53 protein-coding genes and 2 pseudogenes (1 of these 55 cut by a window edge) are annotated in these 56,914 nt (G+C 67.9%); 30 read left to right on the forward strand and 25 right to left on the reverse strand.

Features of this window, described 5'->3' with window-relative positions:
• Positions 1-79: 79 nt before the first annotated feature.
• On the reverse strand, positions 80-673 hold the full coding sequence (locus MLGJGCBP_RS07715; RefSeq protein ID WP_160094658.1) for a TetR/AcrR family transcriptional regulator: 594 nt from the start codon (positions 671-673) through the stop codon (positions 80-82).
• A 138-nt stretch (positions 674-811) separates the two neighbouring features.
• Here MLGJGCBP_RS07715 and MLGJGCBP_RS07720 point away from each other — a divergent pair, with 138 nt between their 5' ends.
• Together MLGJGCBP_RS07720 and MLGJGCBP_RS07725 are read left to right on the forward strand one after the other, a co-directional pair.
• A complete protein-coding gene (locus tag MLGJGCBP_RS07720; protein WP_087562433.1) occupies positions 812-2,356 on the forward strand; it encodes an MDR family MFS transporter in 1,545 nt (514 codons plus the stop codon).
• Positions 2,357-2,484: 128 nt separating this feature from the next.
• Complete coding sequence (locus tag MLGJGCBP_RS07725) at positions 2,485-3,081, forward strand: hypothetical protein (RefSeq protein WP_160094659.1); 597 nt, start codon at positions 2,485-2,487, stop codon at positions 3,079-3,081.
• Positions 3,082-3,366: 285 nt separating this feature from the next.
• Here the strand turns inward: MLGJGCBP_RS07725 and MLGJGCBP_RS07730 are convergent, their stop codons facing one another.
• Positions 3,367-3,915 (reverse strand): HutD/Ves family protein, encoded by a 549-nt coding sequence (locus MLGJGCBP_RS07730; RefSeq protein ID WP_160094660.1) that lies wholly within the window; start codon positions 3,913-3,915, stop codon positions 3,367-3,369.
• Between the two features lie 180 nt (positions 3,916-4,095).
• On the opposite strand from MLGJGCBP_RS07730, the gene MLGJGCBP_RS07735 reads away from it, so the two are divergent.
• Positions 4,096-5,451, forward strand: a complete 1,356-nt coding sequence (locus MLGJGCBP_RS07735; RefSeq protein WP_160094661.1) for an ammonium transporter — start codon at positions 4,096-4,098, stop codon at positions 5,449-5,451.
• 68 nt (positions 5,452-5,519) lie between these two features.
• Here MLGJGCBP_RS07735 and MLGJGCBP_RS07740 read toward each other — a convergent pair whose 3' ends face one another.
• The 4 genes from MLGJGCBP_RS07740 to MLGJGCBP_RS07750 form a co-directional block, all read right to left on the reverse strand.
• Positions 5,520-6,107, reverse strand: coding sequence for a cupin domain-containing protein (locus MLGJGCBP_RS07740; protein WP_087562436.1), 588 nt, complete (start codon positions 6,105-6,107; stop codon positions 5,520-5,522).
• A gap of 111 nt (positions 6,108-6,218) precedes the next feature.
• Positions 6,219-6,347, reverse strand: coding sequence for a hypothetical protein (locus MLGJGCBP_RS53160; RefSeq protein WP_268960730.1), 129 nt, complete (start codon positions 6,345-6,347; stop codon positions 6,219-6,221).
• Position 6,348: 1 nt separating this feature from the next.
• On the reverse strand, positions 6,349-7,896 hold the full coding sequence (locus MLGJGCBP_RS07745; RefSeq protein WP_236580975.1) for an acetyl-CoA hydrolase/transferase family protein: 1,548 nt from the start codon (positions 7,894-7,896) through the stop codon (positions 6,349-6,351).
• Positions 7,897-8,199: 303 nt separating this feature from the next.
• Entirely contained in the window at positions 8,200-8,865 is a 666-nt protein-coding gene (locus MLGJGCBP_RS07750; RefSeq protein ID WP_012689757.1) for a helix-turn-helix domain-containing protein, read from the reverse strand.
• A gap of 172 nt (positions 8,866-9,037) precedes the next feature.
• Between MLGJGCBP_RS07750 and styD the strand changes: the two genes are divergently transcribed.
• Together styD and MLGJGCBP_RS51520 are read left to right on the forward strand one after the other, a co-directional pair.
• Positions 9,038-10,525 (forward strand): phenylacetaldehyde dehydrogenase StyD, encoded by a 1,488-nt coding sequence (gene styD, locus MLGJGCBP_RS07755; RefSeq protein ID WP_160094662.1) that lies wholly within the window; start codon positions 9,038-9,040, stop codon positions 10,523-10,525.
• A 40-nt stretch (positions 10,526-10,565) separates the two neighbouring features.
• Positions 10,566-10,718, forward strand: a pseudogene (locus MLGJGCBP_RS51520) (alcohol dehydrogenase); the annotation flags it as partial.
• On the opposite strand, the gene MLGJGCBP_RS07765 reads toward MLGJGCBP_RS51520, so the two are convergent.
• A complete protein-coding gene (locus MLGJGCBP_RS07765; RefSeq protein WP_160094663.1) occupies positions 10,718-12,523 on the reverse strand; it encodes a zinc ribbon domain-containing protein in 1,806 nt (601 codons plus the stop codon). The pseudogene MLGJGCBP_RS51520 and the gene MLGJGCBP_RS07765 sit on opposite strands and share 1 nt — an antisense overlap.
• 624 nt (positions 12,524-13,147) lie before the next feature.
• Between MLGJGCBP_RS07765 and MLGJGCBP_RS07770 the strand changes: the two are divergent.
• The 7 genes and pseudogenes from MLGJGCBP_RS07770 to MLGJGCBP_RS07800 form a co-directional block, all read left to right on the forward strand.
• A pseudogene (locus MLGJGCBP_RS07770) lies at positions 13,148-13,999 on the forward strand (zinc-binding dehydrogenase); the annotation flags it as partial.
• A gap of 102 nt (positions 14,000-14,101) precedes the next feature.
• Positions 14,102-14,422, forward strand: a complete 321-nt coding sequence (locus tag MLGJGCBP_RS07775; protein WP_072937012.1) for a DMT family transporter — start codon at positions 14,102-14,104, stop codon at positions 14,420-14,422.
• Positions 14,423-14,474: 52 nt separating this feature from the next.
• A complete protein-coding gene (locus MLGJGCBP_RS07780) occupies positions 14,475-15,044 on the forward strand; it encodes a TetR/AcrR family transcriptional regulator (protein ID WP_160094769.1) in 570 nt (189 codons plus the stop codon).
• Positions 15,045-15,213: 169 nt separating this feature from the next.
• Positions 15,214-17,172, forward strand: coding sequence for a primary-amine oxidase (locus MLGJGCBP_RS07785; RefSeq protein WP_160094664.1), 1,959 nt, complete (start codon positions 15,214-15,216; stop codon positions 17,170-17,172).
• Positions 17,165-18,604, forward strand: a complete 1,440-nt coding sequence (locus tag MLGJGCBP_RS07790) for an APC family permease (protein ID WP_160094665.1) — start codon at positions 17,165-17,167, stop codon at positions 18,602-18,604. Before MLGJGCBP_RS07785 ends, MLGJGCBP_RS07790 begins: the two co-directional genes overlap by 8 nt.
• A gap of 8 nt (positions 18,605-18,612) precedes the next feature.
• Positions 18,613-19,131, forward strand: coding sequence for a DUF5134 domain-containing protein (locus MLGJGCBP_RS07795; RefSeq protein ID WP_160094666.1), 519 nt, complete (start codon positions 18,613-18,615; stop codon positions 19,129-19,131).
• Positions 19,132-19,165: 34 nt separating this feature from the next.
• The gene (locus MLGJGCBP_RS07800; protein WP_160094667.1) at positions 19,166-20,875 is read left to right on the forward strand and encodes an amidohydrolase; all 1,710 of its coding nucleotides are present in this window, start codon (positions 19,166-19,168) and stop codon (positions 20,873-20,875) included.
• Positions 20,876-20,950: 75 nt separating this feature from the next.
• Here the strand turns inward: MLGJGCBP_RS07800 and MLGJGCBP_RS07805 are convergent, their stop codons facing one another.
• Together MLGJGCBP_RS07805 and MLGJGCBP_RS07810 are read right to left on the reverse strand one after the other, a co-directional pair.
• Positions 20,951-21,220, reverse strand: a complete 270-nt coding sequence (locus MLGJGCBP_RS07805) for a hypothetical protein (protein ID WP_083395744.1) — start codon at positions 21,218-21,220, stop codon at positions 20,951-20,953.
• Between the two features lie 75 nt (positions 21,221-21,295).
• The gene (locus tag MLGJGCBP_RS07810) at positions 21,296-22,825 is read right to left on the reverse strand and encodes a PAS domain-containing sensor histidine kinase (RefSeq protein ID WP_160094668.1); all 1,530 of its coding nucleotides are present in this window, start codon (positions 22,823-22,825) and stop codon (positions 21,296-21,298) included.
• 199 nt (positions 22,826-23,024) lie between these two features.
• On the opposite strand from MLGJGCBP_RS07810, the gene MLGJGCBP_RS07815 reads away from it, so the two are divergent.
• The 7 genes from MLGJGCBP_RS07815 to MLGJGCBP_RS07845 are packed head-to-tail and all read left to right on the forward strand — an operon-like array spanning position 23,025 to position 28,669.
• A complete protein-coding gene (locus tag MLGJGCBP_RS07815) occupies positions 23,025-24,188 on the forward strand; it encodes an acyl-CoA dehydrogenase family protein (RefSeq protein WP_160094669.1) in 1,164 nt (387 codons plus the stop codon).
• 46 nt (positions 24,189-24,234) lie between these two features.
• Positions 24,235-24,600, forward strand: coding sequence for a hypothetical protein (locus MLGJGCBP_RS07820; protein WP_087559840.1), 366 nt, complete (start codon positions 24,235-24,237; stop codon positions 24,598-24,600).
• Between the two features lie 5 nt (positions 24,601-24,605).
• Entirely contained in the window at positions 24,606-25,094 is a 489-nt protein-coding gene (locus MLGJGCBP_RS07825; protein ID WP_160094771.1) for a nuclear transport factor 2 family protein, read from the forward strand.
• 11 nt (positions 25,095-25,105) lie between these two features.
• The gene (locus MLGJGCBP_RS07830; protein ID WP_160094670.1) at positions 25,106-26,401 is read left to right on the forward strand and encodes an aromatic ring-hydroxylating oxygenase subunit alpha; all 1,296 of its coding nucleotides are present in this window, start codon (positions 25,106-25,108) and stop codon (positions 26,399-26,401) included.
• Positions 26,391-26,894 carry an aromatic-ring-hydroxylating dioxygenase subunit beta gene (locus MLGJGCBP_RS07835; RefSeq protein WP_160094671.1) on the forward strand — a complete coding sequence of 168 codons (504 nt, stop codon included), beginning with the start codon at positions 26,391-26,393 and terminating at the stop codon, positions 26,892-26,894. Before MLGJGCBP_RS07830 ends, MLGJGCBP_RS07835 begins: the two co-directional genes overlap by 11 nt.
• Before the next feature lie 28 nt (positions 26,895-26,922).
• Entirely contained in the window at positions 26,923-27,663 is a 741-nt protein-coding gene (locus MLGJGCBP_RS07840) for an SDR family NAD(P)-dependent oxidoreductase (protein ID WP_160094672.1), read from the forward strand.
• A 46-nt stretch (positions 27,664-27,709) separates the two neighbouring features.
• Positions 27,710-28,669 carry a PDR/VanB family oxidoreductase gene (locus tag MLGJGCBP_RS07845; protein WP_160094673.1) on the forward strand — a complete coding sequence of 320 codons (960 nt, stop codon included), beginning with the start codon at positions 27,710-27,712 and terminating at the stop codon, positions 28,667-28,669.
• A gap of 11 nt (positions 28,670-28,680) precedes the next feature.
• Here MLGJGCBP_RS07845 and MLGJGCBP_RS07850 read toward each other — a convergent pair whose 3' ends face one another.
• Positions 28,681-29,295, reverse strand: coding sequence for a response regulator transcription factor (locus MLGJGCBP_RS07850; RefSeq protein ID WP_160094674.1), 615 nt, complete (start codon positions 29,293-29,295; stop codon positions 28,681-28,683).
• A 225-nt stretch (positions 29,296-29,520) separates the two neighbouring features.
• On the opposite strand from MLGJGCBP_RS07850, the gene MLGJGCBP_RS07855 reads away from it, so the two are divergent.
• Genes MLGJGCBP_RS07855 through MLGJGCBP_RS07870 form a run of 4 tightly spaced genes read left to right on the forward strand, consistent with a single transcriptional unit; the run spans position 29,521 to position 33,241 of the window.
• Positions 29,521-30,114 carry a flavin reductase gene (locus tag MLGJGCBP_RS07855; RefSeq protein WP_160094675.1) on the forward strand — a complete coding sequence of 198 codons (594 nt, stop codon included), beginning with the start codon at positions 29,521-29,523 and terminating at the stop codon, positions 30,112-30,114.
• Between the two features lie 2 nt (positions 30,115-30,116).
• Positions 30,117-30,410 carry a DUF485 domain-containing protein gene (locus tag MLGJGCBP_RS07860; RefSeq protein ID WP_160094676.1) on the forward strand — a complete coding sequence of 98 codons (294 nt, stop codon included), beginning with the start codon at positions 30,117-30,119 and terminating at the stop codon, positions 30,408-30,410.
• A gap of 6 nt (positions 30,411-30,416) precedes the next feature.
• Positions 30,417-31,967, forward strand: coding sequence for a solute symporter family protein (locus MLGJGCBP_RS07865; protein ID WP_160094677.1), 1,551 nt, complete (start codon positions 30,417-30,419; stop codon positions 31,965-31,967).
• A complete protein-coding gene (locus MLGJGCBP_RS07870) occupies positions 31,964-33,241 on the forward strand; it encodes an amidase (protein ID WP_160094678.1) in 1,278 nt (425 codons plus the stop codon). Before MLGJGCBP_RS07865 ends, MLGJGCBP_RS07870 begins: the two co-directional genes overlap by 4 nt.
• Before the next feature lie 237 nt (positions 33,242-33,478).
• Here MLGJGCBP_RS07870 and MLGJGCBP_RS07875 read toward each other — a convergent pair whose 3' ends face one another.
• From MLGJGCBP_RS07875 to MLGJGCBP_RS07925, 11 genes are all read right to left on the reverse strand, one after another.
• On the reverse strand, positions 33,479-34,441 hold the full coding sequence (locus MLGJGCBP_RS07875) for a helix-turn-helix domain-containing protein (protein WP_160094679.1): 963 nt from the start codon (positions 34,439-34,441) through the stop codon (positions 33,479-33,481).
• Between the two features lie 11 nt (positions 34,442-34,452).
• Positions 34,453-35,751 carry a phenylacetate--CoA ligase PaaK gene (gene paaK, locus MLGJGCBP_RS07880; protein ID WP_124394706.1) on the reverse strand — a complete coding sequence of 433 codons (1,299 nt, stop codon included), beginning with the start codon at positions 35,749-35,751 and terminating at the stop codon, positions 34,453-34,455.
• A gap of 32 nt (positions 35,752-35,783) precedes the next feature.
• Complete coding sequence (gene paaE / locus MLGJGCBP_RS07885) at positions 35,784-36,881, reverse strand: 1,2-phenylacetyl-CoA epoxidase subunit PaaE (protein WP_160094680.1); 1,098 nt, start codon at positions 36,879-36,881, stop codon at positions 35,784-35,786.
• Positions 36,882-36,883: 2 nt separating this feature from the next.
• Positions 36,884-37,393 carry a 1,2-phenylacetyl-CoA epoxidase subunit PaaD gene (gene paaD, locus MLGJGCBP_RS07890; protein WP_160094681.1) on the reverse strand — a complete coding sequence of 170 codons (510 nt, stop codon included), beginning with the start codon at positions 37,391-37,393 and terminating at the stop codon, positions 36,884-36,886.
• A gap of 1 nt (position 37,394) precedes the next feature.
• Complete coding sequence (paaC, locus tag MLGJGCBP_RS07895; protein WP_160094682.1) at positions 37,395-38,312, reverse strand: 1,2-phenylacetyl-CoA epoxidase subunit PaaC; 918 nt, start codon at positions 38,310-38,312, stop codon at positions 37,395-37,397.
• A 49-nt stretch (positions 38,313-38,361) separates the two neighbouring features.
• The gene (paaB, locus tag MLGJGCBP_RS07900) at positions 38,362-38,667 is read right to left on the reverse strand and encodes a 1,2-phenylacetyl-CoA epoxidase subunit PaaB (RefSeq protein WP_073362060.1); all 306 of its coding nucleotides are present in this window, start codon (positions 38,665-38,667) and stop codon (positions 38,362-38,364) included.
• Complete coding sequence (paaA, locus tag MLGJGCBP_RS07905) at positions 38,664-39,617, reverse strand: 1,2-phenylacetyl-CoA epoxidase subunit PaaA (protein ID WP_087559856.1); 954 nt, start codon at positions 39,615-39,617, stop codon at positions 38,664-38,666. Before paaA ends, paaB begins: the two co-directional genes overlap by 4 nt.
• A gap of 86 nt (positions 39,618-39,703) precedes the next feature.
• A complete protein-coding gene (locus MLGJGCBP_RS07910) occupies positions 39,704-40,495 on the reverse strand; it encodes an enoyl-CoA hydratase-related protein (protein WP_160094683.1) in 792 nt (263 codons plus the stop codon).
• A 37-nt stretch (positions 40,496-40,532) separates the two neighbouring features.
• The gene (locus MLGJGCBP_RS07915) at positions 40,533-41,387 is read right to left on the reverse strand and encodes a 3-hydroxyacyl-CoA dehydrogenase family protein (RefSeq protein ID WP_160094684.1); all 855 of its coding nucleotides are present in this window, start codon (positions 41,385-41,387) and stop codon (positions 40,533-40,535) included.
• Positions 41,384-42,112, reverse strand: a complete 729-nt coding sequence (locus tag MLGJGCBP_RS07920; protein WP_160094685.1) for an enoyl-CoA hydratase/isomerase family protein — start codon at positions 42,110-42,112, stop codon at positions 41,384-41,386. Before MLGJGCBP_RS07920 ends, MLGJGCBP_RS07915 begins: the two co-directional genes overlap by 4 nt.
• On the reverse strand, positions 42,109-43,329 hold the full coding sequence (locus tag MLGJGCBP_RS07925; protein WP_160094686.1) for a thiolase family protein: 1,221 nt from the start codon (positions 43,327-43,329) through the stop codon (positions 42,109-42,111). The genes MLGJGCBP_RS07920 and MLGJGCBP_RS07925 overlap by 4 nt, the downstream gene beginning before the upstream one ends.
• A 159-nt stretch (positions 43,330-43,488) precedes the next feature.
• On the opposite strand from MLGJGCBP_RS07925, the gene paaZ reads away from it, so the two are divergent.
• From paaZ to paaI, 3 genes are read left to right on the forward strand one after another with little or no spacing between them, the layout of a single operon-like run.
• Complete coding sequence (gene paaZ / locus MLGJGCBP_RS07930) at positions 43,489-45,528, forward strand: phenylacetic acid degradation bifunctional protein PaaZ (RefSeq protein ID WP_160094687.1); 2,040 nt, start codon at positions 43,489-43,491, stop codon at positions 45,526-45,528.
• Positions 45,525-45,842, forward strand: coding sequence for an EthD family reductase (locus tag MLGJGCBP_RS07935; RefSeq protein ID WP_072936983.1), 318 nt, complete (start codon positions 45,525-45,527; stop codon positions 45,840-45,842). The genes paaZ and MLGJGCBP_RS07935 overlap by 4 nt, the downstream gene beginning before the upstream one ends.
• Positions 45,843-45,849: 7 nt before the next feature.
• Positions 45,850-46,272: a hydroxyphenylacetyl-CoA thioesterase PaaI gene (gene paaI, locus MLGJGCBP_RS07940; protein WP_160094688.1), complete on the forward strand. Its 423-nt coding sequence runs from the start codon at positions 45,850-45,852 to the stop codon at positions 46,270-46,272.
• Between the two features lie 21 nt (positions 46,273-46,293).
• On the opposite strand, the gene MLGJGCBP_RS07945 is transcribed toward paaI, so the two are convergent.
• Together MLGJGCBP_RS07945 and MLGJGCBP_RS07950 are read right to left on the reverse strand one after the other, a co-directional pair.
• The gene (locus MLGJGCBP_RS07945; RefSeq protein ID WP_160094773.1) at positions 46,294-46,938 is read right to left on the reverse strand and encodes a Vgb family protein; all 645 of its coding nucleotides are present in this window, start codon (positions 46,936-46,938) and stop codon (positions 46,294-46,296) included.
• A 38-nt stretch (positions 46,939-46,976) separates the two neighbouring features.
• Positions 46,977-51,455, reverse strand: coding sequence for an AAA domain-containing protein (locus MLGJGCBP_RS07950; RefSeq protein ID WP_160094689.1), 4,479 nt, complete (start codon positions 51,453-51,455; stop codon positions 46,977-46,979).
• Between the two features lie 169 nt (positions 51,456-51,624).
• Here MLGJGCBP_RS07950 and MLGJGCBP_RS07955 point away from each other — a divergent pair, with 169 nt between their 5' ends.
• Positions 51,625-52,767 (forward strand): beta-mannosidase, encoded by a 1,143-nt coding sequence (locus tag MLGJGCBP_RS07955; protein WP_160094690.1) that lies wholly within the window; start codon positions 51,625-51,627, stop codon positions 52,765-52,767.
• A gap of 94 nt (positions 52,768-52,861) precedes the next feature.
• Here MLGJGCBP_RS07955 and MLGJGCBP_RS07960 read toward each other — a convergent pair whose 3' ends face one another.
• Positions 52,862-53,608 (reverse strand): GntR family transcriptional regulator, encoded by a 747-nt coding sequence (locus tag MLGJGCBP_RS07960; protein ID WP_087559865.1) that lies wholly within the window; start codon positions 53,606-53,608, stop codon positions 52,862-52,864.
• A 30-nt stretch (positions 53,609-53,638) separates the two neighbouring features.
• Positions 53,639-54,790: an acyl-CoA dehydrogenase family protein gene (locus tag MLGJGCBP_RS07965; RefSeq protein ID WP_160094691.1), complete on the reverse strand. Its 1,152-nt coding sequence runs from the start codon at positions 54,788-54,790 to the stop codon at positions 53,639-53,641.
• 181 nt (positions 54,791-54,971) lie between these two features.
• Here MLGJGCBP_RS07965 and MLGJGCBP_RS07970 point away from each other — a divergent pair, with 181 nt between their 5' ends.
• The 3 genes in view from MLGJGCBP_RS07970 to MLGJGCBP_RS07980 are tightly spaced (at most 25 nt apart) and all read left to right on the forward strand, a layout consistent with a single transcriptional unit that may run on beyond the window.
• The gene (locus tag MLGJGCBP_RS07970) at positions 54,972-55,820 is read left to right on the forward strand and encodes an HpcH/HpaI aldolase/citrate lyase family protein (RefSeq protein ID WP_160094692.1); all 849 of its coding nucleotides are present in this window, start codon (positions 54,972-54,974) and stop codon (positions 55,818-55,820) included.
• Complete coding sequence (locus MLGJGCBP_RS07975) at positions 55,817-56,824, forward strand: MaoC family dehydratase (RefSeq protein ID WP_160094693.1); 1,008 nt, start codon at positions 55,817-55,819, stop codon at positions 56,822-56,824. The genes MLGJGCBP_RS07970 and MLGJGCBP_RS07975 overlap by 4 nt, the downstream gene beginning before the upstream one ends.
• A 25-nt stretch (positions 56,825-56,849) precedes the next feature.
• On the forward strand, positions 56,850-56,914 hold the 5' end (the start) of the coding sequence (locus MLGJGCBP_RS07980; protein WP_160094694.1) for a CoA transferase. 1,147 nt of this gene lie beyond the right edge of the window; 65 of the gene's 1,212 nt are visible here — the first part of the coding sequence; the start codon lies at positions 56,850-56,852; its stop codon lies beyond the right edge, outside the window.

A 56,914-nucleotide genomic window follows, 5' to 3' on the forward strand; every position in this document is an offset into this window, starting at 1 on the left:
GACTCCCCCAGGTGAGTGCCAAAGTGTGCCCCGGCACGCTTTGCCGCTCACCTGGGGATCTGGACGACAATCCCGTTCGTCACCGTCCGTCGAAGTCGGTGTCGTTGTCGCCGGGCATCAGTTCGGACGCGATCTTGCGGGCCGCGGACAGGATTTCGTCATCACTGGCGTCGATGGTTTTCGCGGCGATGCCGGCCATGTTCATCGACATCAGCGCGAGCCGGATGCGCAATCGATCCTCCACCGTCGCGTCGGTGGGGGTGAGGATTTCGTAGAGGTCGGAGAGGTGCCGGGTCATGCTGAGCTTGTCCGGGCCGGCTTCCTTGAACACCCGGTTGTCGGCGACCGCGAAGCGGAACAGTGCCAGGCCGCGCGCCTGCATGATGTCGTGCCATCGGGAGAGCACCGCCATCCGCAGGTCCGGGCCGCGCTGTTGCGTGCGGGCCCAGTCGACGAGCTCGACGATCTGCTCGAGCAGGCCGGCCACCAGGACCCGGACGATGTCTTCCTTGCTGTCGAAGTGGTAATACAACGCCGCTTTGGTCATGTCCAAGTGCTCGGCGATCTCACGCATCGAGGTCGCTTCGTAGCCCTTCTCCGCGAACAACTTCAATGCGACGGCAGGAATCCGCTCACGGGTGCCGGTCCGGCTGGCATCCTCCGGTGCATTCACAGTGACCACCTCTCGCGTTCCCGGATCGGACCAGGGTTGCTGACCGATCGGTAAGTGAGTACGGTGACTTACCGATCGGTTAGTAGCCCCTGTTCAGGGTACTCGACCACACACACGTGATCCCGGAAGGCCATCGACATGCCCGAGGCAACCGCAGCGCTGACGCCGCGTCAGATCATCACCGCCATGAGCGGACTGGTCATCGCGATGCTTCTGGCGATGCTCGACAACATGATCGTCTCCCCTGCCCTGCCGACCATCGTCGGCGATCTGGGCGGGCTGGACCACCTGTCCTGGGTGGTGACCGGCTACATCCTCGCCTCGACGGTGGCCACCCCGATCTGGGGCAAGCTCGGCGACCTGTTCGGCCACAAGGCGACCTTCATGGCCTCGATCACGATCTTCCTGATCGGTTCCGCGTTGTGCGGGATGAGCCAGGACATGCTCCAGTTGATCCTGTTCCGGGCCATCCAGGGGCTCGGCGCGGGCGGTCTGATGGTCGGCATCATGTCGGTGATCGGGCTGATGGTCTCCCCCCGCGAACGCGGCAAGTATCAGGGCATCATGATGGCCGTGATGCCGGCGGCAATGATCGGCGGACCGCTGATCGGCGGTTTCATCACCGACAACCTGTCCTGGCGGTGGGTGTTCTACGTCAACCTCCCCCTGGGACTGCTGTCGTTGGTCGTGGTGTGGGCCACCCTGACCCTGCCGGGTGAGGTCACGAAGAAGGCGGCCCAACTGTCCATCGACTGGCTGGGTGCGAGCGTGCTCAGCGTGTGGATCACCGCGCTGGTCCTCACGGTCACCTGGGGTGGCAGCCAGTACGCGTGGGGCTCGTGGCAGATCATCGGACTCGCGGTCGTGGCCGTCGTCGGTTTCGCCCTCTTCCTGATCGTCGAACGCCGGGCCGCGGAGCCGATCATCCCCCTGCAACTGTTCTCCAGCAGGAACTTCTCCGTGGCCAGTGCCCTCGGATTCGTGGTCGGATTCGCCATGTTCGGTGGCGTCACCTTCCTGCCGCAGTTCCAGCAGTTCGTTCAGGGCCAATCCGCCACGAACAGCGGGTTGCTGCTGATGCCGATGATGATCTCGGCCATGGTCGTCTCACTCGCCGGTGGCCTGCTCATCACCAAGACCGGGCGCTACAAGGCGATCCCGATCGTCGGCGCCGCCATGCTGGTGGTGGGCCTGTGGCTGTTCTCCACCATGGACGCGAACACCTCGATCGCGCAGACCGGTCTCTACATGGTGGCGCTCGGCGTCGGAATGGGCTGCCTGATGCAGACGACGAACCTGATCGCCCAGAACAGTGTGCCGATCCGAGACATGGGCACCGCGACCGGCACCGCCACCTTCGCCCGCAACATGGGCGGATCGATCGGAGTCGCCCTGCTCGGTGCGATCTACGCCAACCAGCTCACGTCGTCGTTGGGCGACACCGGCGGGCAGGGAACGCCCAGCGCATCCGGGATGACCCCGGCGGCCTTGCACCAACTTCCCGAGGCCGTGCAGGTCGTGTTCAAACAGGCCGTCGTCAACGGCACCCACGCGATCTTCCTGTGGGGGGCCGTCATCGCCGCGGCCGCGTTCGTCCTCGCCTGGCTCATCAAGGAAGTGCCGCTCCGGGAGACCCTCACCCCGGACGACGTCGCCGAGCCCGCCGATAGCATCGGACACTGACCGCCGGCCGCCCAAATCTTGGGCGGCCGAAGTCATGCTCTCGAGCATTGGTGTGAGATGGTCCAGACGAAAGAACAGAAGCGACAACGACGTATGCTGCTGTTACCGTCGCACGCAGGGAGACGAGCATGGGCATCGACCATGACCTCGGCGCGGAACTCCGCGCCCTGTCCGACGGCGAGTTCTTCGCCATCCTCGCCCGCGAGGTCGCCAACCGTGAGTCGATGAGCTCGGTGCGCGACGCCCTTCTCTCGCTCGTCGCCTCCGGCCCCACCCTCAGCGCCTCCGTCGCCTCGGCGGTGCCCGCGCACGTGGTGTCGGAGTCGATCGCGCGGGCCCGCACCGAGGCCACGGCTCGACGGGCGATTTTCGACCATCCGCATCTCGAAGCCAGCGATGTCGCCGATGTCCTGCGTTCCCGCGTAAGCAACCGACGCAGCCCCGCCGGCCGGTTACGCGAACGCGGAGACATCATCGGATACGAGATCGGCGGGCGCTACCTCTACCCCAGCTTCCAATTCGACGCCGCGACCGCGCAGGTCCGGCCAGTCGTCGCGGAGATCAACCAGCTCCTGAACGCCACGCACGACCCCTGGGGAGTGAGTTCCCGGTGGATCAGCCCATCCGGGTGGCTCCCGGACGGACAATCGCCCGCCGACCTCGCTGCGGAGGGCGGGCAGGACGATCGGATCCGCGCCATCGCCCACGACCTGCTGGCGGACTGAACCGTGGTGATGCACGGTGCATCACCAAATTCTGTGGCGATGCACCGTGCATCACCACCGCCACAACCCCTTGGTGCAGCCATTTCCCATCGAACCGAGTGAGAGTGCACGCCGATTCCGGATTGGAACCGCTCTCATCTGGCCGCGACCTTCGGTGATGCACCATGCATCACCGGCATCCACAAGTGATGCACCGTGCATCACCCGACGCATTGACGGTGCGAATCGACCGCGAAGTGAATCCCCCAGGTGAGTGCCAAAGTGTGCCCCGGCACGCTTTGCCGCTCACCTGGGGAGGATCTGGGCGAGAACGACCGACGCCGGTCCGGACAGGTGCGCCGACCCCTGTTCGACGAGCAGGCAGTCGCCGGGTTCGAGAGACCCGAGGTCCGTCGTGAGGCGTCCGCCCAGGACCAGGACGAGGACGGCAACCCGCCCGTCGGCGGCTATCTCGTGTCCCGTTCCGACATCGACGATGTCCACCGAGGCGGCTGTCGTGGACCGGTGGACCATGACGTTGAACGCCTCGGTCGCCCCGGCCGCCACACAGGCGGGGCCGTCCTCACCGGCGAACGGGGTCGGACTGAGGCGCGGAATCACCGTCGGGGCGTTGCCGAAGTCGAGAGACACCGGATAGTCGCCGATCACCGTGAAGATGCGGTCGACCTCGGGGAACGGCGAGAACGTCGAACTCCCGTCGAGCGTCGCGACGCTGAACCGCCACCGGGACGCGGCACCGGTGGCGATCTCCGCGGTGGTCCCTGCACCATTGGCCCACGGCGTGACGCGACGATCCGCGCGACGGATGATGCGTACTTCGCGAGCTGTTGTCACCATTCCTCCTCACAGTGTTGTCCACTGTCACGATACTTTGTTTCTCAATCTCATCATTAACCCATTCGTCATGTAGCGCACTATTTTCGCAATCTCCGCTTTGGTTCACTGTCGATAGACATTGATTCCCATCGGCGGACACTGCGAGTGTCCCGCCATCCTCGATCAAGGTGGACGACTATGAACGAAGCAGTCGCTGCGGCCGACACCGCCTGGATTCTGGCGGCCTTCACGGCGGTGAGCCTGATGGTGCCGGGCCTGGCCATGTTCTACGGCGGGATGGTCAGCGTGCGCAACACGCTCAACATGGCCATGATGACGTTCGGCGCGTTCGCCGTCGTCGGGGTGCTGTGGATCGTCTTCGGCTACTCGGCCGTGCTCGGCAATTCCCTCGGCGGCCTCGGCCTCCTGGGCGACCCGCTCGAGTTCTTCGGCTCCAGTTCGCTGCTGGACGCCCCCGCCGAACCCGGACTGCCACCCGCGCTGGTCTCCGGATTCCAGCTGTTGTTCGCCGCTATCACCGTGGCGCTCATCTCGGGTGCGCTGGCCGACCGGATGAAGTTCGGCGCGTGGATGCTGTTCGCCGGCCTGTGGGCGACGTTCGTCTACTTCCCGGTCGCCCATTGGGTCTTCGCGTTCGACTCGGCAGACGGTTCGGTGATCGGCGGATGGATCGCCAACACCCTCGGCGCCATCGACTTCGCCGGCGGCACGGCGGTGCACATCAACGCGGGCATTGCCGCCCTCGCCGTCGTCCTTGTTCTCGGGACCCGCAAGACGTTCCCCGTCTCGCCGCGCCCGCACAGCCTTCCCCTGACGATGCTCGGCGCCGGCATCCTGCTGTTCGGCTGGTTCGGGTTCAACGGCGGCTCGGCACTGTCCGCCGGTAACAGCGCGTCCGTCGTCATCCTCAACACGGTCGCCGCCGCGTGCGCAGGCATCTGCGCGTGGCTGGCCGTCGAGAAGTTGCGAGAAGGCCGGGCCACGTCGCTCGGCGCGGCATCCGGACTGATCGCCGCCCTGGTCGCCATCACGCCCGCCTGCGGCGCCGTCTCGCCCCTCGGCGCATTGGCGGTCGGCGCCGCGGCCGGCGCGGTCTGCTGCTTCGCGGTCTCCTGGAAGTACCGGCTCGGCTACGACGACGCGCTCGACGTCGTCGGCGTGCACCTGGTCGGCGGCATCCTCGGCACCGTCCTCATCGGGTTCCTCGCGGATCCGGCCGCACCCAACGGCGCAGCGGGACTTCTCTACGGCGGCGGCTTCGACGTGCTGTGGCGCCAATGCGTCGCCGTGGCAGCCGTTCTCGCCTACTGCTTCGTCGTCACCCTGGTGATCGTCCTGGCACTGAAGAAGTTCATGGGCATCCGAGCCGACCAGGACAGCGAATACGACGGCCTCGACGTGTCCGTACACGGCGAGACGGCGTACGTGCTCGACGCCGTCGGCCTCACCGGCGCATCCAAGCACGGCGTGGACGCGGTGCTCGGCGCGGAAGCCATCGCCGCCGAAGCGGTGGGAGACCCCGCGAAGGCCTGATCCAGCGCCCACGCAAAACCGGGCCCTGTCCGCAGCCTTCCGCGGGCAGGGCCCTGTTGCGTCGCCGACTACGTCAGGCTCTGAGCCAGACTCCGCAGCCTGTCGCTGTAGTTGTTCGGCTGGGCGGACAGGAACTGGGTCAGCACGATTCGATCGAATTCCTCCATTGCGGCCGAATCACCCGTGATTGCCGCATGATTCGCGACTTCGTGTTCGAGCAATTCGACCGCCTCACGCCACCTGCACACAGCGGGACTGCCGAGTTCCATCTGCGGCTCGAATCGCAGCGGTTGCTCGAGTGGACTTCCGAGAATTTCCTGCAGGTGCTCCTCGAGGGTTCCGCGCGCCAGTCGGACGATCAGCTGAGAATGCCCTTCGTGCCACTCCATGGTGGCGGGGCGTCCCGGCGACAGAATCGACGCGACCGTCATGGTCGAGTCGAATTCTTCTGCACCACAAGTAATTCGGGCCGTTCCCGACAGCGGGATCTGAACGACGTAGAAGTCGCCGTGATCATCCGCATTCATCAGCGCATCGGTGCCGTAATCGAAATAGTAGAGACCGATCGCCCCCGCGGTGGCCAGGCTGACCGGCTCGGCGGGGTCGAAGGGCAGCGCCGCTTTTCCACCGGACGCTATCTGAACTGTCGCCAACATTGCTACCACGACCTTTCGACCACCCGCCACTCTACGCCCGGCACACGGCGTGGAGGAAGGCCGAAATCGCGGTCGGCGGAGTCACTCCTCGTGATGGTCCAGGTATGGGTCCTACTCGACAATCCGGACGCGGCGCCCCAGCCGCCACGCGGACAGGTACAGGTCGTCGGATCCCAGGACGAAGATCCCCGAGACGTGCTCCGCCGGGTCACCCCCACTTATCTGCGCCTCGGCAGTCACCTCATTCTTCGTGAAAGGCGCGCATGGTGCCGGTCGCAAGGTACCGCTGATGGAACGAGAACGCCTCCCCGAGCAGATGCGGCGTATGGCCTGCGGCTCCCGGAGCGGCCTGCGCCCGCTCGACGTAGTCGGTGAGCAGCGGCCGGAATTCCGGATGCGCGCAGCGCTCGATGATCGCCCTGGACCGGCGACGCGGCGACAACCCCCGCAAGTCGGCCAGGCCCTGCTCGGTCACCACAACCTGGGTGTCGTGCTCGGTGTGATCGACGTGCGGGGTCATCGGGACGATCGACGAAATCGCCCCGTTCTTCGCCGTGGACGGGCTGAGGAACATCGACAGGTAGCCGTTGCGCGCGAAGTCCCCCGAACCGCCGATGCCGTTCATGATCTTGGTCCCCATGACATGCGTCGAATTGACGTTTCCGTAGACGTCGGCCTCCAGCATCCCGTTCATCGCGATGATCCCCAGCCGACGTACCACCTCGGGGTGGTTGCTGATCTCCTGCGGGCGCAGCCGGATGTGTTCGCGGTAGAAGTCGATGTTGGACGTCAGCTCGGCGATCCCGGCCTCCGAGAGCGCAAGCGCCGTGGCCGACGCGAACCGCACGGTGCCGTGCTTGATCAGGTGCAGCATGCCGTCCTGGATCACCTCGGAATAGCAGGTCAATCCCCGATACGGGCCACGGTCGAGACCACCGAGGACGGCGTTGGCGACGTTTCCGACGCCCGCTTGTAGCGGCAGCAACGTGTTCTCCGGGAGCCGGCCACGCCTCACCTCGTGGTCGAAGAACTCCAGCACGTGGGCAGCGATCGCCTCGCTGACCGCGTCCGGGGCCGTCAGCGGGCTGGCGCTGTCGGGCGCATTCGTCTCCACGACCGCGACCACCTTGCCCGGGTCCACCCGGTAGTGCGGCTGACCGATGCGGTCCTCGACGTCGGTGAGCTCGATCGGCCGGCGGTGCGGGGGCAGTGCGGTGCCGTAATAGATGTCGTGAATGCCGTCCATCGCATCCGGGACCCAGGAGTTGACTTCGAGAATGACCTTCTCCGCGACATCGAGCCAGGTCTTGTTGTTTCCGACAGACGCGGACGGAATCAATTCGCCGGTCTCGGTGATGCCGGCGACCTCGACGACGGCGACATTCACCGGACCGTAATAGCCCTCCCACACCTGCTGCGCCACGTGCGACAGATGAATGTCGACGTAATCCATCCGCCCCGCGTTGATCTTCTGCCGAGCCGTGGATTCCGCCTGGTAGGGCATCCGCAGCGCGATTCCGTCGACCTCGGCAAGCATTCGCTCGGTCTCCGTCGACACGGACGCCCCGGTCAGCAGGTCGATGGTGAAGTTCGAGCCGGCTGCGCGGGCAGCGTGAATTCGGCCGACCAGTGCCGGGATGATCGCCTTCGGTGTCCCGGCACTGGCGAAGCCGCTGACCGCGACGGTGTCGCCGTGACCGATGACCTTCACCGCCTCTTCCGCCACGGTCACCTTCCGCCGGAATACCGAGTTTCGAATCCGGCTCGACTGCGACGCGGGGGCACTGATCTGGATGCTCACGGCGGCCAGTGTAGGAGCGCGGATTGTGATGCCGACACCCCCAAAAGGGGGATGTTCGCCAGGTCATAGGCTAGAACGCGCCGGCGTCGTCGACGCTCGACCGTTCGTCGCAAGCGGCGTGCCGCTCGTCGGCCGTACCGGCTCGCCCGTCGAAACAGCACTCGAAGTCTCGCCGACGCGTGATCCTCGTCACCACCACGCCTCTCGGTGCCGCGAGCGGGGCGCACAACGATCCTCCCCCTACTTCCGACGCTCGGTCACAAGCAGCAGCGCAGGCCGCCGTTCTGGTCGTCACTCCTCGTGATGGTCCGGATACGCGGTGACGGCGAGGAACCGGATGGGCAACCGCACGAGGTCGTTGGGACCGTGCAGGCCTTCGCCGTCGAGGAGCAGCGAGTCGCCCGGCCGCAGCGTGTACTCGGCCTCGCCGTGCCCGTAGACCATGACGCCCTCGAGCATGTAGAGCAGTTCGGTGCCCGCGTGCTGGAACAGCGGAAACGTCTCGCTGGCGTCGGTGAGCGTGACCAGCACCGGCTCGAGTCGCTTGTGCTGCCCGCGCAGGGCGCCGAGGAGTTCGTAGTGGTGCCCTACCCGGGTGCCGCGTCCGACGATGACCGCACCGTGGCCCGCCTCGACGTACACTGCGTCGCGGGCGGTGTCGGCACCCCGGAACAGGGAGGTCACCGGCACGTCGAGTCCGGCGGCGAGACGCGCCAGCGTCGACAGACTGCACGAGGTCTGCGAGTTCTCGATCTTCGACAGCATCGCCTTGGAGATCCCGACCTTGGCCGCCATGTCGCCGACGGACAGCCCGCTGGCCTTGCGGAGCGCCCGGACCTGCCGTGCGATCACCTTCTCCAGATCGGGCCCGGTCGGCGTGTCGGACGGCACCTCCCGCTCGACGGGCGCGGGGTCTCCCGTGTCACGGTGAACCTCGGTCTCGGGTCGAGTCGTCACGTCCGCATCGTAACAGCGCTGTTTACTGTCAGGAAACCGCGACTCGGCGGCCCCCGGACCGCGAATCGGTGCGCATACGAGCAACAACCATGCGCGTGCGTGCAAGACGACGCCGCCCCCTCGCCCGCATGCTTGTGACAGCCATCACAACACCACCGGGAGAGTTGACGCCATGACCGCAGTACACGAGAACGTCAGTGCCACAGGACTTCCTGATGGAACCGCCACGCAGCTGTTCATCGGCGGGCAGTGGCGTCCGGCGTCGGACGGCGGAACGTTCACGGACCTGAACCCGGCCACCGGCCGCCCCCTCGTCGACGTGGCCGCCGGAACCGGGCAGGACATCGACGACGCCGTCCGGGCCGCTCGCGCCCAGCTGAACGGTGAATGGGGATCACTGCCCGGCGCCGCCCGCGGACGGATCCTCAACAAGGTCGCCGATCTCATCGAGCGCGACGCCGAGATCCTTGCCCGGCTCGAGGCCCTCGACGTCGGCAAGCCCGTCGGCCAGCCCACCATGCTCGACATCCCGATGGCGGCGGGCACGTTCCGGCACTTCGCCGGCTGGGCCGACAAGATCACCGGCCAGTCCATCCCGACCGCCGGGTACTTCGGTCAGCCCACCCACTCGTACACCGTCCGGGAACCGGTCGGCGTGATCGGCGCGATCGTCCCGTGGAACACCCCGCTGATGATCTCGGCGTGGAAGATCGCCCCCGCCCTGGCCGCCGGGAACACCCTGGTGGTGAAGCCGCCGGAGGACGCACCGCTGTCGATCCTGCACCTCGCGACGCTGCTCGAGGAGGCCGGACTGCCGGCAGGCACCGTCAACATCGTGTCCGGCCTCGGCGAGATCGCCGGCGACGCACTCGCCGCCCACCCCGGCGTCGACAAGATCAGCTTCACCGGCAGCCCCCGCGTCGGCCGGATCATCGCCAAGCGCGCCGCGGACACGTTCAAGCGCACCACCCTCGAACTGGGCGGCAAGTCCCCGCAGATCATCCTCCCGGACGCCGACCTCGAGGCCGCCATCAACGGCACCGCCATGGGACTGTTCTTCAACCAGGGCGAGGTCTGCGCCGCGGGCACCCGCATCCTGGTGCACCGGTCGCTGTACTCGCAGGTCGTCGACGGTCTCGCCGCCGCCGCGTCCGCGCAGGTTCTCGGCGACCCGTTCGACCCGGCCACCACGATGGGCGCCCTGGTCAACGCGAAGCAGCGCGACACCGTCCTCGACTACATCGCGGCCGGACGCAGCGAGGGCGCCCGCGTCGCCGCCGGCGGTGGCCGCCCGGACGGGGACGGGTTCTTCGTCCAGCCGACCATCTTCGCGGACGCGAACAACGACATGAAGATCGCGCGGGAGGAGATCTTCGGACCCGTCGGCACCGTCATCGCGTTCGACACCACCGACGAGGCGATCGCAATCGCCAACGCCACCGACTACGGGCTCGCCGCCTCGATCTGGACGCGCGACGTGTCCCACGCCCACATCCTCGCCGGCAAGGTCCGGGCCGGAGCGGTGGCCGTGAACGGCTGGGCACCGATCGATCCCGCCCTGCCCTGGGGCGGCATGAAGACCAGCGGCACCGGACGCGAACTCGGCTGGGCCGGAATCGAAGCCAACACCGAGGAGAAGGTCGTCACGATCATTCTCTGATCCCGTACACCATCGACGTCGTCGGACAGGAGCAGGACACATGAAGACCCAGGCCGCCGTACTGTGGGAGCCCGGTCAGCCGTGGCAGATCGAAGAACTGGAACTCGACCCGCCGAAGCACGGGGAGGTGCTGCTGCAGTTGGCGGCGTCGGGGATGTGCCATTCGGACGAACACGTCCGGGACGGCAGCGTCTACGTAGATCTCATACTATCTGCCGCTGGTGTGGCGTGTGTCGGAGATGGACGTGTGTCACGGCTACCCGCATCACCGTGAGGTGGTGCGAGTTTGACCGTGTCCCACACCGACGCTCGAGGTGCAGGAACATGCTGTTTCGGAATCACCCCCGCCCGCGGTGTCACGGTGGGCCGGCTGCGGCGGACCCGGCGATGCCGCGGCCGGCTCGGGGTCGGACTGGTCTTGTCCCGGGACTTGCGGACCGGTGCGTGCTCGGCGACCCGGACCGCGGGCAGCTGCCCCCGCCGCCGGGTGACCTTGGTTTTGCCGAGGAGGGCGCGTTTGGCCAGGTTGACCCCGGCGATGTGGTCGCGGTTGCCGCCGACCAGGCAGCGGGAACACCACGCGTCGTGGTAGCCGCCGGGGCGCGAGAGGGGTTCGTCGCAGCCCGGACATTGCGCGGAGGATCCGCGGGCCGGCACCGACACCACCGTCACACCGGCCCCGGCGGCGGTGTGGGCGAGGGCGGTGACGGCTTTGCGGCGGGCCGATTGCGCGGCCCGGTTGTTGTTGACCCGTCCGTGCCCGCGGGTCTCGAGGGTCGTGAGGTCCTCCACCGCGATCACCGTCGCGCCCGCCGCCTCGGCGTAGTCGGCGGTCTGGCGGGCGAAGTGGAATCCCAGCTCTCGATTGATCTTCCCGCGTTTGACGCCCACCGCAGTCCGGTGCCCGTTCAGGACGGCGATCTTCGTCTCCAGCCGGGCGCGGACCTCGGGTTCGGCGGCGACAGCCAGTTTCTCCAACCGGGCCGCCTTGCGGTGCAGCAACTGCCCCTCGGTCTGCAGGCGCGCCAGTTTCGTCCCGAGGCCGCGGTCGTCGTACGTCCAACCCCGAAAATCCGAGGACAACCCGTCCGAGTTCTCGGTGGTGATGGCGGCGGCACCGAGCGTGGACGGGGACCAATCCACCCCCACCGCAACGGTCGCCGATCCCAGATCACCTCCGGGGACGAACTCGGTCGCCGCGCACCGCCACAACAGCCCCCGGTGATCGAGAACCAGCGTCGGCAGATGCCAGTCGGTGATCGCCCGGCCGTGCAGGTGCCCGGGGATGGTGGCGGTCAGCCGGACCCGCCGCCACTGCCCCCGTCCCGTAGGGGCGGGGCTGGTGGGCAGTTTCACCGTCAACACCAGCTCACGGCCGATCACAGTAATCTGTGCGAGCTGCCGATCGGCGGCCGAGAGTCGGGCCATCGCGCTCGTCTGCGGTGGTCCCTGGACGTCGGTGATCCGCAACCGCGCCGACTGCGCGTCTTCGGTCCGGCGAGCACGGGCGACGAGCTGGCGCCGCACACCCCGAGCGAAGCCCAACGGCACCATGTCCGCGGCGGCGGTGGGCGGGGTTATCCGACCGGTGGCCGGGTCGAACCGCTCAGACAGCGCCGTGATCGCGGTATCCCGGTAGGCGAGGATCCGCAGGGACGCCATCACCTGCGCCGTCACCACCCTGCTCACCCTCGACGGCACGTACACCCCGTCCGGGTAGTGCGGGTTCCAGCCGAGGCGGGCCGCGGCGACATGCCCCTGCGCAAGCATCCGACGGTCCTGCCGGTCCACCCCGGCCGCGAGGACGTCGAACGTGACCGGCTGCCACAGCCGTGCCGTCAACTCGGTGCCGGCCGCCGTGATCAGGTCGAGCAACCACCCCACCCGGGTGTCGACGTCGTCGAGTCCGATCGGAGCACCGGTCGCGTCGTCGACCGCCACATGGGCGCGGGTGGTGAACGCGAACTGCCGCGGCGCCGTCGATCCCGGCCCGCTCACGCCAGCCGACCCGGCGCCAGGAACACCCCGAAGGGACCCGGGCTCATTCCTCTCCCGTGAAGAATCGCCGCCGCTCGGCAAGCTCATCGATTACCTCCGTTTCCCACGGTCTGCTACCCCACGTCTCGCAGGGCCTCGACTGTAACGCCGACCTCCGACAAAGAACCGCTCGATCCGCGCCACCTATGAACTAAGCAAGTCGATCCCGCCACATCCCACCACTAGGTGTCGGCCCGAGCCGCAGGGTCGAGCGTCCGCCCGCACCCTGCTCGCTGCTCTCCTCGAGACACGAACCGCGATCCTTACAGATCCGATATCCCGCACCAATAGCATTCTCCCGCAACATTTTGCTGATCGGCTGGCGATCCCTCCCGTCCTACCGAACCCGGCACCCGGCACCCCAATGAATACCTCCTCCCTCTCGGGAGTCTCTCCTGCACAACCTGATACAGCCCTTCTTGGAGAGGCGTCCCGGGTCTGCGCGGCTACAGAGTTGGGGACTCGAACCCGAGCGCCGAGAAGGCAACCGGGCCTCCGTCGGCGCCATTGCGCACCCGACGACCGACAGCCCACGAACTCCGCAGTCACCAATTCCCGGTGACAGACAGGGCCAGAAACTGATAGATCCCCGCGTGCGGGCGGTGCCGGCAGTGCGCGACCGGACAGTCCAGCATCTGCGACCTGGGTGCCCACCTGCTCGAAGGGTGGCAGATCTCGGACGGCACGGCGCGGCATCACGTTCGCGGCAAGGACGCTGCCATCCAGTGCCTGATCGGAACGTTCTCGCCGTACACGGTGGTCAACGAGGCGTCGTGCGTCAAGATCACGAAGGACATCCCGCTCGACAAGGCGGCGCTGGTCGGCTGCGGTGTCACGACCGGCTGGGGGTCGTCGGTGTACGCCGCCGGCGTCCAGGCCGGTGAGACCGTCGTGGTGATCGTCATGGGCGGCGTCGGGTGCGGGGCGGTTCAGGGCGCCGCGCTCGCCGGTGCCCGGCACGTCGTGGTCGTCGACCCGTCGGAGTTCAAGCGGGAGCAGGCCAAGATCTTCGGCGCGACGCACACCGCGGCGAGCATCGACGAGGCCCTCCCCCTCCTCCAGGACCTGACGTGGGGCCAGCTCGCGGCCAAGGTGCTCATCACCGTCGCGAATGCGAGTGGCCGCATCATCGCTCCGGCGATGAGCCTGGTGGCGAAGGGTGGCACGTGCGTCCACGTGTCGGTCGGCGACGTCACCCAGAACGACGTCGATCTGAACCTGTTCGATCTGACGGCGATGCGCAAGACCCTCAAGGGCGCGTGGTTCGGGAACGCGAACATCCGGTTCGACATCCCGCACCTGCTCCGCCTGTACATGGAGGGTCAGCTGAAGCTGGACGAGATGATCACGAGGACATACACACTCGATCAGATCAACGACGGCTACGAGGCCATGCGGAAGGCCGAGAACGTCCGCGGCGTCATCATGTACTCGTAGGTGCTCGCACCGGGGGCGGTGGGGCGGCGTGCGCGCCGCCGCTCCCGGCGTGGTTCTCTGTCACGGACGCCCGATATGTCCGTTGATTCGTGATGGAGTGCCATGCCGTACGTGTTCCTGCTCGCCGCGATCGCCGCCGAGGTGTTCGGCACGAGCCTGCTGAAGTCCACTGAGGGTTTCACCCGGCTGTGGCCGACGGTCGGGTGCCTGGCCGGGTACGTCGTCGCGTTCCTGTTCCTGTCGCAGGCGGTCAAGACGGTGCCGGTCGGGATCGCCTACGCAATGTGGTCGGGGCTCGGGACGGCGGCGATCGTCGCGATCGGGGCCGCCTTCCTCGGTGAACCGCTGACCGCGACGAAGATCTTCGGACTGGGTCTCGTCGTCTCCGGAGTGGTCGTGCTCAATCTCGGCGGAGCTCATTGATACCGTGGTCGCATGATCGCTGGTGGGGCAGGAACACGTCGTGCCTAAGCTCGTGGATCACGACGAACGTCGGCGAAGCATCACCGCCGCCGCCTGGCGGCTGATCGCGGCCCGCGGTATCGAGGCCGCGAACATGCGCGACATCGCCACCGAGGCCGGGTACACCAACGGCGCCCTGAGCCACTATTTCGCGGGCAAGGACGAGATCCTCCGGACGTCGTACGAGCACATCTCCGAGGCCACGGATCGCCGGATCACGGAGGCGCTCGGCGACGCGACCGGCCTCGACGCCTTGCGTATCCTGTGCCGCGAGGTGATGCCGATCAACGAGGAGAAACTCCTCGAGGCCCGGATCGCCGCCTCCCTGTGGCCGCGGGCCATGTACGACGAGCAAATGGCCGCGACCAACCGGCGGACGATGGACCGCTGGCGCGAGCAGATGGCGATCTTCCTCGAGCAGGCCCGCGAGGAGGGCACCGTCGGCGACATCGACGTCACGATCGTGGTCGAGCAACTGCTCAACATGATGATGGGCATGCAGATTCTGGGTGTCCTCACGCCGGGCGAGACGTCGGCGGAGCGTCAGCTGGAGATGCTCGAGCGGTTCGTCACCACTCTCTGATTTTTCGTACGCTCGTCCAATTCCGTTGCTGCGGAGTCCGATAGCGCACCTTTGACCGGACGCCCAGTATGTCCGGATCCGAAATTCACTGTTTACACGAGGGCACCTCGGCTGTAACGTACGTCACTAAGCTTTTTATTCAACACCCGTAGAACCAAAGGATCGCGACATGCCCACCCTTTCCCCTGCGCGTATCGACCACCCGCTGTCGCTGCCGACCGTCGAAGAGATCGCATCGCTCCGCGAGATCCTCGAGGCCGCCGACGCGCTGACCGAGCAGACGCGATTCGTCTACGTCGGTCTCGAGGAACCGGACAAGTCGACGCTGTACCCGGCCGAGACCAACGAGACCGATCGCCGATTCCGCGTTCTGCTGCATGACATCTCGTCGCCCAACGCCGTGGACGTCGTGGTGTCCGTGACTCAGCGGTCGGTGATCAGCTCGGTCACCCTCGACGCCACCCGCGACGGTCAGATGCCGGTCCTGGACGAGGAATTCGAACTCGTCGAGCAGGTGCTGTCCGCCGACGAACGCTGGCTCGCCGCGCTCGCCGCCCGCGGACTCGACGTCGCCGACGTCCGGGTCGCTCCCCTCTCGGCCGGCGTCTTCGACTACCCCGGCGAGACCGGCAAGCGGATCCTCCGCGGGCTCGCGTTCCGCCAGGACCACCCGAAGGACCACGCCTGGGCCCACCCGATCGACGGGCTCGTCGGCTTCGTCGACGTCATGAACCGGACCGTCACCGACGTCCTCGACCTCGGCGCCGTCCCGATCCCCGAGGAGTCGGGCAACTTCGACGACCTCGCCGTCACCGGCCCGCTGCGCACCACCCAGAAGCCCATCGAGATCACCCAGCCCGACGGCCCCAGCTTCGTCGTCGACGGCAACCGCGTCGACTGGGAGAAGTGGTCGTTCCGCGTCGGCTTCGACGCCCGCGAGGGACTGGTCCTCCATCAGCTCGGATTCGCCGACGGCGACCAGGTCCGCCCGATCATCCACCGCGCGTCCATCGCCGAGATGGTCGTGCCCTACGGCGACCCCTCACCGGTCCGGTCGTGGCAGAACTACTTCGACACCGGCGAGTACATGGTGGGCCGCTACGCGAACGCCCTCGAACTCGGCTGCGACTGCGTCGGCGACATCACCTACTTCGACGCCGTCATCGCCGACGAGTTCGGCAGTCCCAAGACGCTGAAGAACGCGGTGTGCATGCACGAGGAGGACTTCGGCGTGCTGTGGAAGCACACCGACCTGTGGGCCGGCTCGGCGGAGACGCGCCGCCAGCGCCGCCTGGTCGTCTCCTTCTTCACCACGATCGGCAACTACGACTACGGCTTCTTCTGGTACCTCTACCTCGACGGCACCATCGAGTTCGAGGTCAAGGCCACCGGCGTCGTCTTCACGTCGGGTCACCCGGGCGGCGACTACCCGTACGCGTCGGAGATCGCCCCCGGCCTCGGCGCCCCGTATCACCAGCACCTGTTCAGCGCCCGCCTCGACATGATGATCGACGGCGACCGCAACTCCGTCGAGGAGGTGCAGACCAAGCGGGTGAAGATGGGCCCCGGAAACGTGCACGGCAATGCGTTCACCCTCGAGCGCACACCGCTGACGAAGGAATCCGAGGCGCAGCGCCTCGCGGACAACAGCGTCGGACGGGTGTGGCACATCAGCAACCCGAACAAGCTGAACCGTCTGGGCAAGCCGGTGGCGTACGCGCTGCACCCGGAGGGGCAGCCGATCCTGCTGGCCGACGACGACTCGTCGATCGCGGCGCGGGCGACGTTCGCCACCAAGCACCTGTGGGTCACGCAGTTCGACGAGAAGGAGCGGTACGCGGCAGGCGATTTCGTGAACCAGCACGCCGGCGGTGCCGGACTGCCCAGCTTCGTGGCCGGCGACCGCGATCTGGAGAACGAGGACCTCGTCGTGTGGCACACGTTCGGTCTCACCCACTTCCCGCGACCGGAGGACTGGCCGATCATGCCCGTCGACTACACCGGATTCACGTTGAAGCCCAACGGCTTCTTCGACCGCAACCCCTCCCTCGACGTGCCCCGCACGACGTCGAAGCACTGCTCGACCGGAGGCAGCAGCTGCCACTCGGACGGGGGCACTCATGCCTGACACCACCACCGGTTCCGGAGCCGGCAAGCTGCGCGGATCCATCGGCGTCGTCGGGATCGTCTTCCTCGTCATCGCCGCCGCCGCTCCCCTCACGGCGATCGGCGGCGCCCTGCCCGTCATGATCGCGATCGGCAACGGCGCGGGCGCCCCGACCGCCTATCTCATCGCCGCGCTGGTCCTGCTCGTCTTCAGCGTCGGATACGCGGCGATGAGCAGCCACATGGTCGACACCGGCGCGTTCTACGCCTACGTCGCCAAGGGTCTCGGCGAATCCTGCGGGCTCGGGGCCGCCGGCCTCGCGTTGCTGACCTACACCGCCATCCAGGCCGCCGTGTACGGCCTGGCCGCCGCGACCATCCAGGGACTGGTGGTCCAGTACGGCGGACCCGACCTGCCTTGGTGGATGTGGGCGCTGGTCCTCATCGCGCTGGTGGCCGTGCTCGGATACCGCAGCATCGATCTGGGCGCCAAGGTGCTCGGTGTCCTCCTCGTCCTCGAGATCGGCATCATCCTGGCGCTGTCGTTCGGTGTCCTGGTGCGGGGCGGGGCCGCGGGTATCGACTTCGCGTCGTTCACCCCGACGTCGTTCTTCAGCGGATCCCCCGGTGTCGCATTGATGTTCGCGATCGCGTCGTTCATCGGCTTCGAGGCGACCGCGATCTACGGCGAGGAGGCCCGCAACCCCCGGCGCACGATCCCGATCGCGACGTACGCCGCCGTCATCGTCATCGGGCTGGTGTACGCCCTGGCAAGCTGGGCCGTGGTGCTCGCGTTCGGCAGCGACAACGTCTCCGCGGCCGCTGCCGCCGACCCTGCCGGGTTGACGTTCGCCGCGGCCGCGCAGTTCCTGGGCGGACCCGCCGCCGACGTCATGGCGATCATGCTCGTCACGAGCCTGTTCGCCGCGCTGCTCGCGTTCCACAACGCCATCTCCCGGTACGTGTTCGCCCTGGCCCGCAAGGGTGCGGCCCCGCGGGCACTGGCCCGCACCCACCCCAAGCACGGTTCCCCGCACGTCGGCTCGATCGCCCAGACGATCTCCGCGACGGTGGTCGTAGGGGTGTTCGCACTTGCAGGCGCAGACCCGGTGCTGCAACTGTTCACCTGGATGGCGGGTCTGGCCACCGTGAGCATCCTGGTGCTGATGGTGCTCACCAGCGTCGCGATCATCGCGTTCTTCGCCCGCACCCGGCTGGACACCCGGCTCTGGCACACCCGCATCGCCCCCGTGCTCGGATGTGTGGGACTGGTGGCCGTCACCTGGTTGGTGCTCGACAACTTCACCACCCTGATCGGCGGGTCGGCACTGCTCGCGGACATCCTGCTCGCCGTCATCGCACTGTTCTTCGTCGCCGGACTGGTCGTCGCCCGGGTCACCCGGCAGAGCCGCGCCGACGTCGCGCAGCACCGCGAACTCACTCCCACGATCTGAGTCCGACGATGTTCGAGATCCCTGCCGTGCACGCGGCGATGTTCGTCGGAGCGGTCGGTGCCCTCGTCCCGATGTGGCGGGCACACGGAACCGACTGCCGGGTTCGGATCGCGCACGCCGCGATGGCGCTGTCCATGGTCGCGATGATGATCCCCGGTGTGCCGGCAGGGATTCACCTGCTCGAGGGTGCCGTCCTCATCGGCCTCGCCGTGTTCGTCACCGGCGAGACGATGCACCGCCGGACCGCGGTTCCCTGCGCGGTCGACCTCACGGCCATGGGTGTGCTGCTGCTCCTGGCGCCGATGTCCGCCGCCACCCCGGCGGCGTCTACGCCGGCACCCTCCGGCCACCACCACGGTGGCGCAGGAATCTCGACCGGCTGGCTTCCCCTCGTCGTGCTCGTGTGCTGGGCACTGTCGACCCTGTATCTCTACCGCTCCACCCCGCGCCGCGAGCGTTCCGGTGTCAAGACCGCGGCAGCGGGATCCGCACTGATGATTCTGGGCATGGCCCCGATGGCCGTCTGACCGCCCTCCCACCGACAGCACCCTGGAGGAACCGATGAGTTACGCCGATGCCGTCTACACCCGCGGCAAGGTCTTCACCGTCGACGAGGACTTCACGATCGCCACCGCCCTCGCGGTCCGCGACGGACTCGTCCATGCGGTGGGCACCGACGCGGAGATCGAAGCCCTGATCGGACCGGACACCGTGGTCACGGATCTCGAAGGGAAGACGATCCTCCCCGGAATCAACGATTCACACCTGCACGCCATCGCCTACGGACTGGACACGCCGCCGCTGTCGCTCGACGTGTCGTTCCCGGCCGTCCGGTCGATCGCCGACGTCCGCGAACGCGTGCGGGAGGCCGCGTCGGCCGCCGAGGACGGCACCTGGATCATCGGAACGGGCTGGGACGACGGCTATCTCGACGAATGCCTCGCCGAGGAGGGGCGGACGCCGACCCGCTGGGACCTCGACGAGGTGTCCCCGAACAATCCCGTGTTCCTGCAGGACTTCTCCCGGCACACGTCGTGGGTGAACAGCGCGGCGCTCGCCCTCGCCGGGGTCGACGAGACGACCCCGCTGCCGCCCGGCAGCCTCATGCCCACCGGCGAGGACGGCCTGCTGACCGGCATCGTCATGGAGGGAGCGCAGGCCCTCGTGCAGCGGGTTCTGCCGGCCCTTACCCGGGAGCGCCGGGAGGAAGCACTCCGCTCGGCGATCTCGATCCTGCAGAGCGAGGGGATCACCAGCTTCACCGACCCGGCGATCGGCCCCGGTGGCGAAGCCCTCGCCGGAGGCGCGATGGGCGCGGAGGGCCTGTCGGTGTATGCCGACCTCGCCCGACGCGGAGAACTGGGCGCCCGCGTCAATCTTCTCCTCCTGCCCACCGGAATGTCCGGTTCCGCCGAGGATTTCGGGAAGAACCTCGCCGACATCGAGGTTCCGGACACGGTGGACCCGCGGATGTTCCGGGTTCTCGGGGTGAAGGTGTTCGCCGACGGCATCCCGCCGAGCAAGACCGCGTGGATGCACGAGGAGTACGTCGGCGGCGGCTGCGGTTCCCTGTGCGTCGGCGGCGACACCGACGAGCGGCAAGTGTACGAGGTGACCGAGATGGTCCGCATCGGCCACGAAGCCGGCTACCAGATCGGTGTGCACGTCACCGGCGACCGTGCCATCGACACCGTCGCCGAGGCGATCATCGCCGCCCAGAACGCGCACCCCCGCGACGACGCCCGGCACTACCTGATCCACGGCGACTTCATCAGCGAAGCCACCCTGAAGCGACTGGCCGACAACGATATCGGCGTCAACATGAACCCTACGATCAAGTGGACGATCGCCGACCTCGAGGTCGGGGTGGTCGGGACCGAACGCGCCGCCTACGAATGGCCGTACCGCAGCGCCGTCGAATCCGGGGTGCACCTGATGAGCAGTTCCGATGCACCGGTCACACCGCCCGATTGGCGCCAGGGCATCTCGACGATGATCCTGCGGGAGAGCAAGGCCAGCGGCGCGGTGAGCGGACCCGACCAGACCATCGGGCTCGCCGATGCCGTCCGGACCTACACCATCAACGCGGCGTGGCAGGACTTCGCCGAGGACTGGAAGGGGTCACTCGAGGCCGGCAAGGTGGCCGACCTGTGCATCCTCGACGGCGACCTCGAGACCATCGACCCGCACGACATCCCCGCGATGCAGGTCGTCACCACCGTGCTGGGCGGGAAGGTCGTGTTCGAGCGCGTCACGGAGAGTGTCGCGTAGGCCCGATACCGACGACATCCGCACGGCCGGTTCACCACTGCTGTAGGTGAACCGGCCGTTCGGCGTCCGGGCACGTCACTGCGCCCAGGCAGCCTCGGCGATCCAGTACTCGCTTCCGTCGGCGCTGATTCCGCGTTGCCAGTCGGTGGTCCGCCGCAGGTTCGGCTCGACGCGCGCGGTGGCCACGTCGGCGCCGTCCGGTCCGTCCTCCCGCACCTGCCAGTGCACCCAGTTCACTTCGTTGCCGTGCTCGTCGTGCACGAAGAGGTCGACGTGATGCCAGCCGTAGCGGTGGGTGTCGGCGTAACAGGTCAGGAATGTGCGATGGTGATGCGAATAGTCCACGAGGTACCTCCGGGGCCGCGGTGGTTTTCCCATAACGCTAGAACCGGATCGTGCTCAACGGAATCCAAGAAACCTTTACCCCTGTGCAACATTTGGTCGCTCAGCGGTAGGGTCGACCGGCAGCGTGAAGGTGAAGACCGCCCCGTGCGGATCGTTCTCGCGTGCGGTGATCGTCCCGCCCTGGCGGCTGATGATGCGGTGGCTCAGCGCAAGTCCGATTCCGTGACCCGTGGACTTCGAGGTGAACACGCCGTCGAAGATTCGGCCGTCCGGGACATGCGAGAGACCCTTGCCGTGGTCCTCGACGCTCACGACGCCCTCCGTCGCGGTGGCGTCGGTGCGGACCGTCACGATGCGGTCGGCGGCCGGCCACTCCGCCATCTCGTCGATGGCGTTGAAACACAGGTTGAGGATGACCTGCCCGGTGAGCACCCGCTCGCACACGACGGCGACCGGCCCGGGCGCGCGGAGGTACTCGACGTGAACACCCTTCTGCCGGCCGCGGATGTCGACGAAATACGCACACTCGTCGACGATGTCGTTGAGGTCGACGATCTGCTGGGACTCCTCGAGTTGCGTCACGTATTCGCGCAGGCTCCGGACGATCTGATTGGCCCGGTCGATCTGCTTGCGCGCCTCCCCGAGGCCCCAGCTCACCTCGTCGCGACTGCTGTGCCCGTCACCGAGCCGGCTCTGCGTTCCGGCGATGAAATTGGTGGCGGCCGCGAGCGGCTGGGCCAACTCGTGCGCGATGGCCATGGCCATGTCGCCCATCGCGTTGTAGCGGGCCAGGTAGTTGAGGTACTGCGAGTCCCGCTCGTGCTCCTGCTCGGTGCGGACGTGCTCGGTGACGTCGTGGAAGAGCAGCAGGTGCCCGCTCAGATCGTTCTCGATCGCGATGTGCTGGCAGCTTCCCGCGTGCCAGCGGCGCTCCTCGGCTGTCAGTTCCACCTCGTAGCGCAGGCTCTGGGAACCCCCGTCGGCGGTCGTGAGATCCAGGGCCCGGCGCACGCTCTCTCGTGACTGCCCCGCCCGGCAGAACTCCGTAAAACGTTCGCCGACAAGCGATGCCACCGGGACCTTCAGGAGTTCCGAGGCCGCCTCGCTCGCATACGTGATGCGGCTGTCGTCGTCGAGGACCAGGATGCCTTCGGCCATGTTCCGCAGGAACGCGGCCAGGCGGGCCTCGGTGCGGCTGAGGTCGGCCTCGGTGCGCGTGAGGTCGCGGCGCATCGACGTTTCCTGCTCGATGTCGCGGAACTGCACCATCACCACGGTCCGGGCGCTCAACTCGACCCGGATCGCGATCGCCTCCGTCAGGACCTCTCGTCCGCTCTTCGCGCGATATGCCCATTCGGTGACCGCCGCCCCGTTGTCGACGGCCTCCTGCAACCACCGCCGTCCCACCGACCGGCGGTAACGCTTCGCCGGCGAACTCATGTCGGGGGCCTTGAGCGGTTTGAGTTCCTCGACCGTGAACTCGAGCAGTTCCGACGCAGCCCTGTTGGCCCAGAGTATGTCCTTGGTCGCCGCATCGTGGACCAGGACGCAGTAGCGGAGCGACTCGACGAGTTGTTCGTAGTCGGACGGCGCGAGATCGGACAATGCGGCCTCCTTGGGCTCACGTCGAGTCTACTGAGAGTGCAGACCGCGGACACGATAGGGAAATCCTTTACTCCGAGGCGACATCTCTGCACGTGTGCGGGAGGAAGCACCGATTGAGTGATGCCCGCCACCGCAATAGCGTGGAACTCGACACGAAACACGCCCCACCCCTTCTACTTCGCGTCGATCGGAGTATTTGATGACCACCACCGCACCGACCCTCGACACGACGGACACCGCCGCGAACGGGACGCTGTCGTTCGAGGACGTCCTCGAGCACGTCGCCCTGCGGCGGGAAGAGTTCGCACGCCAGAAGTTCGTGCCTCGCGACATGATCGACGAGTTCAAGCAGGTCGGCATCTACCGCGCCGCCACCCCCCGGCAGTTCGGTGGCGACGCACTGCCCCCGAGCGAGTTCCTTCGGATGATCGAACGAATCTCCGCGGTGGACGCGTCGGCGGGCTGGGTCGCGAGTTTCGGCTCCGCCCTCGTCTACTTGGCGGCGCTACCCCTCGCGACGCAGGCCGAGTTGTACAAGGACAGCCCCGACCTCGTCTTCGCCGGCGGTCTGTTCCCGGTGCAACCCGCCGAACAGGTGCCGGGTGGCCTGAAGATCAGCGGGCAGTGGAAGTTCGCCAGCGGATGCAAGGGCGCCGACATCCTCGGTGTGGGCATCCGGGGCGGCGACTCCACCGCGGGCAAGCCCCGCACCGCCCTGCTGTGGCCGAAGGACGTCGAGATCGTCGAGAACTGGGACGTGGTCGGGCTCTCCGGTACCGGAAGCCACGAACTGAAGGTCGACGGCGTCGTCGTGCCCGAGGACTGGACGTTCATCCGAGGCGGAACCCCCACCGTCGACGAACCCCTCTACCGCTATCCCTCCATCGCGTACGCCGCCCAGGTGCTGGCCGTCGTCAATCTCGGAGTGGGACGTGCCGCGCTCGACCACGCGATCAAGGTCGGTGCGGGACGCACCGGCATCACCGGGGCGCCCAAGCTCGCCGACCGCGCCTACTACCGCATCGACCTGGCCAAGGCGGAGGCGACGCTGCGGTCCGCCCGCGCCTTCTTCTACGAGGTCACGGACGAGGCGTACGCCACGGTGGTCGACGGTGATCCCGTCCCGGAAAAGCTTGCGGCACTTCTCCGCCTGTCCTCGACCCACGTCGCCAAGGCTGGCGCGTCCGCCGTGCACACCGCATTCCAGTTGTCGGGCACCGGCGCGATCTACGACGGCAACGCGATGCAGCGGTACATGCGCGAGGCACTGGTCCCGCCGCAGCACGCCTTCCTCGGCGACGGCATCTACGACAGCGCCGGTGCGGTGCTCATGGACATCCCGCCGTTCCCCGGCTTCATCTGAGCACCGGACGCACCCCGACCACCACCGACCCTTCAGGAGTACAACCATGACCGCACCACTGAGAGTGCTGTTCTGCATCGGCATCAACCAGAACTTCTTCGACCTCCCGACCGGCCAGGGCGGGCTGGTGTGGAAGGCGTTCTCCGGGATGATGGACGCGCTGGCCGAGACGCCGGGCGTCCGGGTGATCGGGGACATCGACGACGACAGCCACATGGTGGGACCGTCGGACGGCTGGCCGTGGACGTGCTACATCCTCGCCGACGTCGACACCCAGGAGACCGTGAAGGACGTCTGCAACCTCTTCCGCACCACCACGGTCGGCGAGTACACGCTGTGGCGATACGCGAAGATCGAGGCCCGCATCGGCCGCGCGCTCACCGTCCGCGAAGACGTCGACCTCGGCGTGTGAGCGACATGCACCGTGCGGACGCGACCGAGCGCATCGAGACGCGTGAGGCCGTTCACCGGGTGATGTGCCGCTACATGGAACTGTGTGACGTTCCGTCCGTGCAGTTCTCGGCCGAAGAACTCGGCTCCCTCTTCACCGCCGACGCGGTGTGGGAAGGCGTCGGCAGCGACTACGCGCACAAGTTCGGCAAGCGGCAGGGCCGCCGGGAGATCGTCGGAATGCTCACCGCGTACCTCCCACCGAGCTCCCATTTCCGGGGAAATGCGCACCTGCTCGGCAACGAGCAGATCGACGTGGACGGACCCACCGCGCAGGGGCGGTGGGTCATGCAACAGCTGTCGCGGTACGAGGACGAATCGGCCGAAATGCTCGTCGCCCGCATCACCGCCGAGTGCGAAGTCCGGGACGGCACAGCCCGGATCAGCCACTTCACGACCGAGAAGCTGTTCGCCACCCGCCTCGACGAGGCACCGCGACTGCTCGAATCGAATTGAAAGAGAATGTGATGACCACTTCGCTGGATCCCACAGACGCCGGCTTCACCGCAACCAACTTCGCGGACCTCGCCACCGACGACCGCGTGGACGGATCGCTGTACACCGACCCCGACATGTTCGAGGCCGAACTCGAGCGGATCTTCTACCGCACCTGGGTGTGGGTCGCCCACGAGAGCGAGATCCCCGAGACCGGAAGCTTCAAGATGGCGACCATCGGCAGGCAGCCGGTGATCGTCAACCGCGATCGCAAGGGCAACTTCAACGTCCTGCTCAACCGGTGCCGCCACCGCGGGGCCAGCGTCTGCGAGGTCCCCAAGGGCAAGGCAAACGGGTTCACCTGCCCCTATCACAGCTGGTCGTACGCCCTCGACGGGCGGCTGCGCGGAATCCCCTACCCCGACGGCTACGACGAGGACCTCGACAAGAAGGATCTCCCGCTGCAGAGCCTGCGGGTGGAGTCGTACGCGGGCATGATCTTCGCCAGCTTCAACCCCGACATCGAGCCCCTCGACGACTTCCTCGGTGACGCGAAGGTGTGGATCGACCTGTTCATGAAGCAGGGCGCCGGCTACCCGATCAAGACCCAGGGCGAGCACTGCTTTCGCTTCCGCGGCAACTGGAAGATCCAGTTGGAGAACACCACCGACGGCTACCACTTCCCCATCGTGCACCGCTCCTGGATGTCGTCCGTGGACGCCGAAACCGCCGACATGCTCTCCTTCATGACCGACGACAACGCCGTCACGCACGCGCTCGGCAACGGTCACAGCGTCGCCATCATGGTCCCGGAGCACGTCGACCTGGACCACGACGACGGCACCGAGAAGATTCAGGCCCGCTTCGACCACATCGTCGCGGAACTGTCGAAGACGATGCCCGCCGACCAGGTCCGCCGCATCGTCCGGTCCATGCACGGCGCCGGGTTCAACCTCAACATCTTCCCCAACGTCGCGATGTCGATGTCGTTCTTCCGGGTATTGCGCCCGATCGCGGTCGACGAGACCGAGATCCGGCACATCGCCCTCGGCATGGACGGCGGACCCGAGATCGTCAACCGCGAACGTCTCCGCATCCACGAACATTTCCAGGGCCCGTTCGGGTTCGGCAGCCCCGACGACTCCGAGGCCTGGGACCGGGTTCAGCGCGGCTCCCGCGGCGCACCGGGAATGCCGATCATGGTCAACCGCGGCCTGAACCGTGAAGCACTCGACAGCGACGGGCACCGCACCTCGCACGTCACCGACGAAACCGGAATGCGCGAGGCCTACGCAATGTGGAAGAGGATGATGACCGATGAGCACTGACCTCCTGACGATCGCACTGTCCGACACCCGGGTACTGCAGGCGATCGAACTCGTCTGGCACGAAGCGGCCCTACTCGACGCCAAGGACTACCAGACCTGGGACGCCCTGTGGACCGACGACGGCCGGTACGTCATTCCCATCGACCCCGACACCGACGACTTCGACGGATCGCTGAACATGGTCAACGACGACACCCGGATGCGGCGAATGCGGATCGAACGCCTGACCTCCGGCTACTCGATGTCCGCGCTCGCCGCAGCCCGCACCGTTCGCACCGTCTCCCGCTTCACCGTCGAGGACCGCACCGAGGACTCGATCACGCTGAAGTCCGCGCAGATCCTCGTGGGCTTCAAACGCGACGACCAGCAGACCCTCGCCGCCGACGTCACGCACCGCATCCGCGACACCGAGGCCGGGCCGCGGCTGGACCTGAAGGTCATCAGGCTCGTCAACTCGCAGGCCGCGGTCAACGCCTCCGGGTACCTCCTCTGACCTTCCCATCCAGAAATAGGAGTTCGACATGGATCACGTCGCAGTAGTCACGGGCGCCGGACGCGGACTCGGCGCCGCCATCGCCCGAGTGTTGCACGACCGCGGATATCGCGTACTGGTCGCAGACATCGACGAGGCCGCCGCGAAAGAGACTGCGGTGGACCTGGATTCCTCCGGAAACACCGCCGTCGCCGCGGTCCTCGACGTCCGGAAGAAGCCCGACTTCGAGTCTTTGCGCGACCGGGTCGTCGACCTCTGGGGTGGGGCGGACGTTCTCGTCAACAATGCCGGCCGTTCCCAGACCGGCTCGTTGATGAACATTGCGCCGGAGGAGTTCTCGGACATCGTCGAGATCAACCTCAACGGCGCGTTCCTCGGCTGCCAGGTGTTCGGGAGTCACTTCGCCGAACGCGGCTACGGCCGCATCGTCAACATCGCCTCGCTCGCCGGCCAGAACGGCGGCACGGCGACCGGGGCCCACTACGCGGCCGCGAAGGGCGGTGTCGGAACGCTGACCAAGGTCTTCGCCCGGGAACTCGCACCGTCGGGTGTCACCGTCAACGCGGTGTCGCCCGGTCCGCTGGACCTGCCGGTGGTGCGCGAGACGGTGCCCGCGGACAAACTGGCGGCCATTCTCACCACCATCCCGGTGGGCACACTGGGGTCGCCCGAATTCATCGCCGAGACGGTGGCCCTCCTCGCATCTCCGGCCGCCGCGTCGGTGACCGGAGCCTGCTGGGACGTCAACGGCGGCCTGTACATGCGCTGACCCCCGCTCGAGGGCGACGGGTCGCAGCACCGGAGGAAGAATCACCATGAGCATGTTCACTGTCACTGTCGCGGAAATCGTCGAGGAAACGCCGGACATCAAGTCGTTCCGGCTGGTCCGGGCGGATGGTGCACCGTTCGATCCGTACCCTGCGGGCGCCCACATCGACATTCTCGGACCCACCGAGGTCCTCACCCAGTACTCGTTGTGCAACCCGCCGCACGAGTCCGACTCGTATGTCGTCGCCGTCAAACGCGAGACCGGCCCGCGCGGTGGCTCGGCCGCACTGCACGATCACGTGACGACCGGCAGCGAGTTGCGGATCAGCGGGCCGCGGACATTGCTCACGCTCGCCGAGGACGCCGATCGGCACATCCTCGTCGCGGCGGGGATCGGGCTGACGCCGATGCTGAGTCTGGCGTTCGCGTTGCATCGGCAGGGGCAGCGATTCGACCTGCACTACTTCGCGCGGACGAGGGCGCAGGCCGCGTTCGTCGACCTGTTGGAGAATTCGGATTTCCGGCAGGACGTGCACCAGCACTTCGGCCTCACGCGGGACGACCAGTTCTCGGCGCTCGAGAAGATCCTGGCGGACGCGTCCGCCGCCACCCACGTCTACACGTGCGGTCCCGAAGGTTTCATGGATCGGGTGCGCCTGCTGGCCGAACCGGCGGTCGGCGAGGACGCGGTCCACTTCGAACACTTCGAGGCGGCGACGCCTGCCACGACCGAGTCGGACACGGCGTTCGAGGTGGAACTCGACACGGGCGAAGTGTTCGACGTACCGGTCGGAAAATCCATCGCCGACGTACTCGAAGAGAACGACATCGAGATCGACACCTCGTGCCGGGAGGGGATCTGCGGCACGTGCGTCCTGGACGTCCTCGAGGGCGAGCCCGACCACCGCGACAATTGCCTCACCAAGAGTGAGAGAAAGGCGGGAGACAGAATTGCCGCGTGTGTGTCGCGCGCGAAATCCGCGCGACTCGTCGTCGAGCTTTCCTGAACACTGTCAGTTCACGAAAGTCCGGCCTGCAGAATGTCGCGCACGAGAACCGCAATGCTTTCTGCTCCGGTCTTCTCCTTGATCCGAGTGCGATGCACGTCGACCGTTTTCACGCTGATGCCCAGCTCTTTGGCGATGTTCTTGCTCGGCAGACCGTCGAGCACGAGTGCGAGAATTTCCCGTTCCCGCACCGTCAGCGCGTCGATCCGCCCCTGCAATTCCGTTCGGTTGCGGCGCTCGCCGAATCGTTGCCGCGCGACCCGGAGCGCATCCTGGATCACGTCGAGCATGTGCTGCGGATCGTAGGGCTTCTCGATGAACGTCAGCGCACCCCGTTGCAGTGCCCGCACCGACATCTTGATGTCGCCGTGCGCCGACACGAAGATGATCGGAATCGGGGACTCGTCGGCGAGGAGTGTCTCCTGGAGCTGGAATCCCCCGACTTCCGGCATCCGGACGTCCAGGACGAGGCAGGCCGGGATGTCGCGGCGGTACTCCTCGAGGAACGACTGCACCGAGAAGTAGTACTCCGACGTGATGTTGACCGAATCGAGCAGCCACGCAAGCGATGCGCACAACTCCTGATCGTCGTCGACGATGTAAACCCGTGTTTCCTGCTGCTCCATCGAATCCTGCCTCGCACAGATGACTTGTTTCCCCGTCCAGTCAACACCGACCGTAACGGAAGCGACAGCCAACTGAAGAAATCCCCTACCCGGGTACGCGACTTACTGCGAGAAAGTAGCGTCGCCGCCAATGTTCCAGCGCACGAGCGCGTCATATCCTTTTCTTCAGGATCGCCGGCGCCACGTGGTGACACGAATTCCCGTTCCGACTCACGGAGGCTGAAAATGCCCGAACTCACTCCCATGCAATTGAACTTCCGCACCGCCATGGCGAATCTGCCCGCCGCGGTCAACGTCGTGACGACCGACGGCCCCGCCGGGCGCTGCGGAATGACCGTCACCGCCGTCTGCTCGGTCACCGACTCCCCGCCCACGGCGCTCGTGTGCGTGAACCAGAACAGCGCGATGCACAACGTATTCCGGGAGAACGGCCGAGTCGGCATCAACGTGCTGTCCGGCGACGACGAAGAACTGGCCATGCATTTCGCGGGCGCGACGAAAGTGGCGATGGCGGACCGCTTCCAGTGGGACATCTGGGAGGAGGACACCGGCGACGGTGTCCCGATCCTGCGCGCCGCCCATGTAGTGCTCGCGGGCCGGATCGCCGACATCAAGACAATGGGATCGCATTCGGTGATGTTCATCGAACTCGACCGCGTCCGGACGCGCGAACAGGGCGACAGCCTCGTCTACTTCCAGCGCAAGTTCCACCGCTTGTCGGTCCCGGTCGAATCTCCCGACTGGCTGTTCTACGACGAATGGTCCGATCCGATCACCGTGACACCCGCCCTCGTTCCCGCCGCAGCCGGAGGTAGATAGACATGGACAACTCGTCACCGCCCGAACGCCTCCCCCAGGACCTCGACCTGCAGGAGCTCGCAGATACCCGCGCCGCCCTGACGTTTCGTCTCAGCGCCTTGGTCCTCGCCCTGTTCCTGCCACTGCCGATTCTCGGCGGGTTTACCTCGTTGCTGGACGGCGTCGTGTTCAGCGGCGTCACCGTGGCGTGGCTCTACGCCGTCGCGCAATTCGCCGTCGCCATCGTCGTGGCCCGGTATTACATGGCGCGTGCCGCCGAACTCGACGCTCGAACCGCCTCCCTGGCGAAAGGATAACGCGCCGTGAACCTCGTCTCTGCGTCACTCTTCGCGGCGCTCGTCGCCGTCACCCTGATGATCACCGCGTGGGCGTCCAAGCGGAACAAGTCGGCGGCCGATCACTACGTCGCGGGCGGCAGCCTCACCGGTCGCCAGAACGGTGTCGCGATCGCCGGCGACTTCATCTCTGCCGCCTCGTTTCTCGGTGTCACCGGTGCGATCGCCCTGACCGGTTTCAACGGGTTCTATCTCGCGGTCTTCGTGCCCGTCGCGTTCGTTCTCGCGATGCTGCTGATCGCCGAGCCGCTGCGCAACCTCGGCCGCTTCACCCTGGCGGATGTCCTCGCCACCCGCTTTCCCGGCAAGGACGTGCGCTCGATGATGGCGCTCAGCACGGTGGTGATCAGCGTGGTATACCTCGTGTCGCAGTTGGTCGGCGCCGCACTGCTCGTGTCGCTGCTGTTCGACCTCGACTACGCGGTGGCCGTGCTGATCATCGGAACACTCACCACCGCATACACGCTCGTCGGTGGCATGCTCGCCACCAGCTGGATCCAGATCATCAAGACCGGTCTGCTCATGGTGTGCGCCGTCGTGCTGTTCGTTCTCGTGCTGGTGCGCTTCGATTTCAACCCCTTCGGCCCGTTCAGCACCGCGCTCGCCGAATTCGGTCAGTCGTTCGTCGCACCGCAGCGGACGTCGGGCGCAGCGTCGTTCGACCAGTTGTCGCAGACCGTCGGACTCGTTCTCGGCGTGCTCGGCCTGCCGCACGTCATGATCCGATTCCTCACCGTCCCGAACGCGAAGCAGGCGAGAACGTCCGCCTACACGGCGATCTGGATCTTCTTCGCGTTCTACCTCCTCGTTCCCGTACTCGGCTACGGCGCCGCCAAGCTGGTCGGGGTCGAGGTGATCAAGTCCGAGAACCGCGGCGGCAACCTCGCCGTCGCCCAACTCGCCGAAACCGTCGGCGGCGGCGTGCTGCTGGCATTCGTCGCGGCCGTGGCGTTCGTGACCATTCTCGCCGCACTGTCCGGCCTGGTGATCGCGACGTCGGGTGCGATCGCACACGATCTGTACGGGCAGGTGATCCGCAACGGGTCGGTGTCGGCGAAGGCTCAGCACCGCGCGGCCCGGGTCGCCACCGTGGCGACCTGCGTCATCGGTGTCGCCATCGCGTTCGCGGCGCAGAAGCAGAACGTCGCGTTCCTCGCATCGCTGGGAATGTCCATCGCCGCGTGCGCGAACCTGCCTGCGCTGCTGCTGACCATGTACTGGAAGCGCATGACGGCACGCGCTGTCATCTCCGGCATCGTCGTCGGGCTGGCGCTGTCGATCACCGTCATCCTGCTCAGCCCCGTCGTCCAGGGGCCGGACTCCATCCTCGGATTCTCGAACCCGGCACTCGCCGTGGCGCCCCTCTCGCTGGCGGTGTCCGTCGTCGTCGCGCTGATGTCGGCGCCGTCCGGCGAGACCAAGGCACAGGCCGACCGCCTCTTCTCGGTGATGCGCACCCGGGCGCTCACCGGACAGACCGAGACGAAGAACGACGACACGATGGCGGCGATGCAATGAAGACGGAAGTGCAGTCTCCCAGCCCACTCCGGGGCCTGACCGAGCAACTGGCGTCGGGCGGAACGACACCGATCGACGTGGCGGAGGCGGCGCTCGCGCGGATCGCGGACCTGGACCCGGCAATCCACGCCTGGGCCCACCTCGATCCCGACGCGGTGCGGTCTGCGGCTGCCGGAATCCACTCCAGCGACCCCGGTGGCGTGCTGTGGGGTGTACCCGTCGGCGTCAAGGATCTGATCGACGTCGCCGGCATGCCGACGCGCTGCGGCAGTGAGCTGCGGAGCGCGGACCCGGCGACGACGGACGCCGACTGTGTGGCCCGTGCGCGTGCTCTCGGTGCGCTCCCGGTCGGCAAGACCGTGACCACCGAGTTCGGGTACTTCAAGCCCGGCCCGACCCGCAATCCGCGCGCCGTGGACCACACCCCCGGCGGGTCGTCGAGCGGTTCGGCGGCAGCGGTGGCCGCGGGCATGGTGCCGCTGGCGTTCGGCACGCAGACCGCGGGATCGCTGACCCGGCCCGCGTCGTTCTGCGGAGTCGCGGGTTTCGTCACCGCCCACGGCGAACTCCCGACCGCCGGCATCACCGGATTGAGTCCCCAACTCGACACGGTCGGGCTGCTGGCAAAAACGGTGTCCGATCTCCACTTCGCGTGGACGGCGCTGCGCGACGGCACCCGGTCGCCCGTGCTCGAGCCTTCCGCGCCGCGCCGGCTCCGCCTGTGGAGTGGGTTCGAACTCGGCGAGGTGTCCCCGGACATGACGGCGGCGCTCAGGACCACCGCGGGTGCCGCGCAGTCCGCGGGTGTCCGGTGCCGGGAGGTCGACGCCGCCGCGGCCGTCGTGGCGCTGACGGAACACCACCACACGGTGATGGCGTACGACGCGGCCCAGGAACGCGCCGCCGAGGCGGCACAGCCAGGCAAGATCAGTGCACCCCTCGCCGAATTGTTCGCCGCGGGAGCCCAGACCACCGAGGCTCAGTACCGTGCCGCCCTGGCCGGAATCGCCGAGACCCGGCAATTGCTGCTCGCGGCGCTGGACGAGGACGAGGCCGTCCTCGGACCCGCGGCGCTCGGCGGCGCTCCCCGCGGTCACGACGCGACGGGGACGCCGGTGCTGAGCCGACCGTGGCAGGCGATGGGCCTGCCCGTGGTCACGATCCCCGGCAAGCGCGACAGCGCGGGCCTGCCCCTCGGATTGCAGCTGATCGGGCGCCCCGGCGCCGAGCAACGCCTGTTCGAGACGGCGGCGTGGCTGGAATCCGTTCTCTGACACCGCGCATGGGCAGGGTCAGTGCGCCGAGGTCGGCGTCGGCCTGTGCGATCGCCGTTCGCGCAACGGATTCGACCTCCGCCGCCGTGACGTCGCCCGCGCGGATCAGCGCACGCAGACCGACGGCGTCGAGCCGGGCGTATTCGTGCAATTCCAGCGGTCCCACTCCTCAGGTCGCGACGACCGATCCAGTGTGACCTGCGGGGCCGCGGCGCGCGACCGAATTTTGCGCCGACCTCACACGCTGATCGGCAGGAGTTCCTGTTCGCGGAACGCTCGCGGCGATACCCCGTACGTGTCCTTGAACAGCCGTGAGAAGTGCGAAGAGTTGACGAGACCGTACCGGGCACAGATGGTTCCGATGCTGTCGCCGCGGAAGCGCGCGTCCTTGAGATCGCGGCGGCTCTTCTCGAGCCGGCGGTGACGGATCCACCCGGCCACCGTGTGCCCGTCCGCCTCGAACATCTTCTGCAGGTGCCGCGTCGACACGTGGTGGTGGGATGCCACCGTGGCGGTGTCGAGTGCGGGGTCGTGCAGGTGTGCGTCGATGAACGACTTCACCCGGAGCAGCAGTGTCGCGCCGGGAGCGGTGGCGTCGGCGGGTGCCTCCGCTTGCACCGCGGCACTGAGCAGGTCGACGACGGCGTCCTCGACGAGGGGGGTCGTCGGCATCGTGCCGGTCACGACGGAGTGGTGGAGGTTGGTCAGGAACGGCGAGACGAGCGCGCCCATCCCGCTGCTGCCGCGGATGCGGCGCGCCGACGCGGTGCCCAGTTCCCGCGAGGCGATGCGCAGCATGTCGCGGGGAAACATGAGCACGAACATGCTGAAGTCGCCGGCGAAGTGCAGGTCGTACGGCTTGCTGGTGTCGTAGACCGCGAAATCGCCGGGCCCGAGCACGGCCTCACGGTCGTCCTGGACGATGACGCCGCGGCCCGACAGTTGCAGACCCACCTTCACCAGGCCGGGGTCGGATCGCTTGATGGACGTGCGGGTCCGCCGGACGTCCACCGCCCGTCCCCCGACCTCGCTCAGCTGCAGTCCGCCGAGGGCGGTGCTGCGCAGGGTCCCGGTGAACCTGGTCTCGCCGTCCTCGGCGGTGGACACCACGGCGAGCGGGACGAACGCCGTGGAGACGGCCTGCCGCCAGTGCTCGAACTGCCCGTCGTCGTCACGCGCGTGTTCACCACCGAGACGCACCTTCGATCACCTCACAGAGCGGAGCGGTTGTCGATCAGTCGCCGTGCCTTGCCGAGCGACCGCTCCAGTGCGCCGGACGCCACCACGTCCACCTTCACGCTCACTCCGATGCGGTTCTTGACCAGCTTCTGGAGTTCGGCGGCGGAACGGGGATGATCGGTGGCGGACGCGTCGGGGCGGGCTTCGACTCGTACGGTCAGTTCGTCCATCCTACCGGGGCGGTCGAGGATGCACTGGAACTGCGGGGCCAGCGCGGAGACGGTGAGGATCAGTTCCTCGATCTGGGTGGGGAACAGATTCACTCCGCGCAGGATGATCATGTCGTCGGTGCGCCCGGTGACCTTCTGCATCCGCCGCACCGACCGTGCCGTGCCCGGCAGCAACCGGGTGAGGTCGCGGGTGCGGTAACGGATGATCGGCATGGCCTCCTTGGTGAGCGAGGTGAAGACGAGTTCGCCCTCCTCGCCGTCGGGCAGCACCTCTCCGGTGACCGGGTCGATGATCTCCGGGTAGAAGTGGTCTTCCCAGATGTGCAGGCCGTCCTTGGTGTCGACGCATTCCATCGCCACACCGGGGCCCATCACCTCGGACAGTCCGTAGATGTCCACGGCGTCCATGTTCAGCTGCTTCTCGAGTTCGGTGCGCATCTCCTCGGTCCACGGCTCCGCCCCGAACACCCCGGTCCGTAGCGACGTCTTCGACGGGTCGATGCCCTTCTTGATCATCGCGTCGACGATCGTGAGCATGTACGACGGGGTCACCATGATCGCGTCGGGTTCGAAGTCCTCGATCAGCTGGATCTGGCGGTCGGTCATGCCCCCGGACATCGGGATCACCGTGCAGCCCAGCCGTTCGGCGCCGTAGTGCGCGCCGAGGCCGCCCGTGAACAGGCCGTACCCGTACGCGACGTGCACCTTGTCGGACGGCTTCACGCCACCGGCCCGCAGGCTCCGGGCGATCAGGTCGGCCCAGTTGCTGATGTCGTTGGCGGTGTACCCGACCACCGTCGGGCGGCCCGTGGTTCCGGACGAGGCGTGGATGCGGGAGACCTTCTCCTGCGGCACCGCGAACATCCCGAACGGGTAGTTGGCCCGCAGGTCCGCCTTCGCGGTGAACGGGAACTTCGCGAGATCGGACAGGTCCTTCAGGTCGCTCGGGTGAACGCCCGCGTCGTCGAACGCCTTCCGGTAATGCGGAACGTTGGTGTACGCGTGGAGAAGTGACCACTGCAGACGTTCGAGTTGCAGCGTCGAGATCCGGTCGCGCGTGGCGAACTCGATGTCCTGCGAGGGGGTGGCGATACTGGTCATTCTAGTCTCCGGGGTGGGCGGGCTGGGTAAGGTCACGCGTCGAAATCGACGGTCACGTCGTCGCTGACCGGGAAGGTCTGGCACGTCAGCACGAAGCCGGAGTCGACCTCGTAGTCCTCGAGCGCGTAGTTGCGTCGCATGTCCACGTCACCGCACGTGATCTTCGCGCGGCACGTTCCGCAGACGCCGCCCTTGCAGGCGAACGGAAGGTCGGAGCGGTACTTCTCGGCGGCGTCGAGGATCGACTCGTCCCGCGGCAGCGTCGCCGTGGTCGAGCGGCCGTCCAGGACGAGGGTCACCTCGCTGCTCGGCCCGGTGACACCGGGTTCGCGGTGCTTCTCCATCGGCGGCGGGACGTCGTCGACGAAGAACAGTTCGTGGTGCACGCGACTCTTGTCGATCTGCAGTTCGCCGAGAACCGTCTCGGCGTCGGTGACCATCCCGAACGGGCCGCAGAGCCAGAAGTGGTCGATGTCGGCGAGCGGCACGATGGACGTGAACAGGGCACGCAAACGGTCGGCGTCGAGGCGCCCGGTGAACAGTTCCACCTCGCGGGGCTCGCGGGACAGGACGTGCACCACGTCGAATCGCGACCCGTACATGTCCTTGAGGTCCGCGATCTCCTCGGCGAACATCACCGAGCGGGTGCGCCGGTTTCCGTACAGGAGAACGACTTCGGCGTCGGGGTTGGCGAGCATCGACGCGGCGATCGACAGCATCGGCGTGATGCCCGATCCGGCGGCGATCAGCACGTGCCGGCCACCGGCATCGGGGTCGGCGACGAACGTTCCGCTCGGACCCTGCACCTCGATCCGGTCGCCGGGCCGGACGTCGCGGACGAGCCACGTCGAGAACAGGCCGTCGGACACCTCGCGCACACCGACCCTCGGCGCGGAACCGGCAGGCGCACAGATGGAGTAGGAGCGGCGGTGCTCGACGCCGTCGATCGTGCGCCGCAGGGTGAGCGACTGGCCGGGGCCGAACGCGAACTCGTCGGCGAGGTCGGCGGGGACGTCGAACGTGACCGCGACCGCGTCGTCGCAGAGGGATTCGACGTCGGCGACGGTGAGCGTGTGGAATGCCCTGTTGCGCAACGCCGCACCGGGCTTCGGGGACACCGCTGTGGTCATGATCAGATTTCCTTCACGTGATCGAAGGGTTCGAGGCAGTCGAGGCACCGGTACAGGGCCTTGCACAGCGTCGCCCCGAATTCCGAATCGAGACGGGTGTTGGCGGAGTGGCACACCGGGCACGTGACGGCCCGCGGCTTGACGGTGAGGGTCAGCGGGACGGGACCGGACGTCCGCAGAGGCGCGGGCCCCGGCGTCGAGTAGCCGTTCTCGCGCAGCTTGCGCCGGCCGTCGTCGCTGATCCAATCGGTGCTCCACGGCGGCGTGAGGACGGTCCGGACCTCGACGCTGCCGAAGCCGGCGTCCTGCAGGGTGTGCTCGATGTCGTCGCGCATCGTGGCCATGGCGGGGCACCCGGAGTAGGTGGGGGTGATGGTGACGACCACCGATCCGTCGGCGTGCTCCTCGACGTCGCGGAGCACTCCCAGATCGGCGAGCGTGAGCATCGGCATCTCCGGGTCCAGGACGGACTCGGCGAGGCGGCGGGCGTCGGTGCGCACTGCGGTGGTCATGTCACCACACTCCTTCCGGATGGGCCCGGGCCACGCTCTGCATCTCGGCGAGCAGCAGTCCGAGGGCCTCGGTGTGCAGGCCCTGGCGTCCGGCCCGGCCGCCGACGGTGCCGACGGTCCGGCCCGTGGGTGCGGTGAGCTCCGCGGCCTTCAGCACCTGAGCGAGCACGGTGTCGAATTCCTCGCGAAGGTCCCGCGGGTCGACGCCGACACCCACGCCGGCGAGGGCGAGTTCTTCGGTGGTCGGGGTGAAGAGTTCATCGACGTACGGCCACACCCGGGCGAGGGCGTCCTCCATGCGCGACTTCGACTCCGCCGTACCGCAACCGAGCGTCACCACCCACCGGGCGGCGTAGTCGCGGTGGTAGGTGAGTTCCTTGACGCCCTTCACGGCGACCGCCGCGAGAACGGGGTCGCGGGAGGTGCGCAGGCGGTCGAACAGGGCCAGCCGCCACGTGGCGAAGACCAGCAGTCGCGTGACGGTCTGCGCGAAGTCGCCGTTGTCGAGTTCGGTGAGACGGGTGTTGCGGAACCGGTTCTCGTCGCGGAAGAACGCGAGCGCGTCCTCGGCGGGAATCGGGCTCGTGTCCGAAATGAACGGCACCACCGACGCGTCCGCGGCGGCCGCCCGGGCGAGCAGCAGTCGCGCCTGACCGAGCAGGTCGAGGCCGACGTTCGCGAGCGCCACCTCTTCTTCGAGTTCCGGTGCGCGCGTGCTCCACTCGGCGAGCCGCTGCGAGCTGATCAGCGCGTCGTCGCCGAGCATCAGGCAGTATCCGGCCAGTGCGGCGAGGTCGACGTCACCCGGAACCGTGGTGTCGACGCCGGCCAGGGGGTCGTCGAAGCTGGTGCCGAAAGCCCACTGGCCGTGGCTGTCTTCGTCGACGAGGCCGTCGTAGGCGTTGTCGTGGTCGGTCATCGGTACATCCTCGGAATTCTCGTCGGCCTGCGAAACGGTCTGGGCCGGATCACATGTGGGGAACGTTGTCGGGGATCTCGTAGAACGTGGGGTGCCGGTACACCTTGTCGCCGCTCGGCGCGAAGAACGGGTCCTTCTCCGACGGGCTGGACGCCACGATCGCACTGGACCGCACCACCCAGATGCTCACACCCTCGTTGCGGCGGGTGTAGACGTCCCGCGCGTGGCGGACGGCCATCTCGTCGTCCGCGGCGTGCAGGGATCCGACGTGGACGTGGTTGAGTCCGCGCTTGCCCCGCAGGAACACCTCGTACAGGGGCCAGTCCGCGCGCACCGCGGTGTCGTCCGTGCTCATCGTGCGTTCTCCTTGTTGCTCTCGCGGCGGGCGAAGGCCGTTGCGGCCTCCCGCACCCACGCCCCGTTCTCGTGTGCTGCCCGCCGGTTGGCGACGCGCTCGACGCTCGAGGCGCCGTTGCCCTTGATCACCTGCATGAACTCGCTCCAGTCGGGTTCCCCGAAGTCGTGGGCGCCGCGTTCGGCATTCCACTTCAGGTCCGGGTCCGGGAACGTCACGCCGAGGACCTCGGCCTGCGGGATGGACATGTCGACGAACCGCTGACGGAGTTCGTCGTTGGTGTGCCGCTTGATGCGCCACTTCATGGACTGCTCGGAGTTCGGCGACTGGTCGTCCGGTGGTCCGAACATCATCAGCGCCGGCCACCACCACCGGTTCACCGACTCCTGCACCATTTCCCGCTGGGCGTCGCTGCCGCGCATCATCGTCATCAGCAGTTCGAAGCCCTGCCGCTGGTGGAACGACTCCTCCTTGCAGACCCGGATCATCGCGCGGGCGTACGGCCCGAAAGAGCTGCGGCACAACGGTACCTGGTTGCAGATCGCGGCGCCGTCGACCAGCCAGCCGATGACGCCCACATCGGCGTAGGTGAGCGTCGGGTAGTTGAAGATCGAGGAGTACTTCTGCTTGCCCTCGATCAGCTTCTCGGTGAGGTCTGCGCGGTCGGCTCCGAGTGTCTCGGCGGCCGAGTACAGGTATAGGCCGTGCCCGGCCTCGTCCTGGACCTTCGCCATGAGGATCGCCTTGCGACGCAGCGACGGCGCGCGGGTGAGCCAGTTGCCCTCCGGCTGCATGCCGATGATCTCCGAGTGCGCGTGCTGCGCGATCTGCCGGATCAGCGTCTTGCGGTAGCCGTCGGGCATCCAGTCCCGGGGCTCGACCCTCTGGTCGGCTGCGATGGTGTCGTCGAAGAGCGTTTGCAGCTCATCGGAAGCGTGTGACGTGGTCATATGTCCTACCTCTATTACCGAATGATCGGTTGGTATCAAGTATGCATGTCAGCCCCCGCCCACACAAGGGCGGGAGCCGAATTACGTCAGTGTCCTTCGAAGGTGGGCGCGGTTTTCGCCAGAAACGCGTCGACCGCACTACGGTGGTCCTTCGACTGTCCGAGCGCCTCCGCGGCCTCTCGCTCCCGCTCGAGCGCCTCCGACAGCCCGGTGGACGCCGCCGAGACCAGCGACTTGACCTGCGTATACGCGGCCGTGGGACCGTCGGCGAGCTGCCGCGCCAGGGCGGCGGACGCGTCCCCGAGTTCGGCGTCGGGCACCACCCGGTGCACCAGCCCCCAGTCCAGCGCCTGCGCCGCGGTGAACCGGTCGCCGAGCATCATCAGCCCCGTCGCACGGCTCGCCCCGAGCGCCTCGACGAGCGTGTGACTGAGGCCGGAGTCGCCTGCCAGGGCGATGCCGGTGAACGCGGTCGCGAACTTGGCGCCCTCCCCCGTGATCCGGATGTCCCCGGCGAGGGCGATGCCGAGACCCGCCCCGACACACGCCCCGTTGATCGCGACGACCACCGGCACCCGGACCCCGGCCAGGGCCCGGAGCAGCGGGTTGTAGTGCTCGGCGACGGTGTCCATCGCGTGCGCGGGATCGGCCTCGAGTCCGGCCACGTGCTCGGCCAGGTCCTGGCCGACGCAGAAGTTCTTCCCCTCCGCCGTCACCAGCAGGGCACGCACACTGTCGTCGCCGGCCACCTTCGCGACCGCGGCGAGCAACTGTTCCTTCACCGCACGGTCCAGCGCGTTGGACGCGCCCGCCCGGCTCAGGGTGATGGTGGCCAGTCCCGCGTCCACGGAAAGTCCGATCACGTCGTTACTGCTCATGAGAATGCGCCTCCTGCTGGTTGTGGTGGGTGGCCTCTCAGGACCAGGTGTAGAAGCCTTGACCGGTCTTGCGGCCGAGTTCGCCGCGCGCGACCTTCTCGCGGAGCAGGGCGGGCGGGGCGAACCGCTCGCCGAGGGTCTTCGCGAGGTGCTCGGCGATCGCGAGCCGGACGTCGAGGCCGACGAGGTCGGTCGACCGCAGCGGCCCCATCGGATGCCGGTATCCCAGCTCCATGGCCCGGTCGATGGACTCGGCGTCGGCGACGCCCTCCTCGAGCATGCGGATGGCCTCGAGCCCGAGGCACACCCCGAGCCGGCTGGTGGCGAAGCCCGGGGAGTCGTTGACGAGCACCTCGGTCTTGCCGAGGAGGGACACCCACTCGCGCACCGTCTCGACCACCGCGGCATCGGTGGCGGGGGCCCGCACGATCTCCACGAGCGTCGACGCCGGGACCGGGTTGAAGAAGTGCATGCCGATCAGGCGGGCCGGATCGTTCAGCGCGGCACCGAGTTCGGCGATGGAGATCGAGCTCGTGTTGGTAGCGATGACGGTGTTGGGAGACACGGTTTTCTCGACCAATGAGAGGACGCCGAGCTTGAGGTCGACCAGTTCCGGCACCGCCTCGACCACCAGATCGAGGGCGGGCGGGAGCGCGTCGGGCGCCTCCACCGTCGACACCCGTCCGAGGATCGTCGCAGGGTCGGCGTCGCCGAGCTTGCCGCGCTCGTGCGCCCGGTCGAGTCCGTCGGAGACCCGCTGCAGGGCCGCCTCCCGGTTACCGCTCTCGGCGATGGTGACGGTGGAGCCGAGGGTGGCGAAGACCTGCGCGATGCCCGCGCCCATCCGGCCGCCGCCGACGACGCCGACGTTCTTCGGTGCTGTGTTCGTCATTTCTTCTTCTCCAGAAAGGCCGTCATGCGGTCGTGTTTGTCACTGCTCTCGAACAGCACCGCCTGGGCGATGTCGTCGGCGAACGGGTGCGAGCCCGGTGCGTCGACGATGATCTTGGTGAGCTTCAGGGCCAGCGGCGCCGAGCGGGCGATGCGGTCGATCACCTTCTCGGCGGCGGCAACGTGCTGGCCCGCGGGGACGACGTCCATCACCAGGCCGTGCCGCAGCGCCGCGTCGGCGTCGAGGTTCCGGCCCCCGAGCAGCACCTGCTTGGCGACGGACTTGCCGACCAGTTCCGGCAGCCGGTAGCTCGCGCCCGCCGCGGCCATGATGCCCAGGCCGGGTTCGGGGTTCCCGAACACCGCGGTCTCGGTGGCGATCCGCAGGTCGCAGGCGTAGGACAGTTCGGCGCCGCCGCCGAGCGCGTATCCGCTGACCGCGGCGACGGTGGGCATCGGCAGTTTCGCGATGCGGTCGAACAGCGTGCGGTTGATGCCGGCGAACGCCTCGTCGCGGCCGCGCTCGCGCAGTTCGGCGATGTCGGCGCCACCGGCGAAGTGGTCGCCCTCGCCGGTCAGCAGCATCGGCTTGGGCGTCGCCTCCAGCACGGCGCACACCTGGTGCAGTTCGGCGATCATCTCCGCGTTGATCGCGTTGCGCTGCGCCGGCCGGTGCAGCGTGACCACCATGCGGTCGTCGCGGTCCTCGACCTTCAGCGTGTTCACGGCGCCTCGATCAGCATCGCGACGCCCTGGCCGACGCCCACGCACAGCGTGGCCAGGCCGCGGCGGGCGCCTTCGCGTTCCATCCGGCCGAGCAGCGTCAGCAGGATCCGCGCACCCGAGCAGCCCAGCGGGTGGCCGAGGGCGATGGCGCCGCCGTCGGCGTTGACGATCGACTCGTCCAACTTCAGCTGCCGGATCACGCCGAGCGACTGCGCGGCGAAGGCCTCGTTGAGTTCGGCGGCGCCGAGGTCGGACACCGACCAATTGGCCCGGGCCAGCGCCTTCCGGGTGGCCGGGACCGGGCCGAGACCCATGACGTTGGGGGCGATGCCCGCGCTCGCGCTGGTGACGATGCGGCCGCGGACGGTCAGGCCGTACCGCTCCACCGCGGCCTCGCTCGCGACGACGAGGGCCGCGGCGCCGTCCGACAGCGAAGACGACGAACCGGCGGTGACGATGCCGTCCTTGCGGAAGACGGGTTTCAGCTTGCCCAGCTTCTCCAGGGTGGTGCCCCGGCGCGGGGTCTCGTCGGCGGTCAGTTCGCCGTCGCGCAGCGGCACCGGGACGATCTCGCGGTCGAACCGGCCGGCGTCGACGGCGGCGATCGCCCGCTCCTGGCTGCGCAGCGCGAACGCGTCGCTCTCGGCGCGGGTGATGCCCTCGAGCGCGGCGACCTCCTCGGCGGTCTCGCCCATCGACAACGTCACCTTGCGGACGTCCGGTCCGGCGCCGGCCGGAACATCCGCGTCGGCGGCGGTGAACCGCGGGTTCGTGAAACGCCAGCCGAGCGAGGTGTCCGCCACCTCCCCCGGACGCGCCCACGGGGTGCCGGGCTTGGCCATCACCCAGGGTGCGCGTGTCATCGATTCGACGCCGCCGGCGATCACGAGGTCGGCCTCGCCGCTGCGGATGGTGTGCGCGGCCGACGCGACGGCGGTCAGACCGCTCGCGCACAGCCGGTTCACCGTGTAGCCGGGGACGCTGTCGGGCAGGCCCGCGAGCAGCACGGCCATGCGTGCGACGTCACGGTTGTCCTCGCCGGCCTGATTGGCGGCACCGAGGATCACCTCGTCGACGGCGTCGCCCGGGATTCCGGCCCGGCGGGCGGCCTCGGCCACGACGAGACCCGCAAGGTCGTCGGGGCGCACTCCTGCGAGCGCTCCGCCGTACCGACCCTGCGGGGTACGGGCTCCGTCCACCAGAAACACTTCGGCCACAGTCTTCTCCTTCACGGGGGTGCCGTCTATTAATAACCGAATCTTCGGTCGGTACGCAAGGGCAGGTCGCGATGGGAAACTTCACATCCTCCCTTGACAACCAGTGGGTAGAGCGACGATTCTATTAACCGACCGAACGTACGGTGAAATGGAGTTGTCGTGAGCAAGTTACTGGAAAGCTACGCCGCCGGACGCTGGTTCACCGCGCCGGACGAGGGAACCCCGCTGCTGAGCGCGGTCGACGGCTCCGAGGTGGCGCGCATCTCCGCCACCGGTCTCGACCTCGGCGAGATGGTGACCTACGCCCGCGAGGTCGGCGGACCGGCCCTGGCGAAGCTGACCTTCCACGAGCGCGCCGCCGCCCTCAAGGCGCTCGCCCTCACACTCATGGCAGGCAAGGACGAGTTCTACGCCCTGTCCACCTCGACCGGCGCCACCAAGCGCGACTCCGGCGTCGACATCGACGGCGGCTTCGGCACCCTCCTCAGCTACGCGAGCAAGGCCCGCCGCGAACTCCCCAACGACACCGTCTACCTCGACGGAGCGTTCGAACAGCTCGGCAAGAAGGGCACGTTCCTCGGCCAGCACGTCTACACGTCCCGCCGCGGGGTCGCCGTTCAGATCAACGCGTTCAACTTCCCGGTGTGGGGCTTCCTCGAGAAGCTCGCCCCCGCGTTCATCGCCGGCGTCCCGTCGATCGTGAAGCCCGCGAGCCAGTCGGCGTACCTCACCGAACTCGTGTTCCGTCGCATCATCGAATCCGGGCTGCTGCCCGAGGGTTCCGTCCAGCTGCTGTCCGGGAGCGCCCGCGGGCTGCTCGACCACCTCGGCGGTCAGGACTCCGTCGCGTTCACCGGCTCCGCCGACACCGCCGCCACCCTGCGGGCACACCAGAACGTCGTCGCTGAGGGCGTCCACTTCAACGCCGAAGCCGACTCGCTCAACGCGTCCATCCTCGGCGCCGACGTCGAACCGGGCAGCGAAGAATTCGATCTGTACGTCAAGCAACTCGTCACCGAGATGACGGTGAAGGCCGGCCAGAAGTGCACCGCCATCCGGCGCGCCCTCGTGCCCACCGTGCTGATGGACGACGTCATCGCCGCGGTCGAGGCCCGGCTGACCCGCGTCGTGGTCGGCGCCCCCGACGCCGAGGGTGTCACCATGGGTGCGCTCGCCAGCCTCGAGCAGCGCGACGAGGTGCTGAAGTCGCTCCGCGGACTCACCAAGTCGGCGCAGATCGTCGTCGGCGACCCGGACAGCTTCGAGGTCGTCGGCGCCGACAAGAAGACCGGCGCGTTCCTGCCGCCGATCCTGCTGCGCTCCGACGACAAGGACGCCACCGAACCCCACGACATCGAGGCCTTCGGCCCGGTCAGCACCGTCATTGGATACGACGGCACCGACGAGGTCATCGCACTCGCCGCCCGCGGCAAGGGCAGCCTCGTCGCCTCCCTCGTCACGCGCGACTCCGCACTCGCCCGCGACATCATCCTGGGCCTCGCCCCGTTCCACGGCCGCGTCCTCGTCCTCAACCGCGACGACGCCAAGGAATCCACCGGCCACGGCTCGCCCCTGCCGGTCCTCGTCCACGGCGGACCCGGACGCGCAGGCGGCGGCGAGGAACTCGGCGGCATCCGCGGCATCCTGCACCACATGCAGCGCACCGCGGTCCAGGCCACGCCCGACATCCTCACCGCGGTCGGGAACAAGTGGGTGACCGGCTCGAAGCGCAACGACGACGGCGTCCACCCGTTCCGGAAGAACCTCGCGCAGTTGCGGATCGGCGACACCATCGTCGGCGGCCCCCGTCAGGTCACCCTCGCCGACATCGACCACTTCGCCGAGTTCACCGGCGACACGTTCTACGCGCACACCGACCCCGAGGCCGCCGCCGCCAACCCGCTGTTCGGTGGCATCGTCGCCCACGGGTACCTGGTGGTCTCCCTCGCCGCCGGCCTGTTCGTCGAACCCAACCCCGGTCCCGTCCTCGCCAACTTCGGCGTCGACAACCTGCGGTTCCTCGCCCCCGTCAAGGCCGACGACAGCCTCACCGTCACCCTCACCGCGAAGCTCATCACCCCGCGCAGCAGCGCGGACTACGGTGAAGTCCGTTGGGATGCAGTCGTCGTCAACCAGGACGGCGACCCCGTCGCAACGTACGACGTTCTCACCCTCGTCGCCAAAGGAGAAGATGCATGAGCTTCAAGGTCGCCGTCTGTTACGGCCAGCCCGATGACCCCGACGCGTTCGACGCCTACTACCGCGACACCCACATGCCGCTGGCACGCAAGGTCCCCGGCCTCTCCGACTTCACGTGGGGCAAGTGCAGCGCCCTCGACGGCGGGAAGCCGCCGTACTACGCCGTCGCGAGCCTCGTCTTCCCCGACGCCGAGACCATGAAGTCCGGTCTGCAGTCCGAGGAGATGAAGCAGGCAGGAAAGGACGTCCGCAACTTCGCCACCGGCGGCGTCACCATGTACGTCCAAGAAGAAGAATCCGTCTACAACCAGTAGGAGAAACATGACTGTCGACGCGTCCGCGGAATGCCGTATCGCGCGGGAGATGTTCGAGGCAGACAACGCGTCCCGGGCGCTCGGCATCCAGATCCTCGAGCTCAGCCCCGGTCACGCGGTCGCGTCGATGGTCGTGGGTGAGACCATGGTCAACGGTCACGGCATCACCCACGGCGGCTTCGTGTTCACCCTCGCCGACACCGCATTCGCGCTGGCGTGCAACGGGTACGATACTGCCGCGGTCGCCGCCCGCGCCGACATCCGGTTCCTCGCATCCACCCGCCTCGGCGACACCCTCGTCGCCGAGGCCGTCGAGCGCGCACGCTACGGGCGCAACGGCCTCTACGACGTCACCGTCCGCCGCGGCGACGACGTCATCGCCGAGTTCCGCGGCGACAGTCGATGCCTGCGGCCCGTGAGTACTTATTAACGTTCCGCGGTTAATAAGTACTCACGGGTGCGAAGCGCATACTCGCCCGATCTCCAGCGCGACCCAGACCGCACCGTCCGGTCCGACGGCGATCCCGTGTGGTTCCGAAGACGGTGTCGGCAGGTCGTATTCGGTGATTGCGCCGTCGGTTCCGCGGGTGATCCCCACGGGCCCGGCGGCGGGAGTGGGCAGAGAATGCACCGCGACGTTGCCGTCGGTGTCGATACGGCCGATCGCGTTCGCCTGGTTGAGGGTGAACCACAGCGCGTCGTCCAGGCCCGACGTGATCGCGGAAGGGAATCCGCCGTCCGTAGGTAGCGGAAACTCGGTGATCTGTCCGTCGGTGGTGATCCGCCCGATCCGGTCGGCGCTGGTCTCGGTGAACCACAGGGCATCGTCCGGGCCGGTGACGATGCCGAACGGGCCGCTGCCGGCGGTCGGGGTCGGGAAGGACTCAGTGGTGCCGTCCAGCGTGATCCGCCCGATCCGGTGATCACGGAATCGCGTGAACCACAGGGCGCCGTCGGGGCCAGGTGTGATGATCGTGGGTCCACAATCGGCGGTGTCGAGCGGATAGGAGGCGACTTCGCCGTCGACGGTGAGGCGCGCGATTCGGCCGGCGTGGACGAGCGTCAGCCAAAGGGCGCCGTCGGGTCCGCACGTGATTTGCCTACGGCCCGTGAGTACTTATTAACGTCCGGCGGCTAGTAAGTACTCACGGGCGCAGCATGCTTCCCGCGCTCGGTGGCGGCCGCCGCGTCGCGCGCGGCGCGTTCGGTGGCGGCGGCCTCGATGGCCATCGCGTGGTCGACCGCGTGCGGCGCGATGCCCAGGTTGTCCAGCGTGTCCCACAGGCTCGACAGCGCGGCCTTCGGGTCGAGGTAGTACTCCGATTCACGGACGCGCCAGAACGTCCAACCGCACCGTTTGAGTTCCTGCTCGCGTTCGAGGTCCGCGATCCGCTGTTCCGGGGTGGTCGCGAAGGCGTCGCCGTCGCATTCGACGGCGAGCCTCATGGTGCCGCCGGTGACGACGAGGTCGATTCGCCGATTGTTCACCTCGACTTGGGAATTGACGTGGTAGCCGCGTTCGGCGATGTCGTTGAACACCCGCTGCTCGAGGAGGTTGTCGAACGGGGGGATCCGCACGTCGCGGTCGACGTCCTGCGGCATCGGGTCGGCCGGCGCCGGTGACGTCGACATCATGTAGCTGAGCAGGGAGTTGCGCAGGTCCGCCCGCTTGAGTTCGTCGACGGTCACGGAGTGGAACAGCCACAGCTGATCCTGCGCCCGTGTCGCCGCGACATTGAACCGCCGCTTGTACTGGTTCGCGGTCAGCGGTGCGAAGTTCTGCTCCGGTCCCACGACCATCGACAGGAAGACGACGCTCCGTTCGTCGCCCTGGAAGTCCGGCGGTGTCCCGACGCGCAGTCGCCGCTGCTCCCACTGTTCGATGCCGATGCGTTTGACGAGTTCGGTGCGGATGGCGTCGACCTGGGACTGCCCCTGCAGCACGACGATTCCGAACGTCTTGCCGTCATAGCGCGGGTCGACGAGGCATTCGATGAGCTGATCGACGAGGGCGGCGGCCTCGACGTGGTTGGCCAGCGTCGCGTCCTTGCCCGACACGAAGGCGTCGGATACGTACGTATGTTTCAGCGGCGGAAGCCGATCCGCGCCGAACTGCCGCACCGGGACCAGCGGCAGTTCGCCGTAGAACTGGGCGCTGGACCAGTTGATGATCTCGGGCATCGAGCGGAAGTGCTCGCGGAGCCGGACCACCTGCCCGAAGCTGGTGCGCAGAATCGAGAACAGACTCGACCGCGGCGTGAGCGTCGCCTGCACGTACTCGGGGAGGTCGGGCAGGTACGCGTCGAGGCGGGTGAACACGTCGTCGAGGGTGCCGCTGGTGGGGATGTCGGCGGGGGCGCACTGCTTGTCGTCGCCGACGACGATGACCCGCGGCGCCAGCCAGAGCAGGAACAGGTTGGTGATGTCGGCCTGGCTCGCCTCGTCGACGATGACGACGTCGAAGCTGCCCGGCACGGGCGGGATGGACGCGAGGACCTGCTGCAGCGGCATCACCCAGGCGGGTACGGCGCCCTGCGCCTCCCCCATCGCGGATCGCGCTGCGCTGCGGTACTTCTCGGCGTACTTCCCGGCACCCGCACCGATGCTCGAGATGTGCTCGCGGTACGTCTGCAGTGCCCGCACCTGGTCGGCCGTCAGGTGTTCGAGGCAGTCGCGCCAGGCGGTCGCGGCCGCGAGCCGCGCCGTGAGGTGCGCGAGATCCGCGTCGACGGCATTGAGTTCGGCTTCGAGTTCCTGCTCACGACCGGCCCGGTGCTGTTCGGTGACCCATTGGCGGGCGCGGCGCCACGCCCAGGCCTCCGACATCTGCCAGCTCATCTCGTCCCACTCGGTGAGCGCCGCCGTCCTGCGCACCAGGTCGTACAGTGCCGGGGCGACGGGTGAGAGCCGGTCGGACAGTTCGTCGAAGGTCCGCTGATCCTGCTGTTCGACGCGGGCGATCGCGTACCGGGTGAGAGCCTCCGAGAGGGCGGCGTTGTCGGCCTGGTCGAGCGCCGCCACCAGGGCGGTACCTTCCGGCGACGGGCCCGCGTCGACCTCGGTGGAGACGGCCGAGACGATGGTGTCGAGTTCCGCACGCGCACTGTCCACGTCGGCGCGGGTGGTGATGGCCTCCGCGGCTCCGGCGACCGCGACGGCGTCCGCGAGGTTGCGGATCCGCGGCGCATTCGGGGACAGCGCGAACAGTTCACGGGCCAGCGCGTCGCGGGCGACGAGGAGCGCGCGCACGCGGGCCACCCGGCCGACGATCATGTTGAGGCTGTCGACCTGAACGGCACGAGACCCGTTCATGTCCACCGGAATTCGCAGATCGGCCAACAGGGTGGCGGCGGTCTGCGCGGCGTCGTGGGCGCGCAGGTGCTCGGTCACCAGCCGCACCGTGGCGGCCGTCGTGGCAGGGACGCCGTCGACGGTGGCATCGAGGCCGAGTTCCTCGACGGCCTTCTGCTCCTCGCTGCGACGGAAGCGGGCCTTCCACTCGACGGCGCCGGATTCGAGGGCGACGGCGAGCGCACCCACCGCCTGCAGGGCGGGTCGGGTCATGACGGCGCACTGGACGTCCTGCGCACCGATGTACCGGTCGGCGGCGGCGGCCGCCTCGACGATCGCGGGCAGCGCGTCCAGCCGACCCCACAGGTGGGTTGCCCGGCCGGACAGGACAGTGTCGGCGAGGCCCTGGAACTGGCCGTCCAGGTCGAGGACGTCGTGCGCGCGCGCCTGCAGTTCCTTGCAGTGCCTGCGAATGGAGTAGGCGGTCTCGGGCTCGACGCCGCCGAGGACCTCGAGCAGATGCGCCGACTGCGGGGTGTCGATGGGGATGCTGGTCGACGCCCGCGAGCAGAGCCGTTCGAGTTCGGCCCGGTTCGGCAGCAGGGAATCCAGCGCGGGAAGCGTCTGGCGTGCACGCTGCGCGCGCTCGGGGGATGCGGTCACGCACAGCCGGCGCAGGGTCTCGACCTCGGTGCCGGTGAGGGGCGGTTGCTCGGTCAGCAGCGGTCCGGGAAGCCACTCGAACGCGTCCTGCAGGCCCATGACCTTGCGGACGATGGTGGCAGCGGTGCCCTCGTAGCCGTCGGCGACGGCGTCGTGCTGGTAGGTCTCGGACTCGCGCAGCGCCTTCACCTGCTCGAGCACGACGGCCCGCTTCTGCACGGCCTCGTCCCGCTGGGCGCGGAGGTCAGCGATCTTCTGACCCTCGCTGTGCGGGTTGAACGACGACTTCCGTTCGGCGATGGTCGCCACACTGCGGGTGAGCTCGTCCGAGCCGCCGCGGGACAGGTCGGTGATCGAGACGCACAGTTCCTGCATCTCGGGTGGGAGCTTGTCCCTCAGGACACGGAGCGCCTGCGCCTTCTCGCTCGTGACGAGCACCCGCTGGCCGCGCGCCAGCAGCGCCGACACCAGGTTGGCGATGGTGTGGGTCTTGCCCGTCCCGGGCGGGCCCTCGACCACCACTCCGCTGTCGCCGCCGAGCCGCTCGATGATCTGCGACTGCTCGGCGTTGGCCGGAAGCGGGAAGAGCGGGTCTTCGGCGAGGGTGGAGGAGGTGGCGGCGCCGGTGCGCTCGAGCCACGACAGCCGGTCCGCCGGTTCGATCGCCTCGACCAACTGGGCGAGCCCGAGCGGGACGGTCGCGCCGTCGCCGTCGAGGTGGGAGATCATCTGCTCGTAGTACTCGACCAGGGCGAACGCGCTGCGCTTGCGCAATACCAGGGCGGGCGACAGCGTGACGATGCCGTTCGCGTCTTCGGCCGGTTGCCGGACGTCGTCGCGTACGTCCACGTACGCGGTGAGCGATTTCGGAGCCCACTCCGCGAGCAGTGCGCGGACGCCGTCGCTCAGCGGCGACGTGGCGGTGTCCTGCAGTTGCTTCTGCAGCGGCATCGCGTGCGCGCTGTCGTAGACGGCCAGTCCGGTGAACAACTGGGAGTCCTCGAGCCGGGGCTGGGAGCCCGCGATCAGCCGCACCAGCAGGTCGCCGGTCCGCGGATCGCGGTGGATGCTCGTCGACTGGGTGACCAGGTGGGTCTGGACACCGTCGTCCGGTCCCGCACCCGCCAGGGTCAGCAGTCCGGACGCGAGCACGAGTTCGATCGACTCGGGGCGGGCGTTCAGCTCCTGCAGCATCCGCTGCAACGACTGGTACAGATCGGCGTGCGGGCGTCGCTCCCGGTCCGCCTTCGCCCACGCCTGCCACCGCGGGACGTAGGCGTCGAACGCCTGCCGGACGTCGTACGCGCGGCGCACGTCGTATTCCTCGTCGGAGTCCTCGGCGTACGCGTCGGACGCGTTCAGCTCGAGGTCGGACCGCGAGCTGTCGGCGCGGGCCGACGCGTCCACCCAGCCGGCCAGGACGGTGGGAAGGTCCGGCGGATCCTCGACGCCGATGAGGGGCACGCGCAGGACGATGTCACCCTGCACTGCGTCGGGATCGAGTTGGATGGTCCGGCCGTCCTGATGCAGCCATTCGACCTGTTCGTGCTGGTCGACGCGGAGAACCGGCTTCGTGCGAGCCCGGACGATCTCACGCAGGAACTGCAGCAGGCGCTGGACGCGGCCTGCGAGCTCGGCGTCGTTTTCGGGACTCGACAATGTAAACCTCTGCGAATTCTCGGTGATGACGTGCGCTTGCCCCCGCCGTGCACACTATCGGGTCGAGGGGGTGAAGTTCGAGGCGTCGTCCCCTGTCAGAGGGACTGGACGGTCGCTCGAGGCGCGAAACGAGCCTCCATTCGTACCGACTGGTCCCTACTATTCATTCATGACGGTGACGCGCATCACGAAGCTGGCCGCGGTGATCGCGACCGTCGCCCTGACGGCACTGGGAGGTGGATCCGTGTCGGCTGCCGCTCCCGCGCCCGGAGCCAGGGTCACGGCCTCGGCCGACGGGTTCGCGCTCGACGGGCAGCCGTGGTGGCCGACCGGGTTCAACGCCTACCAGTTGGCCACGAACTGGTCGGTCAATTGGGGTTGCGGCGCGATGGTCGATCTCGACTCCTACTTCTCCGCGCTGCCGCCGCACTCGCTGACCCGTTTCAACCTCTTCCAGGCGCTGGCGATCAACCGCTTCACCGGACAACTGGACTTCGGGCCGATGGACGCCGTGTTCGCGGCGGCCGAGGCGCACGACCAGATGCTGATCCCGGTTCTCGCACCGCAGGACGGGGCGTGCGAGGACGGGGTGTTCAAGGGCAGGCAGTGGTACGTGGACGGCTGGACGACGATGACGCCGGGCGCGCCTCGCACGCTGATGAGCTTTCAGGATTGGACGCGGACCGCCGTCGACCGCTTCCGTGGTTCGCCGTCGCTCGCGGCGTGGGAACTCGTCGGGGAACCGGAGACGAGCACGTGCACCGACGCCGACTGCTCGTGGTGGACTCGGTCGTGTGAGCCCGGCGCGGCGCAGGTGCTGCGTGACTTCTTCGACGCCGCGGGCTCCGAGGTGCGGGCCCGTGATCCGCGCACGCTGATCACTGCCGGATTCACCGGCGGCGGCCAGTGCGGAACCCAGGGCGACGAGTACCAATTCGTCTCGGCGTCACCGTATGTCGACGTTGTGCAGTACCACGATTACGGCGCCGACGGAGTTCCGCTGCCCGGCGATCAGTGGAACGGACTCGGACGGCGCCTCGAACAGGCTGCGGCACTCGGCAAGCCGCTCCTGGTGGGCGAGATCGGTGAACTCGCCGGATCATGCGCCGCCACCACGGACCGGGCGTCGCACATCGGCGCCAAGATCCAGGGGCAGCGGGACGCGGGCGCGGCCGGGGCGCTGCTGTGGGCGTTCGTGCCGGACCCCCGGCCCGCCGAGTGCACGTACGACATCGGCCCCACCGACCCCCGGTGGGGCGTGATGGAGCAATTCGGGAGCTGGGGTTCGGGCACCGCGCCCGCCGCCACGTAGGCCACACCTCAAACGAGCCCAGGGGGCGGAGTCCGGCCGGGGACACGGCGACCGCACGGCGAGAACGGGTTTCAGGCGACCAAGACGCGGACGGTCAGCGTCCGCCGCGGCGGAGGGTGACGCGATAGGTGTAGTGCTCGGGCAGGAAGTAGCTGACCGCCAACTCGACCGTCCGCCCGTCCGAGTCGGAGTAGAGGCGGTCCACCCGCAGCATCGAGTGCCCCTCGGAGCAGCCGAGTTCGCGGGCCACGTCCGCCGGCGCCGGCGCGACGGTGATCGATTGCGCGGCCTCGGTGATGGGGCTCCGCAGGTGCGGTTCGAGCAGTCCGATGATCGTCTGCGAGGTGACGGCACCCTCGGACATCTCGGGTGCGTCGGCGACGAACCGGGCGATCTCGTCGGGCAGGTAGACGGTGGTCAGGACAAACGGGGTGTCGTCGTGGCGTCGCCGGAACACGACCGTGTTGACGAGGTCGGTGTCGAGGCGGAGCCTGCTCGCGGCCTCGATGTCGACCCGGCGGCGCAGCGGCGTGACCACCTCCATGGTGGTGTCCGTGGACAGGTTCATCAGATCCTCGATCGACCCCAGCTGCCGCAGGTATCGGCCGTCGGACTCGGCGGCGAACGTTCCCCGGCCCGGGACCCGGTAGACGATGCCCTCGGCCACCAGGTCCTGGAATGCGCGACGAACGGTCTGCCGGCTGACGCCGTGCTGGTCCGCGAGCTCGAATTCGGTGGGCAGCTTGATCCCGCCGCTGTACTTGCCCGCAGCAATGTGCTCGCGGAGCTGCCTCGACACCAGCTGGTACGCCGGCTCCGTGTCTCGTTCTCTACCGTTCATCGCGCACCGATCCTACGTGCAGGTTGCCGACTAGATGCCGCCTCGCGACACCAACTGCGAGACGATGACGTTGCGCTGGATTTCGTTGGTGCCTTCGCCGACGATCATCAGCGGGGCGTCGCGGAAGTAGCGCTCCACGTCGTACTCGGTGGAATAGCCGTAGCCGCCGTGGATACGGACGGCGTTGAGGGCGATGTCCATTGCCACCTCGGAGGCGTACAGCTTCGCCATGCCCGCTTCCATGTCGCACCGGTCGCCGCTGTCGTACTGCTCCGCCGCGTGCCAGGTGAGCTGCCGGGCCGCGGTCAGCTTGGTCGCCATGTCGGCGAGGTAGTTGCCGATCGACTGGTGCTTCCAGATCGGCTTGCCGAAGCTCTCGCGCTGCTGCGCGTAGGCGAGGGAGTCCTCGAGCGCCGCCGTGGCCACGCCCAGCGCACGGCAGGCCACCTGGATGCGCCCGGTCTCCAGGCCCTTCATCATCTGGCCGAACCCCTTGCCGGGGGTGCCGCCGAGGATCGCGGAGGCGGGGACGCGGTACCCGTCGAACGACAGCTCACACGTCTCGACGCCCTTGTAGCCGAGCTTCGGCAGATCCCGCGACACCGTCAGGCCGGGGCCGTGCTCGACGAGGACGATGGAGATGCCCTTGTGCTTGGGGGTCGCCTGCGGATCGGTCTTGCACAGCAGCGCGATCAGCCCGGACCGGCGCGCGTTGGAGATCCACGTCTTGGAACCGGTGATCACCAGATCGTCGCCGTCCGCCTTGGCGTTGGTGGACATGGCCTGCAGATCCGAGCCACCGCCGGGCTCGGTCAACGCCATCGTCGCGCGGATCTCGCCGGTCGCCATCTTCGGCAGGTACTGCTGCTTCTGCTCTTCCGTGCCGTACAGCGACAGCAGTTTCGCGACGACGGTGTGCCCGCCCATCGCACCGGCGAGGCTCATCCAGCCGCGGGCCAGTTCCTGCGTCACCTGCGCGTAGCAGGGCATCGACACCGGTGATCCGCCGTACTCCTCCGGGACCGCCAGACCGTAGATCCCGATCTGCTTCATCTGCTCGATCCACTTCTCGGGGTACTCGTTGGCGTGTTCCACCGCCTGCACGGTCGGCTTCACGTCGCGATCGATGAACGCGCGCACCGTCTCGACCAGGTACGACTCTTCCTCGTTCAGCTTGGCCATGAATCCACCTCACACTTTCCGCAACATTTGTACGGCCATAATCCGACATTGTCTGCCTAAAGTCAACGATCGGTCTTGACATGACCGCTGCGTCGCTGCCAGCATCAGCAGCGCAGCCGCATCAGGCTGGCCGTACATATCCAGCCCGACCCGGGCTCCCGGACCCTAGGAATGAAGCATCGTGCAGACCCTCACCCGCAGGCGCGCCGTTCTGGTGGCCCCCGGATCCGACGAGCGCAAAGCCGTCAAGGCGCTCCGGTCGACTGCCGACGAGGTGGTCCTCGACCTCGAAGACGCCGTCGCCTCCGCCAGGAAGGCCGAGGCCCGCGACCTCGTGCGTCGCCTCGTGCTCGAATCGGACGGCTCCCGGGCCGTCGCGGTCCGCATCAACGCGCTGACCACGCCGTGGGCCGAGGACGACCTCGCCCTGTGCGCCTCCCTCGGCGCCGCGCTCACGAGCATCGTGGTTCCCAAGGTGGAGACGGCGCAGGATCTGGTCCGCGCCGATCAGGTGCTCGCCGGTACCGGCATCGGGTTGCAAGCTCTCGTCGAAACCCCGGTCGGCGTGCAGAACATCGCCGACATCACCCGCGCCGTCGACCGGCTCGAGTCCGTCATCATCGGCTACGCGGATCTCGGGGCTGCCCTGGGCCGGTCCCGCTCCGCCCTCCCCGAGCACTGGCTCGCGATCCAGGACGGCATCCTCGTCGCCGCCCGCGCCGCCGGAATCCAGGCGATCGACGGCCCGTTCCTCGGCATCGCCGACGACGACGCCTTCCGCCACTCGGCCGCATGGACCAGCGCGCTCGGCTTCGACGGAAAATGGGTCATCCATCCCGCCCAGGTCGAGTCGGCTGCCACGGCCTTCACCCCCACCGACACCGCGGTCGAGGACGCACGACGCGTCATCGACGCACTCGCCGCCGCCGAGGCCGCAGGCGCCGGGGCGGCGCAACTCGACGGGCAGATGCTCGACGAGGCCGTCGCAGTCGCGGCACGCCGCGTTCTCGCCCAGGTAGGTGCACAGTGACGATCACGCAGACTTATGTCGGTGGACCGTACTTCGACGAACTCGAGGTCGGGCAGGCATTCGACACCGCCCCCGCCGTCACCCTCACCAGCGGTCTCGCCGCCGCCCATCAGGCCATCCTCGGTGACCGCCTGCGGCTGCCCCTCGACGCGCACCTATCCCGGGCCGTCACCGGGTCCGCGGAGGCAGTCGCGAACCCCGGCCTCGTCACCGACGTCGCCATCGGACAATCCACGCTGGCTACCCACCACGTGAAGGCCAACCTGTTCTACCGCGGCCTCCGTTTCCACCACTTCCCCCATCTCGGCGACACGCTCTACACGCGCACCGAAGTGGTGGGACTGCGGGAGAACTCGGCAAAACCGGGGCGCAAACCCACCGGGCTGGCGGCGCTGCGGATGACGTCCACCGACCAGGACGGCCGCACCGTCCTGGACTTCTACCGCTGCGCGATGCTCCCGTTGAGCGCGAACCCCGACGAAGACCGCGTCCGTAAGTCCGACGACCTGTCCGCGATCGGGCCGCAGTCCGAGCAGTCGTTCGCCGCCCCCGATGGCTGGGACCTCGCCCGCTACCGCGACAAGGTTCCCGGACAGCACTTCTCGGCCGACCTCGCCGGATCCGTGCTGCGGAGCAGCGGCGACGTGGTCTCGAGCGCCCCCGAACTGGCTCGCCTCACCCTCAACATTGCGGCCACCCACCACGACGAGCGGGTCGGCGCCGACGGGCGACTCGTCTACGGCGGCCACACCATCGGCATCGCGCTCGGGCAGGCCACGCGCGCCCTGCCGAATCTCGTCACCGTCCTGGGCTGGAAGTCCTGCGACCACACCGGTCCCGTCCACGAAGGCGACACCCTCACCAGCGAACTCGAAATCGAGAGCGCCGAGGAGTTGCCCGGCGGCGGCGGAATACTGCATCTGCGTTCACTGGTGTTCGCGCACAACGCCACAGCGTCCGACGTCCCCGTCCTCGACTGGCGCTTCACCGCCCTCATGGCCTGACCTCCACCATCAAGGAGCATCTCTCGTGACCGCCCACACTCCCCTTGCCGGACTTCGGATCGTCGAGGTCTCCAGCTTCATCGCGTCCCC

Origin of the sequence: Rhodococcus sp. T7 (assembly GCF_009872365.1) — a bacterium.
Lineage (GTDB): Bacteria > Actinomycetota > Actinomycetes > Mycobacteriales > Mycobacteriaceae > Rhodococcus_F.

Excerpts from the sequence above, each read along its gene's own strand:
- paaA (WP_087559856.1), bottom strand. The coding sequence starts at position 39,617 with ATGACCACGTCACACGCTTCCGATGAGCTGCAAACGCTCTTCGACGAC.
- MLGJGCBP_RS07850 (WP_160094674.1), bottom strand. The coding sequence starts at position 29,295 with ATGGAGCAGCAGGAAACACGGGTTTACATCGTCGACGACGATCAGGAG.
- MLGJGCBP_RS07910 (WP_160094683.1), bottom strand. The coding sequence starts at position 40,495 with ATGAGCAGTAACGACGTGATCGGACTTTCCGTGGACGCGGGACTGGCC.
- MLGJGCBP_RS07740 (WP_087562436.1), bottom strand. The coding sequence starts at position 6,107 with ATGTTGGCGACAGTTCAGATAGCGTCCGGTGGAAAAGCGGCGCTGCCC.
- MLGJGCBP_RS07775 (WP_072937012.1), top strand. The coding sequence starts at position 14,102 with ATGCCGTACGTGTTCCTGCTCGCCGCGATCGCCGCCGAGGTGTTCGGC.
- paaI (WP_160094688.1), top strand. The coding sequence starts at position 45,850 with ATGACTGTCGACGCGTCCGCGGAATGCCGTATCGCGCGGGAGATGTTC.
- MLGJGCBP_RS07815 (WP_160094669.1), top strand. The coding sequence starts at position 23,025 with ATGACCACCACCGCACCGACCCTCGACACGACGGACACCGCCGCGAAC.
- MLGJGCBP_RS07785 (WP_160094664.1), top strand. The coding sequence starts at position 15,214 with ATGCCCACCCTTTCCCCTGCGCGTATCGACCACCCGCTGTCGCTGCCG.
- MLGJGCBP_RS07915 (WP_160094684.1), bottom strand. The coding sequence starts at position 41,387 with ATGACGAACACAGCACCGAAGAACGTCGGCGTCGTCGGCGGCGGCCGG.
- MLGJGCBP_RS07790 (WP_160094665.1), top strand. The coding sequence starts at position 17,165 with ATGCCTGACACCACCACCGGTTCCGGAGCCGGCAAGCTGCGCGGATCC.
- paaK (WP_124394706.1), bottom strand. The coding sequence starts at position 35,751 with ATGACCAGTATCGCCACCCCCTCGCAGGACATCGAGTTCGCCACGCGC.
- MLGJGCBP_RS07800 (WP_160094667.1), top strand. The coding sequence starts at position 19,166 with ATGAGTTACGCCGATGCCGTCTACACCCGCGGCAAGGTCTTCACCGTC.
- paaD (WP_160094681.1), bottom strand. The coding sequence starts at position 37,393 with ATGACCACCGCAGTGCGCACCGACGCCCGCCGCCTCGCCGAGTCCGTC.
- MLGJGCBP_RS07835 (WP_160094671.1), top strand. The coding sequence starts at position 26,391 with ATGAGCACTGACCTCCTGACGATCGCACTGTCCGACACCCGGGTACTG.
- MLGJGCBP_RS07860 (WP_160094676.1), top strand. The coding sequence starts at position 30,117 with ATGGACAACTCGTCACCGCCCGAACGCCTCCCCCAGGACCTCGACCTG.
- MLGJGCBP_RS07845 (WP_160094673.1), top strand. The coding sequence starts at position 27,710 with ATGAGCATGTTCACTGTCACTGTCGCGGAAATCGTCGAGGAAACGCCG.
- MLGJGCBP_RS07960 (WP_087559865.1), bottom strand. The coding sequence starts at position 53,608 with ATGAACGGTAGAGAACGAGACACGGAGCCGGCGTACCAGCTGGTGTCG.
- paaC (WP_160094682.1), bottom strand. The coding sequence starts at position 38,312 with ATGACCGACCACGACAACGCCTACGACGGCCTCGTCGACGAAGACAGC.
- MLGJGCBP_RS07955 (WP_160094690.1), top strand. The coding sequence starts at position 51,625 with ATGACGGTGACGCGCATCACGAAGCTGGCCGCGGTGATCGCGACCGTC.
- styD (WP_160094662.1), top strand. The coding sequence starts at position 9,038 with ATGACCGCAGTACACGAGAACGTCAGTGCCACAGGACTTCCTGATGGA.
- MLGJGCBP_RS07735 (WP_160094661.1), top strand. The coding sequence starts at position 4,096 with ATGAACGAAGCAGTCGCTGCGGCCGACACCGCCTGGATTCTGGCGGCC.
- MLGJGCBP_RS07820 (WP_087559840.1), top strand. The coding sequence starts at position 24,235 with ATGACCGCACCACTGAGAGTGCTGTTCTGCATCGGCATCAACCAGAAC.
- MLGJGCBP_RS07840 (WP_160094672.1), top strand. The coding sequence starts at position 26,923 with ATGGATCACGTCGCAGTAGTCACGGGCGCCGGACGCGGACTCGGCGCC.
- MLGJGCBP_RS07935 (WP_072936983.1), top strand. The coding sequence starts at position 45,525 with ATGAGCTTCAAGGTCGCCGTCTGTTACGGCCAGCCCGATGACCCCGAC.
- MLGJGCBP_RS07965 (WP_160094691.1), bottom strand. The coding sequence starts at position 54,790 with ATGGCCAAGCTGAACGAGGAAGAGTCGTACCTGGTCGAGACGGTGCGC.
- MLGJGCBP_RS07830 (WP_160094670.1), top strand. The coding sequence starts at position 25,106 with ATGACCACTTCGCTGGATCCCACAGACGCCGGCTTCACCGCAACCAAC.
- MLGJGCBP_RS07855 (WP_160094675.1), top strand. The coding sequence starts at position 29,521 with ATGCCCGAACTCACTCCCATGCAATTGAACTTCCGCACCGCCATGGCG.
- paaB (WP_073362060.1), bottom strand. The coding sequence starts at position 38,667 with ATGAGCACGGACGACACCGCGGTGCGCGCGGACTGGCCCCTGTACGAG.
- MLGJGCBP_RS07725 (WP_160094659.1), top strand. The coding sequence starts at position 2,485 with ATGGGCATCGACCATGACCTCGGCGCGGAACTCCGCGCCCTGTCCGAC.
- MLGJGCBP_RS07870 (WP_160094678.1), top strand. The coding sequence starts at position 31,964 with ATGAAGACGGAAGTGCAGTCTCCCAGCCCACTCCGGGGCCTGACCGAG.
- paaE (WP_160094680.1), bottom strand. The coding sequence starts at position 36,881 with ATGACCACAGCGGTGTCCCCGAAGCCCGGTGCGGCGTTGCGCAACAGG.
- MLGJGCBP_RS07720 (WP_087562433.1), top strand. The coding sequence starts at position 812 with ATGCCCGAGGCAACCGCAGCGCTGACGCCGCGTCAGATCATCACCGCC.
- MLGJGCBP_RS07825 (WP_160094771.1), top strand. The coding sequence starts at position 24,606 with ATGCACCGTGCGGACGCGACCGAGCGCATCGAGACGCGTGAGGCCGTT.
- MLGJGCBP_RS07795 (WP_160094666.1), top strand. The coding sequence starts at position 18,613 with ATGTTCGAGATCCCTGCCGTGCACGCGGCGATGTTCGTCGGAGCGGTC.